The 55,587-nt window shown below is 70.8% G+C and carries 54 protein-coding genes, 1 tRNA gene, 3 pseudogenes and 1 riboswitch (1 of these 59 only partly in view); of the genes and pseudogenes, 30 read left to right on the forward strand and 28 right to left on the reverse strand.

Annotation, left to right across the window (positions count from 1 at the left end; all coding sequences use genetic code 11):
- Positions 1-105, reverse strand: a 105-nt coding sequence (locus tag LCH29_RS15700; protein WP_156107427.1) for a biotin carboxylase N-terminal domain-containing protein, incomplete at its 3' end; no start/stop codon positions are given.
- A gap of 354 nt (positions 106-459) precedes the next feature.
- Here LCH29_RS15700 and LCH29_RS15705 point away from each other — a divergent pair.
- Positions 460-912 carry a hypothetical protein gene (locus tag LCH29_RS15705; RefSeq protein ID WP_446462357.1) on the forward strand — a complete coding sequence of 151 codons (453 nt, stop codon included), beginning with the start codon at positions 460-462 and terminating at the stop codon, positions 910-912.
- A 27-nt stretch (positions 913-939) separates the two neighbouring features.
- Here LCH29_RS15705 and LCH29_RS15710 read toward each other — a convergent pair whose 3' ends face one another.
- From LCH29_RS15710 to LCH29_RS15725, 4 genes are all read right to left on the reverse strand, one after another.
- Entirely contained in the window at positions 940-1,542 is a 603-nt protein-coding gene (locus LCH29_RS15710; RefSeq protein ID WP_446462358.1) for a Maf family protein, read from the reverse strand.
- A gap of 57 nt (positions 1,543-1,599) precedes the next feature.
- Entirely contained in the window at positions 1,600-1,731 is a 132-nt protein-coding gene (mmpB, locus tag LCH29_RS15715) for a morphogenic membrane protein MmpB (protein ID WP_446462359.1), read from the reverse strand.
- Positions 1,732-1,811: 80 nt separating this feature from the next.
- Positions 1,812-2,018, reverse strand: coding sequence for an acyl-CoA carboxylase subunit epsilon (locus LCH29_RS15720; RefSeq protein ID WP_446462360.1), 207 nt, complete (start codon positions 2,016-2,018; stop codon positions 1,812-1,814).
- 220 nt (positions 2,019-2,238) lie between these two features.
- The gene (locus tag LCH29_RS15725) at positions 2,239-3,834 is read right to left on the reverse strand and encodes an acyl-CoA carboxylase subunit beta (RefSeq protein WP_009717294.1); all 1,596 of its coding nucleotides are present in this window, start codon (positions 3,832-3,834) and stop codon (positions 2,239-2,241) included.
- Positions 3,835-4,038: 204 nt separating this feature from the next.
- On the opposite strand from LCH29_RS15725, the gene LCH29_RS15730 reads away from it, so the two are divergent.
- From LCH29_RS15730 to hutH, 6 genes are all read left to right on the forward strand, one after another.
- Positions 4,039-4,926: a biotin--[acetyl-CoA-carboxylase] ligase gene (locus LCH29_RS15730; protein WP_446462361.1), complete on the forward strand. Its 888-nt coding sequence runs from the start codon at positions 4,039-4,041 to the stop codon at positions 4,924-4,926.
- A gap of 301 nt (positions 4,927-5,227) precedes the next feature.
- On the forward strand, positions 5,228-6,514 hold the full coding sequence (locus tag LCH29_RS15735; RefSeq protein ID WP_446462362.1) for an adenylate/guanylate cyclase domain-containing protein: 1,287 nt from the start codon (positions 5,228-5,230) through the stop codon (positions 6,512-6,514).
- A gap of 83 nt (positions 6,515-6,597) precedes the next feature.
- Positions 6,598-8,181, forward strand: a complete 1,584-nt coding sequence (locus tag LCH29_RS15740; RefSeq protein ID WP_446462363.1) for a cytochrome P450 — start codon at positions 6,598-6,600, stop codon at positions 8,179-8,181.
- 46 nt (positions 8,182-8,227) lie between these two features.
- Positions 8,228-9,022: an enoyl-CoA hydratase/isomerase family protein gene (locus tag LCH29_RS15745; RefSeq protein ID WP_446462364.1), complete on the forward strand. Its 795-nt coding sequence runs from the start codon at positions 8,228-8,230 to the stop codon at positions 9,020-9,022.
- Positions 9,023-9,227: 205 nt separating this feature from the next.
- Positions 9,228-10,325 carry a diguanylate cyclase domain-containing protein gene (locus tag LCH29_RS15750; RefSeq protein WP_446462458.1) on the forward strand — a complete coding sequence of 366 codons (1,098 nt, stop codon included), beginning with the start codon at positions 9,228-9,230 and terminating at the stop codon, positions 10,323-10,325.
- A 154-nt stretch (positions 10,326-10,479) separates the two neighbouring features.
- Positions 10,480-12,024, forward strand: a complete 1,545-nt coding sequence (gene hutH, locus LCH29_RS15755; protein ID WP_446462365.1) for a histidine ammonia-lyase — start codon at positions 10,480-10,482, stop codon at positions 12,022-12,024.
- Positions 12,025-12,076: 52 nt separating this feature from the next.
- Here hutH and LCH29_RS15760 read toward each other — a convergent pair whose 3' ends face one another.
- Complete coding sequence (locus LCH29_RS15760) at positions 12,077-12,391, reverse strand: hypothetical protein (RefSeq protein WP_446462366.1); 315 nt, start codon at positions 12,389-12,391, stop codon at positions 12,077-12,079.
- A gap of 306 nt (positions 12,392-12,697) precedes the next feature.
- Here LCH29_RS15760 and LCH29_RS15765 point away from each other — a divergent pair, with 306 nt between their 5' ends.
- Positions 12,698-13,954: a L,D-transpeptidase gene (locus tag LCH29_RS15765; RefSeq protein ID WP_446462367.1), complete on the forward strand. Its 1,257-nt coding sequence runs from the start codon at positions 12,698-12,700 to the stop codon at positions 13,952-13,954.
- A gap of 87 nt (positions 13,955-14,041) precedes the next feature.
- On the opposite strand, the gene LCH29_RS15770 is transcribed toward LCH29_RS15765, so the two are convergent.
- Positions 14,042-14,614 carry an RDD family protein gene (locus LCH29_RS15770; protein WP_446462368.1) on the reverse strand — a complete coding sequence of 191 codons (573 nt, stop codon included), beginning with the start codon at positions 14,612-14,614 and terminating at the stop codon, positions 14,042-14,044.
- Positions 14,615-14,727: 113 nt separating this feature from the next.
- On the opposite strand from LCH29_RS15770, the gene LCH29_RS15775 reads away from it, so the two are divergent.
- Positions 14,728-15,519, forward strand: coding sequence for a VOC family protein (locus LCH29_RS15775; RefSeq protein ID WP_446462369.1), 792 nt, complete (start codon positions 14,728-14,730; stop codon positions 15,517-15,519).
- Here the strand turns inward: LCH29_RS15775 and LCH29_RS15780 are convergent.
- Complete coding sequence (locus tag LCH29_RS15780) at positions 15,491-16,972, reverse strand: DUF2079 domain-containing protein (protein WP_446462370.1); 1,482 nt, start codon at positions 16,970-16,972, stop codon at positions 15,491-15,493. The genes LCH29_RS15775 and LCH29_RS15780 overlap by 29 nt on opposite strands.
- A 61-nt stretch (positions 16,973-17,033) precedes the next feature.
- Here LCH29_RS15780 and LCH29_RS15785 point away from each other — a divergent pair, with 61 nt between their 5' ends.
- Entirely contained in the window at positions 17,034-17,363 is a 330-nt protein-coding gene (locus LCH29_RS15785; RefSeq protein WP_446462371.1) for a hypothetical protein, read from the forward strand.
- 58 nt (positions 17,364-17,421) lie between these two features.
- Entirely contained in the window at positions 17,422-18,006 is a 585-nt protein-coding gene (locus LCH29_RS15790; RefSeq protein ID WP_446462372.1) for an NAD(P)-dependent oxidoreductase, read from the forward strand.
- Between the two features lie 88 nt (positions 18,007-18,094).
- Here LCH29_RS15790 and LCH29_RS15795 read toward each other — a convergent pair whose 3' ends face one another.
- Complete coding sequence (locus LCH29_RS15795) at positions 18,095-18,844, reverse strand: DUF6262 family protein (protein WP_446462373.1); 750 nt, start codon at positions 18,842-18,844, stop codon at positions 18,095-18,097.
- Between the two features lie 159 nt (positions 18,845-19,003).
- On the opposite strand from LCH29_RS15795, the pseudogene LCH29_RS15800 reads away from it, so the two are divergent.
- The 4 genes and pseudogenes from LCH29_RS15800 to LCH29_RS15815 form a co-directional block, all read left to right on the forward strand.
- Positions 19,004-19,213: pseudogene (locus tag LCH29_RS15800) on the forward strand (hypothetical protein); the annotation flags it as partial.
- A gap of 138 nt (positions 19,214-19,351) precedes the next feature.
- Positions 19,352-19,969 carry a SurA N-terminal domain-containing protein gene (locus LCH29_RS15805; protein ID WP_179934883.1) on the forward strand — a complete coding sequence of 206 codons (618 nt, stop codon included), beginning with the start codon at positions 19,352-19,354 and terminating at the stop codon, positions 19,967-19,969.
- A 14-nt stretch (positions 19,970-19,983) separates the two neighbouring features.
- Positions 19,984-20,979, forward strand: coding sequence for a nucleoside triphosphate pyrophosphohydrolase (locus tag LCH29_RS15810; protein ID WP_446462374.1), 996 nt, complete (start codon positions 19,984-19,986; stop codon positions 20,977-20,979).
- Positions 20,980-21,020: 41 nt separating this feature from the next.
- On the forward strand, positions 21,021-21,440 hold the full coding sequence (locus tag LCH29_RS15815) for a DUF6479 family protein (protein WP_446462375.1): 420 nt from the start codon (positions 21,021-21,023) through the stop codon (positions 21,438-21,440).
- 22 nt (positions 21,441-21,462) lie between these two features.
- Here LCH29_RS15815 and LCH29_RS15820 read toward each other — a convergent pair whose 3' ends face one another.
- From LCH29_RS15820 to LCH29_RS15850, 7 genes are all read right to left on the reverse strand, one after another.
- Positions 21,463-22,218, reverse strand: a complete 756-nt coding sequence (locus LCH29_RS15820; RefSeq protein ID WP_446462376.1) for an enoyl-CoA hydratase/isomerase family protein — start codon at positions 22,216-22,218, stop codon at positions 21,463-21,465.
- A gap of 35 nt (positions 22,219-22,253) precedes the next feature.
- The gene (locus tag LCH29_RS15825; protein ID WP_446462377.1) at positions 22,254-23,198 is read right to left on the reverse strand and encodes a cytochrome P450; all 945 of its coding nucleotides are present in this window, start codon (positions 23,196-23,198) and stop codon (positions 22,254-22,256) included.
- A gap of 464 nt (positions 23,199-23,662) precedes the next feature.
- Complete coding sequence (locus tag LCH29_RS15830; RefSeq protein ID WP_446462378.1) at positions 23,663-25,033, reverse strand: cytochrome P450; 1,371 nt, start codon at positions 25,031-25,033, stop codon at positions 23,663-23,665.
- Between the two features lie 9 nt (positions 25,034-25,042).
- Positions 25,043-25,633, reverse strand: a complete 591-nt coding sequence (locus LCH29_RS15835) for a GTP-binding protein (protein ID WP_446462379.1) — start codon at positions 25,631-25,633, stop codon at positions 25,043-25,045.
- Positions 25,608-25,979 carry a DUF742 domain-containing protein gene (locus LCH29_RS15840; protein ID WP_063736062.1) on the reverse strand — a complete coding sequence of 124 codons (372 nt, stop codon included), beginning with the start codon at positions 25,977-25,979 and terminating at the stop codon, positions 25,608-25,610. Before LCH29_RS15840 ends, LCH29_RS15835 begins: the two co-directional genes overlap by 26 nt.
- A complete protein-coding gene (locus LCH29_RS15845; protein ID WP_009717316.1) occupies positions 25,976-26,374 on the reverse strand; it encodes a roadblock/LC7 domain-containing protein in 399 nt (132 codons plus the stop codon). Before LCH29_RS15845 ends, LCH29_RS15840 begins: the two co-directional genes overlap by 4 nt.
- Positions 26,371-27,483 (reverse strand): ATP-binding protein, encoded by a 1,113-nt coding sequence (locus tag LCH29_RS15850; protein ID WP_446462380.1) that lies wholly within the window; start codon positions 27,481-27,483, stop codon positions 26,371-26,373. The genes LCH29_RS15845 and LCH29_RS15850 overlap by 4 nt, the downstream gene beginning before the upstream one ends.
- A gap of 617 nt (positions 27,484-28,100) precedes the next feature.
- Here LCH29_RS15850 and LCH29_RS15855 point away from each other — a divergent pair.
- The 9 genes from LCH29_RS15855 to LCH29_RS15895 all read left to right on the forward strand — a co-directional run bounded on the left by LCH29_RS15855 (position 28,101) and on the right by LCH29_RS15895 (position 38,624).
- The gene (locus LCH29_RS15855) at positions 28,101-29,345 is read left to right on the forward strand and encodes a cytochrome P450 family protein (RefSeq protein WP_446462381.1); all 1,245 of its coding nucleotides are present in this window, start codon (positions 28,101-28,103) and stop codon (positions 29,343-29,345) included.
- Positions 29,346-29,459: 114 nt separating this feature from the next.
- Positions 29,460-30,449, forward strand: coding sequence for a transglycosylase family protein (locus LCH29_RS15860; RefSeq protein WP_446462382.1), 990 nt, complete (start codon positions 29,460-29,462; stop codon positions 30,447-30,449).
- Positions 30,450-30,703: 254 nt separating this feature from the next.
- Positions 30,704-30,871: riboswitch (cyclic di-AMP (ydaO/yuaA leader) on the forward strand.
- Positions 30,872-30,877: 6 nt separating this feature from the next.
- Positions 30,878-31,552: a transglycosylase family protein gene (locus LCH29_RS15865; protein ID WP_446462383.1), complete on the forward strand. Its 675-nt coding sequence runs from the start codon at positions 30,878-30,880 to the stop codon at positions 31,550-31,552.
- 140 nt (positions 31,553-31,692) lie between these two features.
- The gene (gene eno, locus LCH29_RS15870) at positions 31,693-33,009 is read left to right on the forward strand and encodes a phosphopyruvate hydratase (RefSeq protein WP_446462384.1); all 1,317 of its coding nucleotides are present in this window, start codon (positions 31,693-31,695) and stop codon (positions 33,007-33,009) included.
- A gap of 112 nt (positions 33,010-33,121) precedes the next feature.
- Positions 33,122-33,598 carry an FtsB family cell division protein gene (locus LCH29_RS15875; protein WP_446462385.1) on the forward strand — a complete coding sequence of 159 codons (477 nt, stop codon included), beginning with the start codon at positions 33,122-33,124 and terminating at the stop codon, positions 33,596-33,598.
- A 219-nt stretch (positions 33,599-33,817) separates the two neighbouring features.
- Complete coding sequence (locus LCH29_RS15880; protein ID WP_446462386.1) at positions 33,818-34,360, forward strand: DUF501 domain-containing protein; 543 nt, start codon at positions 33,818-33,820, stop codon at positions 34,358-34,360.
- A complete protein-coding gene (locus LCH29_RS15885) occupies positions 34,357-35,319 on the forward strand; it encodes a Ppx/GppA phosphatase family protein (RefSeq protein ID WP_446462387.1) in 963 nt (320 codons plus the stop codon). Before LCH29_RS15880 ends, LCH29_RS15885 begins: the two co-directional genes overlap by 4 nt.
- Before the next feature lie 396 nt (positions 35,320-35,715).
- Positions 35,716-37,101 (forward strand): NAD(P)/FAD-dependent oxidoreductase, encoded by a 1,386-nt coding sequence (locus LCH29_RS15890; protein ID WP_446462388.1) that lies wholly within the window; start codon positions 35,716-35,718, stop codon positions 37,099-37,101.
- Positions 37,102-37,307: 206 nt separating this feature from the next.
- Complete coding sequence (locus tag LCH29_RS15895; protein WP_446462389.1) at positions 37,308-38,624, forward strand: class I SAM-dependent methyltransferase; 1,317 nt, start codon at positions 37,308-37,310, stop codon at positions 38,622-38,624.
- A gap of 66 nt (positions 38,625-38,690) precedes the next feature.
- Here the strand turns inward: LCH29_RS15895 and LCH29_RS15900 are convergent, their stop codons facing one another.
- Both LCH29_RS15900 and LCH29_RS15905 read right to left on the reverse strand, forming a co-directional pair.
- Entirely contained in the window at positions 38,691-41,237 is a 2,547-nt protein-coding gene (locus LCH29_RS15900; protein ID WP_446462390.1) for an ABC transporter permease, read from the reverse strand.
- A gap of 75 nt (positions 41,238-41,312) precedes the next feature.
- On the reverse strand, positions 41,313-42,095 hold the full coding sequence (locus tag LCH29_RS15905; protein ID WP_446462391.1) for an ABC transporter ATP-binding protein: 783 nt from the start codon (positions 42,093-42,095) through the stop codon (positions 41,313-41,315).
- A gap of 398 nt (positions 42,096-42,493) precedes the next feature.
- Here LCH29_RS15905 and LCH29_RS15910 point away from each other — a divergent pair.
- Both LCH29_RS15910 and LCH29_RS15915 read left to right on the forward strand, forming a co-directional pair.
- A tRNA-Leu gene (locus tag LCH29_RS15910) sits at positions 42,494-42,576 on the forward strand.
- A gap of 207 nt (positions 42,577-42,783) precedes the next feature.
- Entirely contained in the window at positions 42,784-43,680 is an 897-nt protein-coding gene (locus tag LCH29_RS15915; protein ID WP_446462392.1) for a Bax inhibitor-1/YccA family protein, read from the forward strand.
- 164 nt (positions 43,681-43,844) lie between these two features.
- On the opposite strand, the gene LCH29_RS15920 is transcribed toward LCH29_RS15915, so the two are convergent.
- Positions 43,845-44,075 (reverse strand): DUF4287 domain-containing protein, encoded by a 231-nt coding sequence (locus tag LCH29_RS15920; protein ID WP_009717330.1) that lies wholly within the window; start codon positions 44,073-44,075, stop codon positions 43,845-43,847.
- A 123-nt stretch (positions 44,076-44,198) separates the two neighbouring features.
- Here LCH29_RS15920 and LCH29_RS15925 point away from each other — a divergent pair, with 123 nt between their 5' ends.
- Entirely contained in the window at positions 44,199-44,528 is a 330-nt protein-coding gene (locus LCH29_RS15925) for a hypothetical protein (protein WP_446462393.1), read from the forward strand.
- Between the two features lie 46 nt (positions 44,529-44,574).
- Here the strand turns inward: LCH29_RS15925 and LCH29_RS15930 are convergent, their stop codons facing one another.
- The 3 genes from LCH29_RS15930 to LCH29_RS15940 all read right to left on the reverse strand — a co-directional run bounded on the left by LCH29_RS15930 (position 44,575) and on the right by LCH29_RS15940 (position 48,592).
- Complete coding sequence (locus LCH29_RS15930) at positions 44,575-45,522, reverse strand: hypothetical protein (RefSeq protein ID WP_446462394.1); 948 nt, start codon at positions 45,520-45,522, stop codon at positions 44,575-44,577.
- A gap of 232 nt (positions 45,523-45,754) precedes the next feature.
- The gene (locus tag LCH29_RS15935) at positions 45,755-46,975 is read right to left on the reverse strand and encodes an acetyl-CoA C-acetyltransferase (protein WP_446462395.1); all 1,221 of its coding nucleotides are present in this window, start codon (positions 46,973-46,975) and stop codon (positions 45,755-45,757) included.
- A 609-nt stretch (positions 46,976-47,584) separates the two neighbouring features.
- Positions 47,585-48,592 (reverse strand): SGNH/GDSL hydrolase family protein, encoded by a 1,008-nt coding sequence (locus tag LCH29_RS15940; RefSeq protein WP_446462396.1) that lies wholly within the window; start codon positions 48,590-48,592, stop codon positions 47,585-47,587.
- 190 nt (positions 48,593-48,782) lie between these two features.
- On the opposite strand from LCH29_RS15940, the gene LCH29_RS15945 reads away from it, so the two are divergent.
- Positions 48,783-50,168, forward strand: coding sequence for a cystathionine beta-synthase (locus LCH29_RS15945; protein WP_446462397.1), 1,386 nt, complete (start codon positions 48,783-48,785; stop codon positions 50,166-50,168).
- Positions 50,169-50,417: 249 nt separating this feature from the next.
- Here the strand turns inward: LCH29_RS15945 and LCH29_RS15950 are convergent, their stop codons facing one another.
- Positions 50,418-50,834, reverse strand: coding sequence for a hypothetical protein (locus tag LCH29_RS15950; RefSeq protein WP_446462398.1), 417 nt, complete (start codon positions 50,832-50,834; stop codon positions 50,418-50,420).
- An 87-nt stretch (positions 50,835-50,921) separates the two neighbouring features.
- Here LCH29_RS15950 and LCH29_RS15955 point away from each other — a divergent pair, with 87 nt between their 5' ends.
- On the forward strand, positions 50,922-52,313 hold the full coding sequence (locus LCH29_RS15955) for an acyl-CoA synthetase (protein WP_446462399.1): 1,392 nt from the start codon (positions 50,922-50,924) through the stop codon (positions 52,311-52,313).
- Positions 52,314-52,398: 85 nt separating this feature from the next.
- Here LCH29_RS15955 and LCH29_RS15960 read toward each other — a convergent pair.
- The 4 genes and pseudogenes from LCH29_RS15960 to LCH29_RS15975 all read right to left on the reverse strand — a co-directional run.
- A pseudogene (locus tag LCH29_RS15960) lies at positions 52,399-52,673 on the reverse strand (transcriptional regulator); the annotation flags it as partial.
- 37 nt (positions 52,674-52,710) lie between these two features.
- Positions 52,711-53,238: a DUF6879 family protein gene (locus LCH29_RS15965; protein WP_446462400.1), complete on the reverse strand. Its 528-nt coding sequence runs from the start codon at positions 53,236-53,238 to the stop codon at positions 52,711-52,713.
- Positions 53,192-53,471 (reverse strand): annotated as a pseudogene (locus LCH29_RS15970) (hypothetical protein). The gene LCH29_RS15965 and the pseudogene LCH29_RS15970 overlap by 47 nt, the downstream one beginning before the upstream one ends.
- A 252-nt stretch (positions 53,472-53,723) precedes the next feature.
- Positions 53,724-54,653 (reverse strand): NADP-dependent oxidoreductase, encoded by a 930-nt coding sequence (locus tag LCH29_RS15975; protein ID WP_446462401.1) that lies wholly within the window; start codon positions 54,651-54,653, stop codon positions 53,724-53,726.
- Between the two features lie 94 nt (positions 54,654-54,747).
- On the opposite strand from LCH29_RS15975, the gene LCH29_RS15980 reads away from it, so the two are divergent.
- Positions 54,748-55,140 carry a winged helix-turn-helix transcriptional regulator gene (locus LCH29_RS15980; protein WP_446462402.1) on the forward strand — a complete coding sequence of 131 codons (393 nt, stop codon included), beginning with the start codon at positions 54,748-54,750 and terminating at the stop codon, positions 55,138-55,140.
- Here LCH29_RS15980 and LCH29_RS15985 read toward each other — a convergent pair.
- On the reverse strand, positions 55,124-55,587 hold the 3' portion of the coding sequence (locus LCH29_RS15985; protein ID WP_446462403.1) for a purine-cytosine permease family protein. The gene runs 967 nt beyond the window's last position; 464 of the gene's 1,431 nt are visible here — the last part of the coding sequence; the start codon falls outside the window, past its right edge; it ends in the stop codon at positions 55,124-55,126. The genes LCH29_RS15980 and LCH29_RS15985 overlap by 17 nt on opposite strands.

The following is a 55,587-nucleotide window of genomic DNA, read 5'->3' on the forward strand; positions in this document are numbered from 1 at the left end:
GTCCGGATCGGCGTAGACGGCTACGCTCGCGATCCCGGCATCCCGGCAGGCACGGGCAACACGGACAGCGATCTCGCCACGATTGGCGATGAGCACCTTGCGCACGATGGCTCCCTCCTTGAAACAAGCCGAGTTTAGGTACAGGCAACACCCCACGCCGAGAAGCACTCGGGCGTGAGCTTGGCCACACGGAGCGTTAGACCTGCCCAGGGCAGACAGCCGAATCCCCCGTCGCTCCACGGTACGCCCGGTTTTCGGGCCCGCGGCGGAGTCCGCGCTGTGTCCAGGATCTCTGCCCCGCCGTCCTGGGGAGCTTCACGTTTCTTTGTGGGATCCCTACGAACGAGTGGCGGAAACTTTGCCGCACCGTCCTGTGCGCGAGAGCCCCTCGCGCACCTCTTGTGGGGCGGCTTACCCGTTAGTAGCGTTCGCGATGTCGAACCGGAAGAGGTGGGCGGGGTGGCACGCAGACCAGTGGCCGCGGTGGCGGCCGTGACGCTGATGCTGGAAGCGGTCGGCATAGCGCTGCTGAACTGGATCCTGGGCCTGGTCGTGGACCGGCAGCAGATGTCCCTGGGCGGCATGGACACCGACGCGATGTCCGTGGGCACTTGGGTCGGCGGCGGCATCTTCGGCGTCTATCTGCTGCTGTGCGGCGCGGTGCTGCTCCGTATGGCGCTGCGCGACCGCGCGCCCGGCCGTTTCGGCCGCATCCTCCTCGTCACCTGCGCGGTGACGCACGGCGTGGTGGGCGCGTTCTCGGTCGGCCTGGTGGGCTGGCCCGCGTTCGCGTGTCTGATGGTGGTGCTGGGACTGGTGGTGCTCAGCCTGCTGGCGTACGAGCCGGGGGGCGCGCCCCGGGGCGGGACCGCCGAGGCCGAGAGCGGCCAGGACGCCCCCAACCCGGCCTGAGGGCCTTTCAACGCATCGATCGGACTCTCAGGCCCAGAGGTCGGTGATGCCCACGCCGATCTCGGCCAGCAGCGTGCGCAGCATCGGCAGCGACAGCCCGATCACATTGCCCGCGTCGCCCTCGATGCCCTCGATGAACGGCGCCGAACGCCCGTCGAGCGTGAACGCGCCCGCCACGTGCAGCGGTTCGCCGCTCGCCACGTACGCGGCGACCTCGGCGTCGGTCGGCTCGCCGAAGTGGACCGTGGTGGAGGCGGTGGCCGAGGTGCGGCGGCCGCACGTGGTGTCGATCACGCAGTGGCCGGTGCGCAGGACGCCCGGGCGCCCACGCATCGACTTCCAGCGGGCGGTGGCCTCCTCGGCGTCCGCGGGCTTGCCGAGCGCCTGCCCGTCCAGCTCCAGCACCGAGTCGCAGCCGACGACGATCGCCCCGTCGGCCTCCGCGAGACCGGCCACGGCCGCCGCCTTGGCCTCGGCCAGCACCCGCGCCAGGTCGGCGGGCGTCTCGGCGGTCAGCGCGTCCTCGTCCACTCCGCTGACGATCACCTCCGGCGCGAATCCGGACTGCCGCAGCAGGCCGAGGCGGGCGGGGGAGGCGGAGGCGAGGATCAGGGTGCGCTGGGCAGTCATGCGCCCAGAGTAGGCGCTGCCACGGCCCCGGTCAGGGGGTCCGGCTCAGGGCCCCGCTCAGGGGTGCAGCGTGAGCAGACAGGTGGCGATCATGATGGCGATCGCCAGGACGGCGCGGACGCGGCGGAGCATCGCCTGAGCGCGCCGTAGCTCCTCTGGCGGCTCATCGGGCGGCTCGGACCACAGCATGCGACCGATAGTGCGCCCGGAGGGTCGCGTGGCGCCTGAGTACGCGTACTCAGGCGCCACCGCGCGGAGAACCATTTCCGTCAGGCGGGCCAGTACGTCGTGCGCCACGCCTTGGGGCCGGGCTGCGGGACGCGGCGGCTCGGGATGGTGCGGGCCGGATCGGACCACTCCTCCGGTACGCCCTCGCCCTGCGCGACGGCCGACGCGGCCGCCGCGCGTGCTTGTACGACCGCCAGTGCGGCTGCCAACTCCTCTGGGGTGGGATTGCCCCGGACGATTCGGATCATGGAAACAGCCCTTCCTGAACCTAGAGGGGGACCTAGGGGGCCTAGGGGGTGTCTCGCCGATCATGCCGGGCTCGCGACGTCTGGTGCGGCACCTCGCGGCCCCGCGCTCGTCGCGCGCAGCGCCTCCCCCAGCTACCGCTGGGAGGTGCCCCCTGCGCTCTCCTCACGCGGGTTGCGAGCTTCCCCCAGCTACCGCTGGGAGACACCCCCTAGAGGGAACCTAGAGCGGGATGTTGCCGTGCTTCTTCGGGGGCAGTTGCTCGCGCTTGTTCCGCAGGGTGCGCAGCCCCCGGACGATGTGGCGGCGGGTCTCGGACGGCATGATGACCGCGTCGACGTAGCCGCGCTCGGCCGCCGTGTACGGGTTGAGCAGGGTGTCCTCGTAGTCCGCGATGAGTTCGGAGCGGGTCGCCTCGGGGTCGTCGGCGGCCGCGATCGTACGGCGGTGCAGGATGTTGACCGCGCCCTGGGCGCCCATGACGGCGATCTGCGCGGTGGGCCAGGCCAGGTTGAGGTCGGCACCCAGGTGCTTGGAGCCCATCACGTCGTAGGCGCCGCCGAAGGCCTTGCGGGTGATGACGGTGATGAGCGGGACGGTGGCCTCCGCGTACGCGAAGATCAGCTTGGCGCCGCGCCGGATGATGCCGTTGTACTCCTGGTCGGTGCCGGGCAGGAAGCCGGGCACGTCCACGAAGGTCAGCACGGGCACGTTGAACGCGTCGCAGGTGCGGACGAAGCGCGCGGCCTTCTCGGAGGCGCCGATGTCCAGGCAGCCGGCGAACTGCATCGGCTGGTTGGCCACGATGCCCACCGGGTGGCCCTCGACCCGTCCGAAGCCGGTGATGATGTTGGGCGCGAAGAGCGCCTGGGTCTCCAGGAACTCGTTGTCGTCCAGGACGTGCTCGATGGCCCGGTGCATGTCGTACGGCTGGTTCGCCGAGTCCGGGATGAGGACGTCCAGCTCCCGGTCCTCGTCCGAGGTCTCCAGGTCGGCCTCGTCGGGGAAGGCGGGCGGCTCGGAGAGGTTGTTGGACGGCAGGTACGACAGCAGCGTCTTGACGTACTCGATGGCGTCCTTCTCGTCGCCGCCCATGTAGTGCGCGACGCCGGAGGTGGTGTTGTGGGTGCGGGCGCCGCCCAGCGCCTCGAACCCGACGTCCTCACCGGTGACCGTCTTGATCACATCCGGTCCGGTGATGAACATGTGCGACGTCTGGTCGACCATGACCGTGAAGTCGGTGATCGCGGGCGAGTAGACCGCGCCGCCCGCGCACGGCCCGACGATCAGGCTGATCTGCGGGATCACCCCGGAGGCGTGAACGTTTCGGCGGAAGATCTCGGCGAACAGGCCGAGCGCCACCACGCCCTCCTGGATCCGGGCGCCGCCGCCGTCGTTGATCCCGACGATGGGGCAGCCGGTCTTCAGTGCGAAGTCCATCACCTTCACGATCTTCTCGCCGTAGACCTCGCCCAGCGACCCGCCGAAGATCGTGAAGTCCTGGGAGTAGACGCACACCGGGCGCCCGTCGACCGTGCCGTAGCCCGTCACGACGCCGTCCCCGTAGGGCCGGTTCTTCTCGATGCCGAAATTGGTGGAGCGGTGCCGGGCGAACTCGTCCAGCTCCGTGAAGGACCCCTCGTCGAGGAGCAGGTCGATGCGCTCGCGCGCGGTCAGCTTGCCCTTGGCGTGCTGCTTCTCGACCGCCCGCGCGGAGCCCGCGTGTGTCGCTTCTTCGATGCGGCGCTGAAGGTCCGCGAGCTTCCCCGCGGTGGTGTGACGATCTGGAATCTCGGGGGCAATCTCCGGCTCGGACATCGGGATGCGGCTCCTGCTCGTCCTGGGGGTGGATTCTGGGACCGTGACGCTGGGTCGTGACGCTGTGGATCGGGGGGATAGCGGGGTGGTGGACGGGGTTGATGGCGTTTTGTGCTGACTGGGCTACCGGTCCGTAGCGTATCGGCGCCACCGCTGGGTGGCACTGCGTCGTTGGCCACACCTCCTGGTCCTAGGCTGGCCCGTATGACGCCATCTGACACCCCCGGGGGCCCAGGAGATCCACGCGGCCGCTGGACGGACCTGGAACGGCCGCCGCTGAACGCGGCCGCCCTGAGCCACGCCCTGGTGCGCCCCGGTGGGCTGTGGGCCGACCTGGAGGTGGTGCAGGCGACCGGCTCGACCAATACCGACCTGGTGGCCCGGGCCGGGGCCGGCGCCCCGGAGGGCGTCGTCCTCGTCGCCGAGGAGCAGAACGCCGGGCGCGGCCGCCTCGACCGCACCTGGACCGCCCCGCCCCGGTCCGGCTTGTTCTTCTCCATTCTGCTGCGGCCCGGCGCGGCCGGCGTCCCCACGTCCCGCTGGGGCTGGCTGCCGCTGCTCGCCGGGGTGGCGAGCGCGGGGGCGCTGAGCCGGGCGGCGGGCGTGGACACCATGCTGAAGTGGCCGAACGACCTGCTGGTGACGGTCGGCGGCGAGGAGCGGAAGTTCGGCGGGATCCTCGCCGAACGGGCCGATGACGCCGTGGTGATCGGTGTCGGCCTGAACGTTTCCCTGCGCGCCGGTGAACTTCCCGTGCCGACGGCCGGTTCGCTGGCCCTCGCGAACGCGATCTCCACCGACCGCGACCCGCTGCTGCGGGCCGTCCTGCGGTCCATCGAGCAGTGGTACGGGGAGTGGCGCCGCTTCGAGGGCGACCCCGCGGCCTGCGGGCTCCAGGAGGCGTACGCGGCGGGCTGTGCGACCTTGGGACGACGGGTCCGCGCGGAACTCCCGGGCGGCGGGGCGACCGTCGGCGAGGCGGTCGCCATCGACGGCGACGGGCGGCTGGTGCTGGCCTCGGACACCGGGGTGCAGGAGCCGGTCTCGGCCGGTGACATCGTGCACCTGCGTCCCGCGTCACCGGAGGAGTAAGGGGCGGAGTGCATAGCGACGGGGAGAGTGAGCCGAAGGGGCGCGCCGCTGTCGTACGGGAGAGCGCGCGGAGACTCCGAGGGCTCGTATCGATGTGCGGCTCCGCCGCGCGAGGAGTCGAGCACGGTCGACCGTCGACAGGGGCTGGAGGCGCCCCGGAGGTGAACGGAGAGAAGGGGAGAGTGAGCTAGGGCACACCTGACGTATCGTGGTGGCGGTCCGTCCAGTTCGGGGCGGCCGCGGGCCGAACCGGAAGAAGGAACGTAAGGGCAGTGCGCACGGATCGGACAGGGGGCGGGCGGTGACCGCCGACGACGCGGGTTCCGGCACGGCCGAGGGGCACGAGGCCCGGGACGCCGCCGCGGAAGCCACCGCCGGAGAAGCCACCGCCGCACAGGATGGTGCCGGGCAGGACGCTGCCGTACGGGAGTCGGCCGCACGGGAGCCGGCCGTACCGGAGACGGCCGTACCGGAATCGGCAGACGCCACCGGGGGCACCGGACCCGTCGAGGACCCGGAAGCAGCCGAGGATGACGACGACGCCCCGGACCCCATCGCGCTCCGGCTGGAACAGCTGATCCTCGGCGCCGAGCGGCGCTACACCCCCTTCCAGGCCGCCCGCAGCGCGGGCGTCTCCGTCGAACTGGCCACCCGCTTCTGGCGGGCCATGGGCTTCGCCGACATCGGCCAGGCCAAGGCGCTCACCGAGGCGGACGTCCTCGCCCTGCGACGGCTGTCCGGTCTGGTCGAGGCGGGCCTGCTGAGCGAGCCCATGGCGATCCAGGTGGCCCGGTCCACCGGGCAGACCACCGCACGGCTCGCGGACTGGCAGATCGACTCCTTCCTGGAGGGGCTCACCGAACCCCAGGAGTCCGGGATGACCCGGACCGAGATCACCTATCCGCTGGTCGAGCTGTTGCTGCCGGAGCTGGAAGAGTTCCTGGTGTACGTCTACCGGCGGCAGCTCGCCGCCGCGACCGGCCGGGTGGTGCAGGCCGCGGACGACGCGGAGATGGTGGACCGGCGGCTCGCGGTCGGCTTCGCGGACCTGGTGAGCTTCACCCGGCTGACCCGGCGGCTGGAGGAAGAGGAGCTGGGCGAGCTGGTCGAGGCGTTCGAGACCACGGCCGCCGACCTGGTGGCCGCGCACGGCGGCCGGTTGATCAAGACCCTGGGCGACGAGGTGCTGTACGCGGCCGACGACGCGGGCATCGCCGCCGAGATCGGGCTGCGGCTGATCGAGACCCTGACCCATGACGAGACGATGCCCGAGCTGCGCGTCGGGATCGCCTTCGGCACGGTCGCGACCCGCATGGGCGACGTCTTCGGGACGACGGTGAACCTGGCGAGCCGGTTGACCTCCATAGCCCCCAAGAACGCGGTCCTGGTGGACGGCGCGTTCGCGGAGGAGCTGAGCCACACCGGGGAGGCCCCGGTGTCGGAGGCGGAGGCCGCGGAGGCGGCCGCCAAGGCCGAGAAGGAGGGCCTGGAGCCGCCCTCGTACCGCTTCGCGCTCCAGCCGATGTGGCAGCGGCCGGTGCGTGGTCTCGGGGTCGTGGAGCCGTGGCTGCTGAGCCGCCGCGGTTGAGCCGCCGGTGCGGCGATTGACGAATCTCACCAAACGCTGAAGTCGGCACGAGGCGGAAAACCGGTCCGCTAGCGTACGTCGGCATGATCGACGACCCGGCTGAAGCGGGCGCGGCCGTGCCTCTGCACACGCCCGAGTTCGCCAAGGACCCGTCCGCCGTCTACCGGCGACTGCGCGAGACGTACGGCCCGCTGGCCCCGGTGGAGCTGGACCCGGGCGTCACCGCGACCCTGTGCGTCGGCTACGACACCGCGCTGGAGATCCTGCGCCGCCCCGAGACGTTCTCCAAGGACCCGCGGCGCTGGCGGGCGAAGAACGAGGGCCGGGTCCCCGACACCAGCCACGCCGGGCAGCTCATCCGCTACCGGCCGCAGCCCACCGCGGCGGACGGCGAGGAGCACCAGCGGTACCGCAACGCCATCGACGACTCCACCAGCCGCATCGACCCGGGCGCGCTGCGCGGCTACGTCGAGCGGATCGCCGACTCCCTGATCGACCAGTTCTGCGACGCGGGCGAGGCCGACCTGATCGGCGAGTACTGCGCGCTGCTGCCGCTGCTCGTCCTCGGCGAACTCTTCGGCTGCCCGCGCGATATCGCGGACCGGCTCTTCACCGGGCTCGCGCACCTGTTCGACGGTACGGACGTGGCGGAAGCCGACCGTACGATCACCGCGGCGCTCCAGGAACTCGTCGCCCTCAAGCGCGCCCGGCCCGCCGCCGACGTCACCTCCTGGCTGATCGCCCACCCCGAACGGCTCGCCGACCACGAACTCGTCGAGCAGCTGATGCTCCTGACCGCCTCCGGCAGCGACCCGGTGATCAACCTGATCGGCAACGCCCTGCGCGTGCTGATGACCGACGACCGGTTCGCGGGCGGCCTCTCCGGCGGCAGCATGCTCGTCGAGGACGCCCTGGACGAGGTGCTGTGGACGGACCCGCCGCTGGCCAACCTCGCGGTCCACTTCCCGCGCCACGACGTCACCCTGGCCGGGGTGCGGTTGCGCGAGGGCGAGCCGATCGTGATCAGCTTCGCCGCCGCCAACCAGGACGCGTTACGGGTCTCCGACCGCAACCGCGGCAACCGCGGCCACCTCGCCTTCAGCGCCGGGCCCCACATGTGCCCCGGCCGCAGCTCGGCCCGCCTCATCGCCTCCGTGGCCATAGAAAAGCTCCTGGACCGCCTCCCGGACGTGGAACTCGCGGCCCCGGAGGACGACCTCCGCTGGCGCCCCGGCATCTACCAACGCGGCCTCACCACCCTCCCCGTCCGCTTCCCGCCCACTCCCCAGGACCCGGACGTCCCGCCTCCGGCGACAGAGCCTGCGCCCTCGGAGCCCGGCCCGCTCCCGGATGCGGGTGCGGGCGGGTGCCCGTTCCCGCACCCGGCCGCGGCCCCGAGCCCGGGCAGGGCGGGCGCGGCCCCGGCCCCGAGCGGCGCGGCTGCCGCCCCGGGCGGGGACCCCGGCGCGCCCTCGCCCCCGGCTTCAGGCGAGGCCCCGAGCCCCGGCGGGGCCCGAGGCGTGGGGGCTGCCCCCACCCCCGCGCCGGTGCCGTCGTGGGCCTCGACTGCCGACGAGGAGGGCGAGGCGGACGGCGACGACAGCGCCGGGCAGCGGCCTCGCCCGTCGATGACGGCCTTCCTGATGCGGTGGCGGCGGCGCCGGTAACGTAGCCCGGGCAACGGTTCACGGTCGTTAACCGGGAGGGTGCGAGATGGGTGAGCAGCGGTACGGGGAGTGGGTCGCGGTCCGGCGGGACGGCTTCGTGGCCGAGCTGGTGCTGGACCGGCCGAAGGCCATGAACGCGGTGTCCTCCGAGATGGCCCGCGGCATCGCGGCGGCGTGCGCGGCGCTCGCCGAGGACGCTTCGGTGCGGGCCGTCGTGCTCACCTCCACCCATGAGCGGGCCTTCTGCGTCGGCGCGGACCTCAAGGAGCGGAACTCCTTCTCCGACGCCGAGATGATGCGCCACCGCCCGGTCTCCCGCGCCGCCTACACGGGCGTGCTGGAACTGCCCGTGCCCGCCATCGCCGCCGTGCACGGCTTCGCCCTCGGCGGCGGCTACGAGCTGGCGCTGTCCTGCGACGTGATCGTCGCCGACCGCACGGTCGTGGTGGGGCTGCCCGAGGTGTCCGTCGGCGTGATCCCGGGCGGCGGCGGTACGCAGCTGCTGCCCCGCCGGGTCGGTGCCGCCCGCGCCGCCGAGTTGATCTTCTCCGGCCGCCGGGTGCCCGCCGAGGAGGCCCACGCGCTGGGGATGGTGGACGAGCTGGTCGCGCCGGGTGAGGACCGTACGGCCGCGCTGGAGCTGGCCGGGCGGATCGCCGCGAACTCGCCTGTCGGGCTGCGCGCCGCCAAGCGGGCCCTGCGGCTCGGGCACGGCCTGGACCTCCCGGCCGGGCTGGAGGTCGAGGATGCGGGGTGGCGGACGATCGCCTTCTCCGGCGACCGCGCGGAGGGCGTGGCGGCGTTCAACGAGAAGCGCAAGCCGGAGTGGCCCGGGGAGTGAGGGTCCAACCTCTGGTCGATACCAGATGTGAACGGGCCAAAGCGGATTGTCCTCGACATTCTTACTCTTGAGTGCAGAGCGGACGCGCGTGCCTCCGGTGGGTGCGCGTGGTGAGGAATGCGAGGCCGACGTGAGCGACAACGGGGATGACGGGGGACGAGGGGTCGACCGGCGGTTGCGGGCGGTGGTGGGGCTCGCGCAGGCGATGGCGGCGGCGCCCACGCCGCGCGAGTCGGTGGGCGCTGCCGCCGAGAGCGCGCGCCGCGCGCTGGACGGCACCTTCGCGGCGGTTTCGGTGTGGGAGCGGGAGCGGGGCCGGTTGCGGGTCCTGGCGAACGTGGGCGAGCTGATGCCGGGGGAGGAGCCGGTGCCGGACGACGAGTCGTATCCGGTGCACGACTTCCCGGAGATCGCGGAGTTCCTGCACGAGCGGTGGGCCGCGGGCGGCGAGCCGCACGCGTGGGTGGAGACCGCGGAGGGCACCGGGCCGGGCCCGGCCTCGTACTGCCACCAGCGCGTCGCAGCGCTGCGGCGGCGCGGTCGCGGCTCGTGCGTGGTCGCACCGCTGGTGCTGCACGGACGGGCGTGGGGCGAGCTGTATGTGGCGCGGGCGGCCGGGAGCCCGGTGTTCGACCGGGGTGACGCGGACTTCGCGACCGTCCTGGCCTCGGTGGCGGCGGCCGGGCTCGCCCAGACCGAACGCCTGGAGGAGGCCCGCCGTCTGGCCTTCACCGACCCCCTGACCGGGCTTGGCAACCGGCGGGCGGTGGACATACGGCTGGACGAGGCGCTGGAGGCGTACCGCGAGCACGGCACCGTGGTGACGCTGGTGGTGTGCGACCTGAACGGCCTCAAGCGGGTCAACGACACCCTCGGCCACGCGGTGGGAGACCGCCTGCTGGAACGTTTCGGCACGGTGCTCTCCCTCTGCGGCGCGATGCTGCCGGGGGCGTTGGTGGCGCGGCTGGGCGGCGACGAGTTCTGCCTGCTGGGGGTCGGGCCACCGGCGGACGAGGTGGTGCGGGTGGCCGATGAGCTGTGCCGCCGGGCCGCGGAGCTGGAGATGGGCGAGGGGGTCGCCTGCGGGATCGCGTCGACCGGCGACCCGATCGGGCCCGTGGCGTCGGCCCGCCGGCTGTTCCGCCTCGCGGACGCGGCCCAGTACCGGGCGAAGGCGGCGCGCTCCCTCAAGCCGGTGGTCGCGGGCCGGGACGGCGGCCCGGACGACCCGGTGATCCGCCTGGCCGACACCCCCGCGGACCGCCCCCGAGAACGCCGCCGCTTCCGCGGCCGCCGCCCGTAGCCCTGGTGCCTGGTGGCAAGGAGCGTTGCTGCCCCGTTTCGCGGCGCTAGGCTCGCGTCATGCCTACGTCTCACAGATGGGGGGCCGGCCGGGGCGGGGTGGGGAAAGGCAGCCGGGGTGACACTCGGGGATTCACTCTCTAGGGTGCCTGAATATGGATATGCACACTGTGGTGGTGGGGACGTCGGGGACGACCGCCGAGGACGTCGTCGCCGTGGCGCGCGGCGGGGCGCGGGTGGAGTTGGCGGGGGAGGCGCTGGCGGCCGTGGCCGCCGCGCGGCGGGTCATCGACGACCTGGCGGCCAAGCCCGAGCCCGTGTACGGCGTCTCCACCGGGTTCGGCGCCCTCGCCGTACGCCACATCAGCCCCGACCTCCGCGCCCAGCTCCAGCGCAACATCGTCCGCTCGCACGCGGCCGGGATGGGGCCGCGGGTGGAGCGCGAGGTGGTGCGGGCGCTGATGTTCCTGCGGCTCAAGACGCTGGCGTCCGGCCACACCGGGGTGCGGCCCGTGGTCGTGGAGACGATGGCGGCCCTGCTGAACGCGGGGATCACGCCCGTGGTGCACGAATACGGCTCCCTCGGCTGCTCCGGCGACCTCGCGCCGCTGTCCCACTGCGCGCTCGCGCTGATGGGGGAGGGCGAGGCCGAGGGGCCCGACGGGGAGGTGCGGCCCGCGGCCGAGCTGCTGGCCGCGCACGGCATCGAGCCGGTGGAGCTGCGGGAGAAGGAGGGCCTGGCGCTGCTCAACGGCACCGACGGGATGCTCGGCATGCTGGTCATGGCGTGCGCCGACCTGGCCCGGCTGTACACCGTCGCCGATGTGACGGCCGCCCTGTCGCTGGAGGCGCTGCTCGGTACGGACCGGGTGCTCGCGCCCGAGCTGCACGCGATCCGCCCGCACCCCGGCCAGGCGGCCAGCGCGGACAACATGCTGCGGGTGCTCGACGGTTCCGGGCTGACCGGGCACCACCAGGACGACGCGCCGCGCGTCCAGGACGCGTACTCGATCCGCTGCGCCCCACAGGTGGCGGGCGCGGGCCGGGACACGCTCGCGCACGCCCGCCTGGTCGCGGACCGGGAGCTGGCGTCCGCCGTGGACAACCCGGTGGTGCTGCGGGACGGCCGGGTGGAGTCGAACGGCAATTTCCACGGCGCGCCCGTCGCGTACGTCCTGGACTTCCTCGCCGTGGCGGCGGCCGACCTCGCCTCGATCGCGGAGCGCCGTACCGACCGGCTGCTGGACAAGAACCGCTCGCACGGACTGCCGCCCTTCCTGGCGGGTGACCCGGGCGTGGACTCGGGGCTGATGATCGCGCAGTACACCCAGGCGGCGCTGGTGAGCGAGCTGAAGCGGCTCGCGGTGCCCGCCTCGGTCGACTCGATCCCGTCCTCCGCGATGCAGGAGGACCACGTCTCCATGGGCTGGTCGGCGGCGCGCAAGCTGCGCACGGTGGTGGACAACCTGACCCGGGTGCTGGCGATCGAACTGGTCGCGGCGGCCCGCGCGGTGGAGCTGCGGGAGGGCCTGGTGCCCGCGCCCGCGACCCGGGCGGTGCTGGCGGCGGTGCGCGGGGCGGGGGTCGAGGGCCCGGGCGGGGACCGCTATCTGGCGCCGGACCTGGCGGCCGCGGAGGCGTTCGTACGGTCCGGGAAGCTGGCCGAGGCGGTCGAATCGGTGACGGGGCCGCTGGCCTGACGGGGCATGGGCCGGAAGGCCCGGGCAGAAAGGCCCGGGTGGAACGGCCCGTTCACGGCGCTTCCGCGCGCGTACGGCGCGCGGAGGCGGTCACCATCGTGATCCCGAGCCCCAGGAAGGCCGTGCCTCCGGCGAGGTACGGGGTGACGTCCACGCTGCCGGTGTCGGCGAGGTTTTCGTCCGGGACGGCCTCGGTCCGGGGCCGGGACGGGGACGGCGCCTCGCCGCGTGCCGCACCGGAGGACGCGCCGGAGGACGATGAGGGTCCGTCGGACTCGACCGTCGCGTTGGCGGAGGGGACGAACCACAGGGCGCACAGCAGCGAACCGGCTGCGGCAGCGGTCAGCAGCGGTCGGCGTGCGGACACAACGGCATCCTCCTTGCGGCTGCGGCGAATTGACCCCGTGTGCCCGATCGTAGTGACTTGGAGGGGCCGGGCGGTAGCGATCCGGGGCGGAGGCCCCCTCCGCACCATATGACTAATACCGGACTGTCATGGTTTGTCCGGATTCGCGGCGCTGCGTCATAAGCTGGACCAGCGTCTTTGCTAAGTGGCCTCGCGCACAGTTTTACTGGGCGTGGAACCGACCAAAAGGTACAGGCGTTCTTGGTGGATAGGTCTGCTGGTTTGGTCTTGGGTTTTGGGGTCCAGTCGCAAATGGAGAAGCGTGTGATGACGTACGGCAAGCGCCGTAGGGGGCTGGCGGCAGCGGCCGCCGTGCTCAGCGGGGTACTGACTCTCGCCGCCTGTGGCGGGGACGGCGACAGCAGCGACAGCAAGGGCGGTGGCAAGGGGCAGTCGCAGGTTGACGAGGCGGCGGCCAAGGACGCCTCCGACGCCCGCATCAAGATCACGCCGAAGTCCGGTGCGACCAATGCGGGCATCAACCGCGACACCAAGGTCAGCGTCAGCGGAGGCAAGCTCACCTCGGTGACCATGACCTCCAAGGCCGACGGCTCCACCGTGGCCGGATCCATATCGTCCGACGGGAAGTCCTGGAAGCCGGACGGGCAGCTGGAGCGGTCCACCGAGTACAAGATCAGCGCGTCGGCCAAGGACTCCGACGGCCGCAAGGCCACGGAGCACTCGTCCTTCACCACCGTCTCCCCGGCCAACAGCTTCATCGGCAACTTCACGCCGGAGGACGGCTCGACGGTCGGCGTGGGCATGCCGGTGTCGATCAACTTCGACAAGGCGGTGACCAACAAGAAGGACGTCCAGTCCCACATCAAGGTCACCTCCAGCAGCGGTCAGGAGGTCGTCGGCCACTGGTTCAACGGCAACCGGCTGGACCTGCGCCCGAAGGACTACTGGAAGGCCAACTCCACCGTCACCCTGAAGCTGGACCTGGACGGCGTCGAGGCGTCGCCGGGTGTGAAGGGCGTCCAGGAGAAGACCGTCACGTTCAAGGTCGGTCACTCGCAGGTCAGCACGGTCGACGCCAAGGCCAAGACCATGAAGGTCGTGCGCGACGGCAAGCTGATCAGGACCATTCCGATCTCGGCCGGAAGCCCCGACAACACGACGTACAACGGTCAGATGGTGATCTCCGAGAAGTTCAAGGAGACCCGGATGAACGGTGCGACGGTCGGCTTCACGGACGACGACGGCAAGGGCGAGTACGACATCAAGGACGTGCCGCACGCCATGCGGCTGTCCACCTCGGGCACCTTCATCCACGGCAACTACTGGGGCGCGAAGTCCATCTTCGGCAGCCAGAACACCAGCCACGGATGCGTGGGCCTGTCGGACACCAAGGGCGCCAACGACCCCAACACGCAGGGCGCCTGGTTCTACAACAACTCCCAGATCGGTGACGTCGTGGTGGTGAAGAACTCCAACGACAAGACCGTGGCTCCGGACAACGGCCTCAACGGCTGGAACATGGACTGGAGCAAGTGGGTGGCGGGCAGCGCGACCGGCGCCTGACACCACGTCCGATCTTCACCGCCGGGCGGCGGCCGACCCGATGAGGGTCGGCCGCCGCCCGGTTTTTCGGGGCCTCGTGGCGGGCCGTCAGTGCAGGTGCCGCAGCCGCCGCAGGTCCTTGACGCGCACGTACCGGATCTTGCAGTGGTCCTCGTACGGATCGCCGTCCGCGCAGGCCAGGTAGCGCACCGGCTGCATCGGCAGCCAGGTCATCCCGAGCAGCCAGCGGTGGAGCAGCCGCCAGAACTCCGGCCGCCCCGCGTCGGTCTCGCGCACGACGCGCATCCGCAGCATCCACTTGCCGAGGGAGGCCCGGAAGATCCAGGCGCCCAGCACCTGGTTGACGATCGACAGTCCGAAGACGCAGGCCACGGCCAGGAGCAGGGGATCGACCCCGGCCGTGAACTTCGGGAGGACGTCCGTGCCGAGGGGAAAGCCGCCGCCCAGGGCCAGGACGCAGTCCACCGCCGCCGCGACCATGCGCCGCTCGTCACCGGCGGGCTCCGGGACGCGTACCGGCCGGGGCTGTGGGGCTGGCTGTCCGTAGGGCGGTGCGTACGGCTGACCATGCGGCTGGCCGTACGGCTGCGCGTACGGGTTGCCGGGCTGGGGCGGAGGGGAATGCGGAATGGGCTGGTGCTGCCCCCGTGGATCACTCATGGTCACGATCTTGCCAAGGCCCGGGACGGAGCCCGGCGGCGCCCTCCCCGCCGAGTGGCGCCCCCGCAGTACCCGGGGAGAATGGAGCGCAGAGGTCTGACCGGGAGGCACCGATGGCCGAAATCACCACTCCCTATGAGCCCGGCACACCCTGCTGGGTCGATCTGATGGCCCCCGACCAGCAGGCCGCCCTCGACTTCTACACCGGGCTGTTCGGCTGGTCCGGGGAGATCGGCCCGGCCGAGGTCGGCGGCTACACGGTCTGCACGCTGAAGGACCGGCCGGTGGCCGGGGTGATGGCCGCGCAGGCGATGGACGACCAGCCCGCGCCGCCGACCGTCTGGACCACCTACTTCGCCTCCACCGACGCCCAGGCCACCTCGGAGGCGATCAGCCGCAACGGCGGCACCGTGCTGCTGCCCGTCATGGACGTGATGGACCTCGGGAAGATGCTGGTGGCGGCCGACCCCACCGGGGCCGTCTTCGGCGTCTGGCAGGCGCGGGAGTTCGCCGGGGCGGGCATCGTCAACGAACCGGGCACGCTGGTGTGGAACGAGCTGAACACCAGCGACCGCGAGGCGGCGAGCACGTTCTACGCGGAGGCGCTGGGCATCGAGACGACCGCCATGGAGGGCGACGCCAAGGGCTACTACGGGCTCACCGTGAACGGCCGCACGGTCGGCGGGCTCCAGCCGCTGCGGGAAGGGGTCCCGGCCGGGACGCCCTCGCACTGGCTGGTCTACTTCTCCGTCGAGAACACCGACCGGACGGTGGCGAAGCTGTCGGCGGAGGGCGGGACGGTGCTCAAGCCGCCGTTCGACATGGTGGCCGGGCGGATGGCCCTGGTGCAGGATCCGCAGGGCGCGCCGTTCGCGGTCATCGCCCCGCAGCCGATGAGCTCTTGAGCCGGAGCAGGAAGGAGCCCCCGGCGGTCGCCAGCGCCTCGTACCGCGCCTGCGGGTGCAGCTGCTTGGCGTACGCGAGCTCCTGCCGCACCGTGCGCCCCGGCGGCTCCGTCAGGGCCAGGTATTGCGGGGTGACACCCCGGGTGTCGCCGACCCAGAAGACCCGGCAGCGGCTGGTGAGGCGGGCTATCGGCCCGACGTTGGCCTCGACGGTCGCGCCGTCGGGTATCCGGTCCAGCAGCCGCTCCACCGCGTCGACCTGGGGCGGCTTGCGGTAGGTGGCCCCCTCGGCGAGCCCGGCCAGCGGCAGCGAGGTGGTCAGGGCCAGGGCGGCGGCGCAGACCGCGGCGGGTATCTGACGGGCGTACCGGACGAGCCAGCCGCGGCGGCTCTCCCCGATCCGGTCGAGCGCGTCGACCAGGGCCAGGAAGACGACCGGCATCAGCACCGCGCTGTAGTGCCAGTCCGTGCCCCAGTAGTGCTCGTCGTGGGAGACGAAGCGCCAGCCGAGGGTGGGCAGGGCGGCCAGCAGCAGCGGGGAGCGCAGCGCGAGCAGCCCGGTGGTCGGCAGCAGAACCCACAGCAGGGTGCGCAGCGCGGTGTCGAAGGGGATGGTGGCGTCCGAGCCGCCCCCGCTGCCGACCTTGTTCCAGTAGTCGTACGAACCGGCCCCGTTGAAGCCGGGGATGACGACGCCGAGCGCGAGCGCCGACCCCAGGACGCCGAAGCCCATGAGGGCGACGGCGAGCGGCGTGATGCCCGGCACCCGCTCGCGCAGGGCGCGTATCGCGATGACGACGCCGATCGCGGCGACCGTGGCGCCCATGTCCTCCTTGACGAAGACCAGCGGGGCGGCCCACAGCATCGCCGCGTACCAGCGCCGGAGGATGACCGCTTCGAGGGAGAAGGCGATGAGCGGGATGGCGAAGCAGATCTCGTGGAAGTCGAAGTCCACGGCGCGCTGGAGGCCCCAGGCCAGTCCGTACGCGATACCGATCGCGAGCCCCCGGGCCCGGCCCAGCAGCCGGGCGGCGGTCCGGGCGACGGGGACGGCGGAGAGCGCGAACAGGGCGGCCTGCGCGACGAGCAGCGTGACCGGGCTCGGGAAGATCCGGTAGAGCGGGGCGAGGAGGGCCGTGATGGGGCTGAAGTGGTCGCCGAGGATGTTGGCGCCGGGCCCCTTGAGGTCGGCTATCGGGGCCCGGAGGTGCGCGTACGCCCGTATCGCCTGTTCGAAGATGCCCAGGTCCCACGACATGGTGGCCATGCGGCGGTAGCGGCAGATCGACAGGGTCGCGAAGGCGGCGAACAGGGCGAGGGCCAGCCAGTACGGATCGAGCCGTGGGTGGCGCAGCAGCGAGACTACCCGGGCGAGGGGCCGGGTACTACGGCCTGCGGCGGCGGGGGCCCCTTCGGCGGTGGTGCCGGGCGGGGCTGTCGCGGCCGTGTCCATCCAGGGTCCTTACGTGTGGGCGGCGGTCTGTGCGAAAAGATACGCGAAGGGGGCGGGACGGTTGCGGAGACGGTTCGCGATATCGGGTCGGGCGGGAAAGGGCGCGGCCGTGGCGCTGGCCGCGCTGCTGTCCCTCACCGGATGCCTGCCCGAGGACAAGGGCGGGGACGGGCACGGTGGCGGCACACCGTCCGGGCCGGCGATGTCCGCCGTGGCCTCGCTCACGGTCAAGGGCCGGGCGCCCAAGACGGGGTACGAGCGCGCCGCGTTCGGCAGCCCCTGGACCGACACGGACGACAACCACTGCGACACCCGCGTTATCTCTATGCTTCGCCGGGTGCGTGGGGCGTTTTCGCAGCTCATGCGGGGAGCGGTGAGCTGTGCTTGCTGAGAGGGACGTGAGTCACAGGGCTGTTGGGGGCATGAGCTCTTTCGGTGCGGTGGCTGTCGTGGCAGCTGCCGTGCTCCTCGTCTCGGGATGCGAGGGTCTCGGCGAAGACAACCCCTCGACGGACGCGCGCGCCTCCGACAACCCCTGGGCCAAGCCCGTCAGCCCGCCCGCCTTCATGACGAACGCCGCCCGCTCCACCCTGGCCGTGATGGGCGAGCAGGGCATCCGCCGGATCGTCCTCGCCTCCACGCAGGGCGCCGGGGACGACTGGGCTCACCTCAACCCGTTGATGCGGGCGTTCATCAGGGGGTCCAACCTCAAGACCGGTTTCGCCGACCACGACGGAGTCGACCGGACCGTCCGTGCCTCGGGCACCGACTGGACACTGGCCCGCGCCGTCGCCCTCAGCGACAGGACGGCAGGCTGCCCGGTGCGGGCAGCCGAACGCGGTACCGACAAGCCGGGCATGAGGATCAACCGCGCCGACTTCGCGGGCTTCCTTCTGGAGGCCGTCGAGAAGGAAGCCTGGATTCGCCAGGCACCTCTGGTGTGGAACGCGCGCGCGGCTGACCCGGACCTGCATCTCCTTACGGAGACGGAACGGCTCGCATCGCGCCGCGGAGACCGGCCCGAGCGGCGGTGAGATCGTCTTCCGCCCCACGCAGCTGTCCCTCCAAGGCGGTGATCCGATCCCTGGCCTCCGACAGTTGTTGGTCCAGGGTGGTGTTCCGCTACTCCAACTGCTGTACCCGCTCGATCAGTTCGCTTCGGTTCACCTCGTCCAGCTCGGTGCCGAGAGACAGCCGGACCCGGTTACGGAGGCGGTCGCGTTCCTTCTTGAGGTCCTTGATCTCTTCGCGGGCCAGAGCGAGATCCGTGCGCAGCCCGGCAGGGGACACCTGTTGGGCCTCCGGAGCCGGGGAGTTCCGACGTCCGTGCTCTCGCTGCGTGGTGATGCCGTCCTGAACGGCTCGGTGCACCTGGGACTGGTTGTAGACGAACCACGTGGACACCTCGGCTTCCCGTGCCACCTGAGCGACGGTGACACGGCGTCCCATACGCAGCAGGCCCTCCACTGCCTCAAGTGCACGCCTGGTCTTGGCCTCGCTGTCCTTGGCGCGGCCGGCGCGGAGGCGCTCGACCCGTGCGTGCCGGTCATTGGCGCCGGAAGTGGCAGGACGTTTCATTCGGAGCTCCGTGTCGTCAGCGACTGCAGGGGGACGAAGGCCGCTGCCGAACGTGCCTTGCGCAGCTCGCGTGAGGCGGATTCGACGGCGGCCCGCTCCTCGGCGGGCAGCGCGTCCAGCTTCCGCCGCATCTCGTCGGCCGACTTCGAGTAGGCGCGGATCTGGTCGTCGAGATTGCGCACGACCCAGTCGGCGGCCTCCATGGCCAGGGCGGCCTCCTTGTCGGCCCGCAGGTCCGCGATCTGCTGTTCCAGGGCGGGGAGGTAGGAGGGATCGGGCCGGTAGAAGTCGCATCCGGCGCACTGGAAACGGATGCGACAGTGCCCGCCACCGGCCTTGACGTTGCTCGGCTCGGTGCAGCCGCCATAGGGAACCCCGACGCTTTCCACCTCGTAGGCGAGGGGGATCGCCGAATCCGCGGGCGGCTCCGTGCCGGTCGACGGCGAGTGCCGCGCCGGCACCAACCGCAGCAAGGGCGATGGCGACGCGGCGACCTGGCTGCCGCCCAACAAGGGGTACCGCTGCAAGTACGTGGCGCGCCAGGCGGCGGTGAAGAAGAAGTACGAGCGGTGGGTGACGCCTCCCGAGCGGGACGCGATGAAGCGGGTTCTGGGCACGTGCCCGGGGGCGGAACTGCCCTCGCCGTCGGAACGGGGCAGCTGAGCCGGCCGGTGACCACCGGGTGCTGACCAAGAGCTGGGTGAATCGTTGTCCAAGCAGTGGCCTAGGCCGCGCCGACTCCATACCATCGATCAACGCCAGATCGTTTGTCGCGCCGCACGATCTCTGCCGGGAGGCTCAATGATCCGCCGCCGTACTGCGCTCTCCGTCTCCGCCGCGTCCGCCCTGCTGGTCTGCGCTCCCCTGCTCACCGCCTGCGGTGGCACCCCGCGGGCCGGTTCCGCCGCCGTCCTGGACGACGGCCGGATCACCGAGTCGCAGCTCCAGGCCCAGGTGAAGGACGTGCGGGACGCGCAGCGCGGCTCCCCGAGGGCGGACCAGCTGGTGGCCGCCAGCGGGCAGCTGACCCAGAACACCCTCATCCGCATGATCCAGTTCAAGGTCATCGAGCGGGCCGGCCAGGACAACGGGATCGGCGTCAGCCGCCGCGCGGTGCAGCGCGCCCGCGCCGCCGCCGAGCAGCAGTCCGGCGGGGCCGCCGCACTGCGCGCCGCCTACCTGGAGCAGGGCATCGCCCCGGACCAGATCGACGGTGCCGTCCGCATGGAGCTGACCCGCACCGCGCTGCTGCGCAAGCTCGGCGTCGCCAAGGTCAACGCGGTCTTCACCCGCACCTCCAAGGACCTCGCGATCAAGGTCAACCCGCGCTACGGCAGCTGGGACGACACCAAGGGCACCGCGGTCCTCGCCAAGGAGGCCTGGCTGCGCACCTCCACCGCCTCGCAGCAACCGGCGTAGGTTACGTTTCAAGGGTGACCACGCCTGACTCCGCCGCCCCCGCGGCCGACCTCGCCACCGGCCGCGTCGTCCTCCTCACCACCAGCCACCGGGTGGCGCCCGGACTGCTCTCCTGGCCCGCCTGGCAGGCGCTGCGCGGCGCCGACCGGGTGCTGTGCGGGGACCCCGATCATCCGCAGCTGCCGTATCTGCGCGAGGCGGGCATCGAGGTCGAGCACGCGGTCCCGGCGGCGCGCGAGCTGGTCGACTACTGCGTCGCGGAGGGCGGCCGCAGCGCCGTCGTGATCACCTCGGCCGACGGCGAATCCGCGCTGACCGACGGGCTGGCCCGGCTGGCGGGCTCGGGCCGCGAGGCGATGCCGGACCTGGAGCTGCTGCCCGGTTCGTACGACCTGCCGGGCGCCCGGCTGCTGGACCTGGTCCAGGTGATGGACCGGATCCGCGCGGAGTGCCCGTGGAGCGGGGCGCGGACCCACGAGGAGCTGGTCAAGTACGGCATCGAGGAGGCGTACGAACTCGTCGAGGCCATCGAGGAGGGCGACCGGGAGGCGCTGCGCGAGGAGCTGGGCGATGTGCTGCTCCAGGTCGTCTTCCACGCCCGGATCGCGCAGGAGCACGAGGACGAGCCGTTCTCGGTCGACGATGTGGCCGGGGCCATCGTGGACAAGCTGATCCGCCGCCATCCGCATGTCTTCGGCGAGGAGGCCGCGGAGACCGCCGAGGACGTCAAGGCGCACTGGCTGCGCACCAAGGCGGCCGAGAAGCAGCGCGATTCGGTCACCGAAGGAGTGCCGCTCGGTCAGCCCTCGCTCGCCCTCGCCGCCCAGCTCGCCTCCCGCGCCCGTACCGCCGGGCTCGCGGTCGCCCCGCCGGAGGGCGAGGGCTTCGGCTACGAGCTGCTGGCGCTGGCGATCCGCGCCAAGGAGGCGGGCGTGGAGCCGGAGACGGCGCTGCGCGCCGCTGCCCGCGCCTACCGGGACGCGATCCTGGCGGTGGAGGGCACGGCCTGAGCGGGACGGGTTAACCGGCCGGTGCGGGGTACCCGGCCGCCATGGATACGTACGCCATGGATCTTGCGGTGCCCCACGACTTCGTGGTCGGTACGGGGCCGCTCGTCGTCGGCATCGTGGTGGTCGTGATCCTCATCGTGGCCACCTGGTACGGCATACGGGTACGGGCCCGCGAACCGGTGGCCTCCCAGGAGCCGAAGCCCCGCTCCGGTGCCTGGCAGCAGGTGAACGAGAGCGACCGCGAGGCCCGGCAGGCGGGTCACGGTCCCGGACATCAGGACGATCAGGACCGGGTCGGCTACCAGACGCAGAACCGGGAGCCCGAGGAGCTGTCCCCGGACGGCGTCCGGCGCCGCCCGCACCAGCTGGGCGGCTCGGGCACCAGGGACTCCGGCTCGGGCGGCAGCGAGGGCCGGAAGACCTGGAGCGAGGGCAGCAGCGGATCGTTCGGCAGCGGCTGACGGCCGGGCCGCCGCGCCCCGCCTAGCGCCGCTGGCCCGCCGCGACCACGGCCGACAGCACCTCGGCGTCCAGCAGGGTGGTGTCGCCGAGCCGGGAGGCGGCCGCGTAGGAGTTCAGCAGGGCCTTGGTGGTGCGCAGGGCCGCCGCCGAGCGCCGCAGCACGGGCTTGGACCACTCCCTGATCGCGTCGTCCAGCTCGGTTTCGGGGACCACCCGGTGCAGGACGGACAGCTGTTCCGCGCGGGCGGCGTCGAAGCTGTTCCCGGTCAGGATCAGCTCGCGGATCCTGGCGGCGCCCGCCTCGTGCAGCAGCCGCGGCAGGGAGCCGCCCCAGGCGGCCGGGAGGCCGAGGGCGAGTTCGGGCAGCCGGAAGCGGCTGTCGAACGCGCCGATGCGCAGATCGCAGAAGAGGGCGAGCGCCAGACCCGCCCCGATGACCTGTCCGTGCAGCCGGGCGATGGTGACGGCGGCGGTCGTGGCGAGCCCGTCGCATACTCTGCGTGCCTTCCCGCCGATGGTCAGCAGGCCCGATCCGGTGGGGTCGTGGGCGAGTTGACCGGCGAATTCATGACGGTCCCCGCCCCGGCAGAAATCGGCTCCGGCGCCGGAGAGCACCAACACCCGGATGTCCGGCCGGTTGTGCACTTCTTCCAGCACCACGAGGAGATCGTCGAGGATCTCCTCGCTGATCGCGTTACCGGTCTCCGGAGTGTTGAGTTCCACCCGGAGTTCGGGTCCGTCGCCGGTGATGCGCAGGGTCTTGAGATCGTTGAACATGGGGTCCTCGTCTTTCGGCGTCTTTCGGCCGGAATTCAGCGCTCGGTCACGTGCAGCGCGGTGAGCCGCCGGAAGGCGACGCGCGGCTCCCACACCGGGGGAGCGGTGACGCGGAGGGTCGGAAAACGCCTGACGAGGGACTTCAGCAGAACGATGGCCTCCAGCCGGGCCAGGGCCGCTCCGATGCAGTAGTGGATTCCGCCGCCGAAACCGAGATGACTTCCCGTGCGGAGGATGTCGAAGGTGTCCGGATCCGTGTGGTGTGCCGGATCGTGGTTGGCGGCGCCGAGCATCACGTGAACCACCTCGTCCCTCGCTATTCGAAAGCCGGAGAGAATGGTGTCCTCGGTGGCGACCCGGGTCGTCAGATGGATCGGCGGGTCGTAGCGGAGCACCTCCTCGACGGCCTGCGGCACCTGCTCGGGGTGGGACCGCAGCCAGGCCATGCTCCCGGGGTGCTGATCGAGCAGCCACACCATGTTGGAGAGCAGGGTCGAGGTGGTCTCCAACGAGGCGATGACGATGAACATCACCAGGTGGTAGAGGGTTTCGTCGGCGACGGCGCGGTCCGGCTCGATCTCGTCCCAGATGCGGATCCAGTCGGAGAGGACATCGTCCCCGAGGCCCTGCCGGCGCTCCCGGATGACCTCGGTGAAGTACGTACGCAGGCCCTCGGCGGCCTCGTTCGCCTGGACGAGCTGGCTCTTGGAGGGCAGGAGTTCCTGCGCGAGTCCCTGACCGTGGGTCAGGGACTTGAGGAGGTCGTGATCCGACTCCGGAAGGCGCAGCCAATGGCTGATTGTTGCCGCTGGCATTTCCTCGCCGACCGTGGTAGCGAAATCCGCTTCCTTGGTGGTGCGCAGCTGCTCGCCGAGGCGGTCGAGCAGCGTGTCGGCGATGCGTGAGACCGGTTCCTCGAGGGTGTCGAGGGTGAATCGGTCGAATATGTTGCCCAGGGACCGCCGCTGCAAGGTGTGCACCGGCGGATTCAATCCCTGAAGGGTTTGGCTGAGCTGTCGGGCGGCCGGCGCGTTCCAGCGGTTTACGTCGCCCTGTCGGGCCCGCCATTCAGCGTCGAAGGTCGCCCATTTCTTACTGCGCAACACTTGGTCGCAGATATCGTGGGAGAGAAGTAGATAGCCGCCCCAGGGCGCGGGCACCACATCTCCCATCGCCCTGAGTTCCGCGTAGATCGGGTAGGGGTTCGACTGTCCTCGCGATGAGCGAAGGCGGGACATGAGTGAAACTACGGAACGTCGGTCGACAATGCTGCCGGCAGCGACAGATTCCACAATGACTCCTTCAGTCCAGCACCCCGGGCATGCTTATCTCTTTTCGCGCGAATTACCGAGAGTGATGTGTGGATCACGCGAATTCGCGATAGGTTCTACCCCTTTGTTTGAACATTCATTCAGGGTGAAATAGGTTCGAATTGTGGACAACGTCACACCTTCCACCACGCCAAGAAGGAGCTCCACCAGCTACCCTTCTCCGGCTTTTCCTGGGGGCGGCTCCGAGGGGTGGCCGAAGGAGTGGCCGAGGGGGCCTGCCGCTGCCCGGTCGGCGGTGCGGCGGTCTGCCGGGGCTGCACCGGGGCGAAGCGGGCGGGCAGCCCGGCGAGCGCCCGGTGGAACGGGCCGGGACGCCAGGTCAGGCTGTCGACGGGCACCGCGAGCTCGATGTCGGGGAGCTGGTTGAGCAGCTTCTCGATGGCCGCAACGGCGATGAGCTGAGCGGGGTCCTTGGCCGGGCAGGCGTGCGGTCCGGCGCTCCACGCGAGGTGGGCCCGCTTGCTCAGGAGCTGGCGGGACGAGGAGAGCTTGGGGTCCGTATTTGCCGCAGCGAAGCTGATGAGAATCAAATCGCCCGCGGCCAGCCGCGTATTACCGAATTCCGTGTCCTGCACGGGATAGTGCGGGGCGTAGTTCGCCATCGGGGCCAGATTCCAGAGGGCGTCGTCGATGGCGTCCTCCACCAGCAGCCCGCCACCCGAATACCGCTCGTCGGACAGCATGAGGTAGAGCCCGTTGGCGATGAGGTTCCGCTGCGGTTCCGTACCGGCCGAGATGAGCATGACGAGCTGATGAATCATCTCCTCGTCGCTCAGCTTCGCGCCGTGCTGCATCAGCCGGGAGGTGACATCGTTCCCCGGCTGCCGCCGCTTGAGCGCGACCAGTTCGAGCAGGCCCTGGGTCAGCTCCTCGTTGGCCTTTTCCGCGTCGACCCCGCCGTCGAAAATCCCCGAGGTGCCGAAGATCAGTCGGTCACCGATTTCCGGCGGGCAGCCGAGAAGCTCGTTGAAGACCAGCAGCGGCAGCATCTTGGCGTAGTCGTTGAGGAGGTCGACCGAGCCGCGGGCGCTGAATTGGGCGATGAGATAGGAGGCGACCTGCTCGACGTGCCGGCTCAGCCAGTGGGGGTCCACCCCCGCCAGGCTGTCCGTCACCGCCTGGCGCAGCCGCAGGTGCTCCGCCCCGTCGGTGAACAGACAGTTCGGGCGATATCCCAGCATGGGCACAACCGGACTGTTCTGCGGTACTTTGCCTTCGTTGAAATCACGCCATCGTCGGGCATCCTTGGCAAAGGCATCCGGGTTCTGTAGCACCTGGAGGGCCGCCGAGTAGTCCGTGACGAGGTTGGCCTCCACCCCGGGCGACAGCTCGACCGGGGCGATCGGCCCGTACGACCGGAGGTGTGCGTAGAAGGCATCCGGATCGGCCGCGAACTCGGGCCCGTGCAGCGGCACCCGCTCGCCGCTGCCGCGATGGGCAGGGCAGCCCGGTGGCGGAACCGGGAAGTCCGATTGTGTCTCCATTACGTGCTCCTAGCGGGTACGTTCCTGCAGGTAGCGAACAAGCGCCATCAGCGCATTGGCCGATGACTTCTCGTCACGCGCGTCACAGGTGACGACAGGTGTCTCGGGCAGCAGGTCCAGTGCCTCGCGCAGTTCCCCATCGGGACGGACAGGTGTGCCATCGAAGTGGTTGACGGAAATCGCATAGGGGAGTCCGTACTGTTCCACCAGGTCGATCACCGGGAAGGATTCCTTGAGGCGTTCCGGATCGACCAGGATCAGCGCTCCGAGCGCACCCCGCGTCATGTCCTCCCACACCTGGACGAAGCGCTCCTGTCCGGGTGTTCCGAAGAGATAGAGGACAAGGCGTTCGCTCAGCGTGAGGCGGCCGAAGTCCATGGCCACCGTGGTCGTGGTCTTGCCGCGGGTGCCCATCAGATCGTCGACGTGCGCACCGGCCTGCGTCATCCGTTCCTCGGTGCGCAGCGGGGGGATTTCGGACATGGTGCCGATGAACGTCGTCTTTCCGACCGCGAAGTGCCCCACGACCAGGATCTTGGCCGCGATCTGCACCGCGTCGTCCAGATAGACGTCCTCATCCGAAGCGGGCCTGGAGACCATCCAGTACCTCCTGAAGGAGTGAAACGTCGACGAGCTGGGCGGGGGGCGCGGGGGCGCGCGTGACCAGGTAGCCGTCCGACGACAGGTCGGACAGCAGGACCTTGACGATGCCGATCGGCAGCCCCATGTGGCCCGCGATCTCGGCAACCGAGAGATAGCCCCCTGAACACAGGTCCAGCAGGCTCCGCTTCTCCGGGTCGAGCGTCGGAGCACGTCTCTGTTCGGATGCGGTGACCAGGGTGATCAGGTTGAACTGGTCGGTGTCCGGGAGCCCGCGGCCGTTGGTGATGACGTACGGTCGCACTAATCCGGCGGTCTCGGGCTCCTGCTCCTCCGGGGCGGTCATGCCTGAACGCCCGTTTCGCGGGGCGGAGTGGTCAGCGCCTTGCCGAGCTGACCGACGAGCTGCTGCATACGGAAGGTGATGTCGGCCATGTCGACATCGGGCGCGGAGGAGACCGCCAGGTACGCGCCCTCGCCGGCCGAGATCAGGAAGACCCAGCCGCCGTCGAACTCCACCAGGGTCTGACGCCAGTTCATATGAGGGCCGCCGCAGAAGCCGGCCATGGTGCGGCTCAGCGACTGGATACCGCTCATCGCGGCGGCGACGGTGTCGGCCTCGTCCTTCCTGACCTCTTGAGATCGGGCCATCAGCAGACCGTCGGCGGACACCAGGATCGCGTGACGTGCCCCGGGTACTTCCAGGGCGCTGTCAAGCATCCATGACAGGTCGTTGTTCACTGAGGATCATGCCCTTCCCTGTTCGGGTTTGCGGAGCGTCCGGACTGTGTGCCGCGCTGGAACGCGCCCATGATCGAAGCGGTTTCCTCGCTCGTCCGGGCCGGGGCGTTCGCCTCGTCTGATCGCGGCACGATGGAGATGGACCCCTTGCGTCGGCGTTTGGGCAGGCCGCCCGCGGTGGAATCGCTCTCTTCGGGGGCGGCGTCCGCCTGGGACGTACGGGGCGCGGGCTGTTCTTCCGGCTCGGGCATGTTGGTCAGGAGGTCCTCGGGAAGAAGCACTACCGCGCGCACACCACCGTAGGGAGAGGCCGAGTCGACGGAGACCGTGAATCCGTAGCGGGAGGCGAGCACGCCGATCACCGCGAAACCGAACTGTGGCGGGTTCCCCAGACCCGTGACACCCGCCGCGCGCTGGGCGGAGAGCAGTTCGTCGGCCCGGTTCTTCTCCTCCTCGTTCATACCGACGCCGGCGTCGTCGATGATGATGCAGACGCCCTTGGGGACGGTGCGGATGGTGATGTCGATGGGGGAGTCGGGGGCGGAGTAGCTGGTCGCGTTGTCCAGCAGCTCGGCGAGGGCCAGCGCGACCGGTTCGACGGCCCGGCTGACCAGAGCGAAGTTGCTCTGGGAGCGGATCTCGACGCGCGTGTAGTGGCGGATGCGGCCCTTCGCGCTGCGCACCACGTCGTAGACGGAGGCGACGGCCCGCTGACGGCCCAGCCAGCCGTCACACAGAACGGCGATCGACTGCGCACGGCGGCCGAACTGCGAGTTCATGTGGTCGATCTCCAGCAGGTCCTGGAGAATGTGGTGCTCGCCGTAGCGGTCCTGGAGCTTCGTGATCGCCAGCTGCTGTTCGTTGGCAAGACCCTGAAGCGTCCGCATGGCGGATTTCAGCGCGCTCTTGGTGGCTTCCTCGGAGCGTATCTGAGCGTCCTGAACCGCTGCCGCGTAGTTGTTTTCGAGTTCGGCGGTGCGGTTCTCGAGTTCCGCCTTCTCGGTACTGAGCTTCGCTCTCGCTTTTCGCCCGCGGATAATGGCGGTTGCGGCGAGAGGCGTGCCAGCGATCAGGGCCCAGAGCGCAGGATCCTGTATGTAATGCGTCATAAGACTCTCTTTAAACGACTAGACCGCCAGGGACTGAAGGGTTGGTGCTGGTAAGAATCCGGGTGATATGGAGAAGCGGCGGTAAGTCAGCGCCCGTACGGCGCCCGAGGGGACCGGGCGTACCGCCCTCGACCTGCCGCGGGCAGCGCACAGGCAGGGGTGCGCCGGCACGGCTCCATATGCCCAACTGGCGGCATAGTGCTCCTCAGAGTGGTAACCCTCTCGGCTGATTTACCGGATCGCCGTGTGTCTTACGGGCCCTTGGCTCGCCTGGCAAGCGCGGTGATCGTATCACCAGAGGCAGGAGGCCCCGTGCATGTGCCGGAGTCTCATTCAACCACCTGACACTGTTTCAGCCATCCCCGCATTTTGCCTCATTGGGCGACGTCAGCGCATGTTCCGCAGGTCGGAGTGGTGGGCGCCGCGGGCCGTTCCGGGCGATGGTCGCAGCCGTCAGATATCGGGCATTCACCGCGCACTGTGAGCGCATCGTGGAGGGTGTGTGGAGAAGGTCGTCGAATTACTTCGACATTAATTGGCGTTACTTTCGCGTTATGGATTTACTTCCGATAAGTGGCGTATCGGAATCCACGGGTCGCGGCCGGTATCGTCGGGGCGTGTCCGATCAGCCCTGCCCCGCCTCCGCTCCCACCCTCTTCACCTGGGAGTTCGCCACTGATCCCTACCCCGCATACGCCTGGCTACGCGAGCACGCCCCGGTGCATCGCACCACGCTCCCCAGCGGGGTCGAAGCCTGGCTGGTGACCCGCTACGCCGATGCCCGTCAGGCCCTCGCCGACGCCCGGCTCTCGAAGAACCCCCAGCGGCATAGTGAGTCCGCTCACGCCCGGGGCAAAGTGGGCATCCCGGGCGAGCAGCGCGCGGATCTGATGACACATCTGCTCAATATCGATCCCCCGGACCACACCCGGCTGCGGCGGCTGGTGTCCAAGGCGTTCACCCCGCGCCGCGTTGCCGCGTTCGCCCCGCGGGTGCGCGAGCTGACCGACGACCTCATCGACGCCTTCGCGGACCGGGGAGAGGCGGACCTCATCCACGAGTTCGCCTTTCCTCTCCCCATCTACGCGATCTGCGATCTGCTCGGCGTTCCGCGCGAGGACCAGGACGACTTCCGGGACTGGGCCGGAACGATGATCCGGCACGGCGGGGGCCCGCGCGGGGGAGTGGCCCGCGCGGTGAAGAAAATCCGCGCCTATCTGGCCGAGTTGATTCACCGTAAGCGCGCCGCGCTCGGCAACGACTTGATGTCGGATCTGATCCGGGCCAGCGACCACGGTGACCATCTCACCGAGAACGAGGCCGCGGCGATGGCCTTCATCCTTTTGTTCGCGGGTTTCGAGACCACCGTCAATCTGATCGGCAACGGCCTCTACGCGCTGCTGCGCCATCCCGGGCAGCGGGCCCGGCTGCACGGGGCATTGGAAGAAGGGGACGAGGAACTGCTCGCCACCGGGGTCGAGGAACTGCTGCGCTACGACGGCCCGGTGGAGATGGCCACCTGGCGGTTCGCCACCGAGCCGGTGACCATCGGCGGGCAGCACATCGCCGAGGGAGAGCCGGTGCTGGTGGTGCTCGCCGCCGCCGACCGCGACCCCGAGCGCTTCGCCGACCCCGACGTGCTCGACCTCGCCCGCACCGACAACCAGCACCTCGGTTACGGCCACGGCATCCATTACTGTCTGGGTGCCCCGCTGGCCCGCCTCGAGGCGCAGACCGCGCTCGCCACCCTGCTGCGCCGTATCCCGGATCTCCGGCTCGCGGTGGAGCCGGACGACCTGCGCTGGCGTGGCGGGCTCATCATGCGCGGACTGCGCGCCCTTCCGGTGACCTGGGGAAAGTGACATCCGGTCAGCCATGTGACCGTGACGTGACCTGAGATACACCGGCTTGTGATGATCGTGTGGCGTCGCTATGTTCAACCGACAAACCGAGCCCCCACACGAGAGGCGATTCGCATGCTTTCCGGGAACGGACGTCACCGCCGCCCCCGCCAGGCTCCGGCCATCGTCGTCGCGGCGGGGGTGACCGGCGCGAGCATCGCCCTCCCGCTCTTCGGAGCGACCGGCGCCCAGGCAGCCCCCGCCTCCACATGGGACCAGGTCGCCGAGTGCGAGAGCGCCGGGATGTGGAGCGCCAACGAGGGCAACGGCTTCTACGGCGGCCTGCAACTGACCCTCGACATGTGGAAGAAGTACGGCGGCACCAGCTACGCCCCGCGGCCCGACCTCGCCAGCCGCTCCCAGCAGATAGCCGTCGCCGAGTCGATCCTCGGCGACCGCGGCCCGGACGCCTGGCCCAGCTGCGCGCTGAACGCCGGGCTGACCGACGGCGGCGACGCCCCGGACGTGAACCCCGGCAGCACGGCGCGCCCCTCCCAGCAGGACGACGCGGAGCGCGAGGACCGTGACCGGTCCGACGCCCGGGACCGTGGCGCTCCGTCCGGCAAGACGCCGGACGCCTCCGACGCCTCCGACGCGCCCACCGGGCCGGAGCGGCCCGAGCACTCGGCCACGCCGGGCGACTCGAACGACTCGAACGACTCGAACGACTCGGACGACGCGAACGACTCCGACGGCTCGAACGGCGGCGCGTCCTCCCCGTCCCCTTCTTCCGGTGCGCCGTCCCCCGGCGCGTCCGACCCCTCGCCGACCCCCTCCTCCACCGAGCGCGGCTCCGAGGGCACCTCCGGCGCCCGCCGGGGCGAACGGGACACGGGGCAGCGGCCGAGCGACCACGCCTCGCGCGGCGGTGCCGACAGGGCGGAAAACCCCACGGATGGCGGCTACACGGTGCGTCCGGGTGACAACCTTTCAGCAATCGCCGAAAAGCAGGAATTGGGCGCCGACTGGCGTCGGCTCTACGAGTCCAACGAAAACCTCATCGGAACCGACCCGGATCTCATTCTCCCTGGTCAGCGACTTGATCTCACCATCAGGAGCCGGTAGTTCGGGGTGATTTGCCCGATCTGGAACCGGTGAGACATACCTCTCGTCACATTTTCCGGGGCGTCCGAGGTGTCCGGTCTCTCCGCACCCGGCCCCACCTGCGCCGATGTGGGCCGAGTGAGATCGATAACAGCCCTGTTCACTGGGATAAGGGTGTTTGAACGTTTCCCGCACGTGTGTTTAACGTCTTTCCGCTCGCCACCGCGAGCACCGTCGACCGTCACGCCGAGTCCTGCCGGCGGTCGTCCGGTACCGACGCGCCAGCGCCGAAGGCAGGAGCGGGGGACCCAAGGTAAGTGCCGGGAGGCCAGCAAGATCGGCCGAGCGGCTAGGGGTGAAGCAGGGTGCGGACCCCCGCACCCAGCCGGGCAACTCACGCCCGAACCCGACAGCTCACCTCGTAGGCGTCGGTGAGGAAACGAACGAACATGTCCAACGCTCAGGGCAAGCACCGTCGTCCTTCCAAGGCCACTCGTTTCGCAGCGCTCGCCGGCCTCGCCGGAGCCGCCGTGGCCACCCCGCTCATCGGTGCGACGTCCGCCTCTGCCGCCACCACGTCCCAGTGGGACCAGGTCGCGCAGTGCGAGTCCGGCGGCAACTGGTCGATCAACACCGGCAACGGTTACTACGGCGGCCTTCAGTTCTCCTCCTCCACCTGGGCCGCGTACGGCGGTACCGCCTTCGCACCCACCGCCGACAAGGCCGGCAAGGCCCAGCAGATCCAGGTGGCCGAGAAGGTCCTGGCCAGCCAGGGCAAGGGCGCCTGGCCGGTCTGCGGCAAGGGCCTGACCAGCGGCGGCGCCCCGTCCGCCCCGGCGCCGTCCACCCCGTCGCAGAGCCAGTCCGACTCCTCGCAGTCGGCCCCGTCCGCCAAGCCGAAGGCCGCGCCCCGCAGCGCGCCCGAGCACGCCGCGCGCGCCGAGACCCGCGGCCCGATCAAGAAGGGCGACGGCGAGTACAAGGTCAAGTCCGGTGACACCCTTGGCAAGATCGCCAAGACGGAGGACGTCAAGGGCGGCTGGAAGAAGCTCTTCGAGCTGAACAAGAACGTCATCCAGAAGGCCGACCTGATCTTCCCCGGCCAGCAGCTCCACCTGAGCTGAGCAGCCACACCGTAGTCAACGAGGGGGTGTCTTTCGGGTCAGGCCGGATCAGAGGCATGATCCGGAAGACGCCCCCTGGCCCCGGCCGGGTGCGCCGCCCCCACGGTGCACCCCGCCGGGGCTTCGGTGCGGTTAGGCTCATGCTGCTACCGAAGACCCATACGAAGGAGAACCTCGTGCCGTCCATCGACGTCGTCGTAGCTCGCGAGATCCTCGACTCGCGAGGCAATCCCACGGTCGAGGTCGAGGTCGGCCTCGACGACGGCAGCACCGGCCGTGCCGCCGTCCCGTCCGGCGCCTCCACCGGCGCCTTCGAGGCCCTCGAACTCCGTGACGGCGACAAGAACCGCTATGGCGGCAAGGGCGTGGAGAAGGCCGTCCTCGCCGTCATCGAGCAGATCGGCCCCGAGCTGGTCGGCTATGACGCCACCGAGCAGCGCCTGATCGACCAGGCGATGTTCGATCTGGATGCCACTCCGGACAAGTCCTCGCTCGGCGCCAACGCCATCCTCGGCGTCTCCCTCGCCGTGGCGCACGCCGCCTCCGAGGCGTCCGACCTGCCCCTCTTCCGTTACCTCGGCGGCCCGAACGCGCACCTGCTGCCGGTCCCGATGATGAACATCCTCAACGGCGGCTCGCACGCCGACTCCAATGTGGACATCCAGGAGTTCATGATCGCGCCGGTCGGCGCGGAGTCCTTCTCCGAGGCCCTGCGCTGGGGTGCCGAGGTCTACCACACCCTGAAGGGCGTGCTGAAGGAGCGCGGCCTGTCCACCGGTCTCGGTGACGAGGGCGGCTTCGCGCCGAACCTCGACTCCAACCGGGACGCCCTCGACCTGATCGTCGAGGCCATCAAGAAGGCCGGCTACCAGCCCGGCCAGGACATCGCGCTCGCGCTCGACGTCGCCGCCTCCGAGTTCCACAAGGACGGCGTCTACCAGTTCGAGGGCAAGGCCCGCACCGCGTCCGAGATGACCGCGTACTACGCCGAGCTGGTCGAGGCGTACCCGCTGGTCTCCATCGAGGACCCGCTGAACGAGGAGGACTGGGACGGCTGGAAGACGATCACCGAGCAGCTCGGTGACAAGGTCCAGCTGGTCGGCGACGACCTGTTCGTGACCAACCCCGAGCGGCTGGCCCGCGGCATCGAGAACGACACCGCGAACGCCCTGCTGGTCAAGGTCAACCAGATCGGCTCGCTGACCGAGACCCTCGACGCCGTCGAGCTGGCCCAGCGCAGCGGCTTCAAGTGCATGATGTCGCACCGCTCCGGTGAGACCGAGGACGTCACGATCGCCGACCTGGCCGTCGCCACCAACTGCGGCCAGATCAAGACCGGCGCCCCGGCCCGCTCCGAGCGGGTGGCCAAGTACAACCAGCTGCTGCGCATCGAGGAGATCCTCGACGACGCCGCGGTGTACGCGGGCCGCTCCGCCTTCCCGCGGTTCAAGGGCTGACCGCTTCTCGAACCTCGAGGAGCGGACACGTCTGACGCTTGTCCCCGGCCGCGGTCCCGTACCGTGGCCGGGGACGGCGTTACTCAAGCGAAGTCATCACCGGGGAGGCGACGTGCCGGCGGATCGGTTCTCCACCGCGACCAGGCTGAAGGCGCTCGGCGAACACGCCGCCGCCCGGGTCTACCGTGCCCGGATCAAGCGCCGCCGCAGCCGGCTCACCGGCCGGGCCGCCCTCCTCGCGCTGGTCGTCTGCTCCCTGGTGGTCGCCCTGGCGTATCCCATGCGGCAGTACATCTCCCAGCGCTCGGAGATCGCCGACCAGCGGCGCCAGGCCCAGCGCGAGCGCGCCGAGGTGGCCAAGCTCCGCGAGCAGAAGGCCCGGCTGCGCGACCCGGCGTACATCGAGCGGCAGGCCCGCGAGCATCTGCACTATCTGATGCCGGGCGAGACCGGCTTCAGCATGGTGGACCCCGGTGCCCGGGCCGAGCGCTCCACCGACCGGGGCGCGGGCGACCGCCCCTGGTACACCAACCTCTGGGACGCCGTGGACACGGCGGACGCGCCGAAGGCGGGCAGCGCGCACCGCTGACCCGCCTTGCCGACGTCGTAGGCCGCTCCGGCCTGACCCCGATCGAGAAAGAGAACTTTCCCCTCGTGACTCCGCTCCCCGTCCGAAGGTGGGGGCTTCCAACCTGAAGGTTGCGGTCCAGCCCGAACCGACCCCTTCCGGGGCAGAAAGAACATACCAGAGGTCAGGGTAGCGATTGCCTCACCGGCCGAAGTCGGTGCCCGCCTCGCAAGGAGACTCATGGACACGCCCCCTCCGCAGACGGAGCCCACCGCGCCCACCGACGCGGACATCGCCGCCGTCAAGGAGCAGCTGAACCGCCTCCCGCGGGGCCTGCGCGCCGTCGCGCACCGGTGCCCCTGCGGCAACCCCGATGTCGTCGAGACCGCGCCGCGCCTCGAGGACGGCACGCCGTTCCCCACCACGTACTACCTGACCTGCCCGCGCGCCGCGTCCGCGATCGGCACGCTGGAGGCCGAGGGCGTGATGAAGGAGATGACGGCCCGGCTGGGCGAGGACCCCGAGCTGGCCGCCGCCTACCGGGCCGCCCACGAGGACTACATCGCGCGCCGCGACGCCATCGAGGTGCTGGAGGGCTTCCCGAGCGCGGGCGGCATGCCGGACCGGGTGAAGTGCCTGCACGTCCTGGTCGGCCACTCCCTCGCGGCCGGTCCCGGGGTCAATCCGCTCGGCGACGAGGCGATCGCGCTGCTGCCCGAGTGGTGGCGCAAGGGCCCGTGCGTCGCGCCCTGTGCCCAGCCGACGGAGGAGGAGACCGCATGACCCGCGTCGCGGCCGTGGACTGCGGCACCAATTCGATCCGGCTGCTGGTCGCCGACGCCGACCCGGCCACGGGTGAGCTGACCGAGCTGGACCGCCGGATGACGATCGTCCGGCTGGGCCAGGGCGTGGACCGCACCGGGCGGCTGGCCCCCGAGGCGCTGGAGCGCACCTTCGCCGCGTGCCGGGAGTACGCGGAGGTCATACGCGGGCTGGGCGCCGAGCGCGTCCGCTTCGTCGCCACCTCGGCCTCGCGGGACGCCGAGAACCGCGAGGAGTTCGTGCGCGGCGTCGTGGACATCCTCGGCGTCGAGCCCGAGGTGATCACCGGCGATCAGGAGGCGGCGTTCTCCTTCACCGGGGCGACCAAGGAGCTGACCGGACATGAGCATCTGAGCGGTCCGTTCCTGGTGGTGGACATCGGCGGCGGCTCGACCGAGTTCGTCAGCGGCGACGACGGGGTGCGGGCGGCCCGCAGCGTCGACATCGGCTGTGTGCGGCTGACGGAGCGCCATCTCGTCGTGGACGGCCAGGTCCCGGAGGTGCCGACGGAGGATCAGATCTCGGCCGTCAGGGCGGACATCGAGCGGGCGCTGGACCTCGCCGAGGAGACGGTGCCGCTCACCGGCGGCTGCCGCCCCGGCGAGGGCGGTCACACCCTGGTCGGACTGGCCGGTACGGTCACCACCGTCGCCGCCATCGCGCTGGGGCTTCACGAGTACGACCCGGCCGCGATCCACCACGCCCGGGTCCACGCCGGTCAGGTCGGCGAGATCACGGCCAAGCTGCTGACCTCGACCCACGAGGAGCGGGCGGCGATCGGGGCGATGCATCCGGGCCGGGTCGACGTGATCACCGCGGGCGCCCTGGTGCTGCTGTCGATCATGAATCGGACCGGTGCCGAGGAGGTCGTCGTGAGCGAACACGACATCCTCGACGGCATCGCCTGGAGCATCGCCTGAGCGGGTTCGCTATCGTCTGAGCGGCTGTGGAGGGCCCTTCGGGGGCCTTCCGCGGACCGCCGCCAAAAGAGTTCGTGAAACTCTTCACATGAAAAAGGTGCCTGGTGGCCGCCTTCTGGGCCGCCTCGGGGCCGCTATTGGTGACGGTGTTCATCAACTCGGGCCCGATCATGGCCGATCGGCCCGATCCCCGGGCCGCCCGGGAACCTCGTGGTCTACCCGCGCGTTCAACGACTATCGCTGCTCAGCGGGGCTGGGAACGCCTCGCTCCGGCTGCCGGTTCCCTGGCCAAGCTATGGCGTCCGTCACGGGGGCGGCGGAGTGTAGCAGATACCCCCACATTGCTTGTGAAGGGGCTCACGAGGCCCCCCTCGGGGGGTGCTGGATACTCGAATCATGAGCACCACGGAGCGTCCCAGGATCCTCGTTGTAGGCGGTGGGTACGTAGGCCTGTACGCGGCGCGCCGCATCCTCAAGAAGATGCGGTACGGCGAGGCGACTGTCACGGTCGTCGACCCCCGCTCGTACATGACGTACCAGCCCTTCCTCCCCGAAGCTGCGGCCGGCAGCATCTCTCCGCGCCACGTCGTGGTTCCGCTGCGGCGTGTGCTCCCCAAGGCGGAGGTCCTCACCGGCCGGGTGTCGAACATCGACCAGGACCGCAAGGTCGCCGTCGTCCAGCCGCTCGTCGGCGAGTCGTACGAGCTGCCCTTCGACTACCTCGTCATCGCGATGGGCGCGGTCTCCCGCACCTTCCCGATTCCCGGCCTGGCCGAGAACGGCATCGGGATGAAGGGCATAGAAGAGGCCATCGGCCTGCGCAACCACGTTCTCGAGCAGCTCGACAAGGCCGACTCCACCACGGACGAGGACATCCGCCGCAAGGCGCTCACCTTCGTCTTCGTCGGCGGTGGCTTCGCGGGTGCGGAGACCATCGGCGAGGTCGAGGACATGGCCCGCGACGCCGCCAAGTACTACCCGAACGTGAAGCGCGAGGACATGCGCTTCGTGCTCGTCGACGCGGCCGACAAGATCCTCCCCGAGGTGGGCCCGAAGCTCGGTCAGTGGGGTCTGGAGCACCTCCAGAACCGCGGTGTCGAGATCTACCTCAACACCTCGATGAACTCCTGCGTCGACGGCCACGTGGTGCTCAAGAACGGCCTCGAGGTCGACTCCAACACCATCGTGTGGACCGCGGGCGTCAAGCCCAACCCGGCGCTCGCCCGGTTCGGTCTCCCGCTCGGCCCCCGCGGCCACGTGGACACCGGCGCGACCCTCCAGGTGAAGGGCACCGACTACATCTGGGCCGCGGGCGACAACGCCCAGGTGCCGGACCTCGCCAGCGGCGAGGGCGCCTGGTGCCCGCCGAACGCCCAGCACGCGCTGCGCCAGGCCAAGGTCCTCGGCGACAACGTGATCTCGGGCATGCGGGGCTTCCCGCAGGGCGAGTACAAGCACGCCAACAAGGGCGCCGTCGCGGGTCTCGGCCTCCACAAGGGCGTCGCGATGATCGTCCTCGGCAAGATGAAGATCAAGCTCAAGGGCCGGCTGGCCTGGTACATGCACCGTGGCTACCACGGCATGGCGATGCCGACCTTCAACCGCAAGATCCGGGTATTCGCCGACTGGACGCTGGGCATGTTCCTCAAGCGCGAGGTCGTCTCCCTCGGCGCCATGGAGAACCCCCGCGAGGAGTTCTACGAGGCCGCCGCCCCGGTTTCCGCGGCCGCCGCCCCGAAGGCCTCCGCCGAGGTCGCCGCGGAGAAGGCCAAGGCGTCCTGACCCCGGCCCCCGGCACCGGGCAGCTGAACATCCGGCACATCTGAATACCGAGAGAACGCCGAGGGCGTCCGCCATCCGTGGGGCGGACGCCCTTCGCGTGTGCCTTTTTACCGTTTCCAGACGTGTCGGCGGGACTGTACGGGCGGTTCCATGGTGTTTACGTGGTGAGTATCTTCCCTGACTTGCCATCATGGAGGTGTGCCGAGATGACCCACGCCGCCGCGCGACTCGCCGCCCTGGCCGAGGAGGCGCTGGGAGCCCCGCTCCCCCTCCGCATCCGGGCCTGGGACCGCAGCGAGACCGGTCCGCCCGGCGCCCCCGTTCTCGTCCTGCGGCGCCGCAGGGCGCTGCGCCGGATGCTGTGGAAGCCGGGCGAACTCGGCCTGGCCCGGGCCTGGGTGGCGGGCGATCTGGAGATCGAGGGCGACCTCTACGAGGCGCTGGAGCAGCTGGCCGGGCTGCTGTGGGAGCGGGACGAACCCGCGGCCCCGCGCCGGAGCCGCCTCGCCGCCGCCCTCAAGGCCGCGCGCGACCCGAAGGTGCGCGCGGCCGTCCGCGATCTGGTCGCCCTCGCCGGACCCGGACTGCCGCCGGCCCCGCCGCGCGAGGAGGCCGGGGCGACCCGCGGGCCGCTGCACACGCTGCGCCGCGACAAGAAGGCCATCAGCCACCACTACGACGTCGGCAACGACTTCTACGAGCTGGTGCTCGGCCCCACGATGGTCTACTCGTGCGCGTACTGGGAAAGACCGGACACCACGCTGGAAGAGGCGCAGCGGGCCAAACTCGACCTGGTCTGCCGCAAGCTCGCGCTGGAGCCCGGGCAGCGGCTGCTGGACGTGGGGTGCGGCTGGGGCTCGATGGTGCTGCACGCGGCGCGCGAGTACGGGGTGCGGGCGGTCGGCATCACGCTCTCCGAGGAGCAGGCGTCGTACGCCCGTAAGCGCATCGCGGACGCCGGGCTGACCGAGAAGATCGAGATCCGGGTGCAGGACTACCGCGAGATCGACGACGGCCCGTACGACGCGATCTCCTCGATCGGCATGGCCGAGCACGTGGGTTCCGTGCGGTACGCCGAGTACGCCGCCATCCTGCACCGGCTGCTGGCCCCCGGCGGGCGGCTGCTGAACCACCAGATCGCCCGGCGCCCCGAGCCGGACGAGGAGGCGTACCACGTGGACGAGTTCATCGACCGCTACGTCTTCCCCGACGGCGAACTGGCCCCCGTCGGCCGGACCGTGACCCAGCTGGAGGAGGCCGGGTTCGAGGTGCGCGACGTGGAGGCGATCCGCGAGCACTACGCGCTCACCCTGCGCCGCTGGGTCGCCAGCCTGGAGCGGTCCTGGCCGGAGGCCGTGCGGCTGACCTCCCCGGGCCGGGCCCGGGTCTGGCGGCTCTACATGGCCGCCTCCGCCCTGTCGTTCGAACGCAACCGGATCGGCGTCAACCAGATCCTCGCCGTCCGTACGCCGGAGAGCGGCGCGTCCGGGCTGCCGCTGCGGACCCGGGACTGGCGCGGCTGACCGAACACGGAACGGGCCTGATGCGCTTCCCGCGCATCAGGCCCGTTCGCGTCACTCCACGCCGCTCTACTCGGCCTTGATGGACTCCAGCATGTTCAGCTTGGCCGCCCGGCGCGCGGGCCACAGGGCCGCCAGCACGCCCACGACCGCGGCCATCGCCAGGAACAGGCCCATCCGGCCCCACGGCAGGACCAGTTCGTAGGTCGTGAGACCGGTGGAGATCAGCTCACCGGCCGCCCAGCCGAAGAAGACGCCGAGGCCGATGCCGAGCACCCCGCCGAAGAGCGAGATGACCAGCGACTCCAGCCGCACCATCCGCTTGATGCCGCGCCGGTCCAGGCCGATGGCCCGCAGCATGCCGATCTCCTGCGACCGCTCGAAGACCGACATGGCCAGGGTGTTGATGACCCCGAGCACCGCGACGATCACGGCCATGGCCAGCAGGCCGTAGAGCATGTTCAGCATCAGGGTGAACAGCTTGGCGATGCTGTCGGAGATGTCCTTCTTGTTCTGGACCTGGAGGGCCGGGTTCTCGCCGAGCGCCTTGGTCAGTGCGTCCTTGTTGGCCTCGGTCGCCCCGCCCTTGGTCTTCAGCATCACCTGGAAGTCGGTGACGGTGGCCATGTGCGGGGTGATGGTGGCGGCGTCGACCATGACCCCGCGGATCATCTGGTTGCCCTCGTACACCCCGCCGACGGTCAGCTTGGCGCTGCGGCCGTCCTGGTACGTCACGGGGATGGCCGAACCGACCTTCCAGTGGTTCTGGTCGGCGGTCTTGTCGTCGACGACGACCTTCTGCGCGCCGAAGCCGGAGAACGACCCGTCGAGGAAGTCCACGCCGACCAGCTGCTTGATGGCCTTGGGGTTGACGCCCGTCAGGGAGTCGGTCTGGCCGCCGACCTTGGCCGGGGCCTGGCGCAGCGGGCTGACCGCGGTGACCTCGGGCTGCTTCTCCAGCTTCTTGGCCACGTCCGGGGACAGCGGCCGCGGCGCGCCGCCGGCGCCGCCCATGCTGACGACGTAGTCGGACTTCAGGCCGTCCGAGGCCATCTGGTCGATGCCCTTCTGGACACTGCCCGCGATGACCGTCATGCCGGTGATCAGGGTGAGGCCGACCATCAGCGCGGAGGCGGTGGCGGCGGTACGGCGCGGGTTGCGCACCGCGTTCTGCCGGGCGAGCTTGCCGGACATCCCGAAGAGCCGCAGCACCGGGGCGGCGGCCGCGATCAGCGGCCGGGACAGCAGCGGGGTGAGCACGAAGACGCCGATCACCAGGACCGCGGCGCCGAACGCCATCGGGCCCTTGCCGTCCATGCCCTGGCCGGAGCCGTACAGCACCAGCGCCACACCGGCCGCGCCGAGCAGCGCGCCGATCGTGTTCCGCACCACCAGGCCACGGGTCGTCGGCGCGGCGTGCACGCTGCTCATGGCGGCGACCGGCGGGATCTTCGCGGCGCGGCGGCCCGGCAGCCAGGCGGCGAGCACGGTCACCACGACGCCGACGAGCAGCGACGCCGCTATGGTGGTGGGCTCGATGATCAGCGGCCCGTCCGGGACGACGGCCCCGGTGGAGCTGAGCAGCGAGCGCAGCCCGGCGCCGATGCCGACACCGGCGGCCATGCCGACGACGGCCGCGACGGCGCCGACGGCGGTGGCCTCGATCAGCACCGAGCGGGTCACCTGACGGCGGCTCGCGCCGACCGCCCGCATCAGGGCCAGCTCCTTGGTGCGCTGGGCGACCAGCATGGTGAAGGTGTTGGCGATGATGAAGATGCCGACGAAGAGCGCGATCCCGGCGAAGACCAGCATGGCGGTCTGCATGCTGCTCATGCCCTGCTTGATCTGCTCGGCCTGGTCGTCGGCGAGCTTCTGGCCGGTGGCGGCCTGCGCGGTCTCGGGCAGCACCTTGTCGACCGCGGCCTTCAGGGCGGCCTGCGAGGTCCCGGAGGCGGCCTTCACGTCGATCTCGTCGAACTGGCCGGGCTTGGCGAACAGCTTCTGCGCGGTGGCGTTGTCGTACAGCGCGAGGCTGCCGCCCGCCGCCACGTTGCCGTCGTCGGTGGTGAAGACGCCGGAGATCTTCTCGGTGCGCACCGGGCCGTTCACGGAGACCCGGATGCTGTCACCGGCCTTGTAGTGGCCCTTCTCGGCGGACTTGGCGTCGAGCGCGATCTCGCCCGCGGCCTTGGGCGCGCGGCCCTCGGTCATCGTGTACCGCGGGTCCTTGCCGTCGGGGCCCGGGTAGTAGTTCCCGCCGAGGGTGGAGAAGCCGCCGCCGAGCAGCTCGCCGTTCCGGTCGGCGAGGGCGGTGTAGCCCTTGACGACACCGGTGGCGGAGGCGGCGCCGTCCACCTTGGCCGCCTTGTCGAGCACTTGCTGACCGAGCCGCGGCGTGGGTCCTGGGACGCCGGAGCCGGTGTCGGACTTGTGCGGGGTGATGGCGACGTCGACGCCGTCGAAGCCCTTCTCGGAGCTCTTCTGGTAGGCGGCGGAGATGGTGTTGGTGAAGACCAGGGTGCCGGAGACGAAGGCCACGCCGAGCATGACGGCGAGGACGGTCATCAGCAGCCGGGCCTTGTGCGCAAGCACGTTGCGCAGGGCGGTACGGAGCATGGAAGTCAGTCCTGGGGAGGAAGAGAAGAGGTGCGGAGGCGTGAGCGGCGTGCGGTGACGGACGCGCGCCTCGCGTCAGCTCGTACGGCCCTTGGCGTCGAACCGCTTCATGCGGTCCAGCACCGAGTCGGCGGTCGGGTCCAGCAGCTCGTCCACGATCTGGCCGTCGGCGAGGAAGACCACCCGGTCGGCGTAGGCCGCGGCGACCGGGTCGTGGGTCACCATGACCACGGTCTGGCCGAGTTCGCGCACCGAGTTGCGGAGGAAGCCCAGCACCTCGGCGCCGGAGCGGGAGTCCAGGTTTCCGGTGGGCTCGTCCGCGAAGATGATCTCGGGCTTGCCGGCCAGCGCGCGGGCCACGGCGACGCGCTGCTGCTGACCGCCGGAGAGCTGGCTGGGACGGTGCTTGAGCCGCCCGGCCAGACCGACCGTCTCCACGACCTGGTCCAGCCACTTCGGGTCGGCCTTGCGGCCCGCGATGTCCATCGGCAGGGTGATGTTCTCCAGCGCGTTCAGCGTCGGCAGCAGGTTGAACGCCTGGAAGATGAACCCGATCTTGTCGCGGCGCAGTTGGGTGAGCTTCTTGTCCTTCAGGGCCGTCAGCTCGACGTCACCGATGCGGGCCGAGCCGCTGGAGACGGAGTCCAGGCCCGCCATGCAGTGCATCAGCGTCGACTTGCCCGAACCCGAGGGGCCCATGATCGCGGTGAACTCGGCTTGCCGGAACTCGACGGAGACGGCGTCCAGGGCGACGACCTGTGTCTCGCCCTGTCCGTAGACCTTGGAGAGGTCCGTTGCTCGGGCCGCCGCCGTCGTGGAACGGGCGGCGGTCTCGACGCCGGGAGTGGTGGTGGTCACGGTGCGGAGCTCCTGTCGTGCGGTGCGGTCGGCCGGGGACGTCCCTCCATCGTCCTTGCCATAAAGGGGGACGGGATCCCTCGCTCCTCCGGTTCTGCGCGCGACTCGGGTCGTACGCGCGCCCGACCGGAGTCCTCCTTGGGTAGGAGAGGACCCCCGAACGGGGGCATCGAGATTGCGTCAATCCGCCGTCAAAGGGGTCACAGGGCATATAAGCAGGTCCGGCGGGCGCCGGCATCGGCGGGTACCCTGACCCACTGCTGATGGGCCCTCAGTTGCCAATAAAATAAGACAACCTCGGTCCGGTGATTCGCTGTTCGGGTCCATCGGCCCGGATAGGCTCGTGCTGCTCTCCTGTGGGGAGGGAGGTACTTCGGTACGTCCCAGGGTGAGCCGCTGCCCGGATGGTGGAATGCAGACACGGCGAGCTTAAACCTCGCTGCCCCTCGCGGGCGTACCGGTTCAAGTCCGGTTCCGGGCACCTCCAGATCTCTTGGGCGCACTCTGCGTGCGCGCCCCGTCGCCCACCGTGCGACCAGGGCCCGCGCCCGGTCCCGCACCGGCTCCCGGGGGGACCTCGCGTTGTCCGGGCACGCGTGAAAAGATCCTCCTTGGGCACTAGGGTGCTTTCTTTGCTTACCCATTACTCTTAAGTCAAGGTCGCGCAGGGCGGCCATGGAGGAGTGAGATGAGGAGCAGCAACCCGGTCTTCTCGCGACGGGGGTTCAGCCGCAGCGGCGGCTACGCCGGCTTCGGCGCGGCCCAGCAGGCCGGGGGCCCCGCCGCAGTCCAGGGCAACCCGTACGCGGGCACCAATCCGTACGCGCAGACGCAAGCGGCACCGACCAACCCCTATGCGGCCGGTGGCCAGCAGAACCTGACGCCCGAACAGCTCCAGCAGATGTACGGAGCGCCCCCGGCCGGTCAGCAGACCGGCCGGATGACGATGGACGACGTCGTCATGCGCACCGGTATGACGCTGGGCACCGTGGTCGTCGCGGCCGCCGTCGCCTGGATCGCGCACCTTCCCATCGGTGCGGGCATCGGCGCCGCGCTGGTCGCGATGGTGCTGGGTCTGGTGCAGGCGTTCAAGCGCACGCCCTCGCCCGCGCTCATCCTGGGGTACGCCGCCTTCGAGGGACTCTTCCTCGGCGTCATCAGCCAGGTCTACAACGAGCGCTGGTCCGGCGCTCCCATGCAGGCGGTCCTCGGCACGATGGCCGTCTTCATCGGTGTGCTCGCCGCGTACAAGACCCGGCTCATCCGGGTGAACGCGCGCTTCCAGCGCTTCGTGCTGGCGGCGGCCATCGGCTTCATCCTGCTGATGGCGGTCAACCTGCTGTTCGCCGCCTTCGGCGGCGGTGACGGCCTGGGCTTCCGCAGCGGTGGCCTCGGCATCGCCTTCGGGATCATCGGCGTCGTGCTCGGTGCCGCGTTCCTGGCGATGGACTTCAAGCAGGTCGAGGACGGCGTCCGGTACGGCGCTCCGCGCGAGGAGTCCTGGCTGGCCGCGTTCGGTCTGACACTGTCGCTGGTGTGGATCTACCTGGAGCTTCTCCGGCTGATCTCCATCTTCAGGGACTAGCGCGGGGGACCGGCGTCCGGGGGCCTCAGGCGCCCCCGCCGCCCCCGTAACAGCCGAAGGGCCCGTGGAGGCAATTTGCCTCCACGGGCCCTTCGCCGTCTGCGGAATAAGCCGCTCTCGTGTCGTGCCCCTCTGTGGTACACGCTCTGCCTCCGGGCGGCGGGCTACAGCAGCTTGCGCGCCGCACGCCTCAGGTCGTGTTCGTGGATGATCGCTTTGGCGTGCCCATAGGCGAGCTGGTGCTCGCCCCGCAGCCAGCTGACCTTCTCCTCGAAGCGGAAGAAGGCGGGACCTTCGTCTACCGTGCGCAGCCAGTCGGCAATCTCACGGCCGGTGCATTGGGGGATGCGGGAGAGTAGGTTCCGGTGAGTCTCGTCGGAGAAGATCTGGGACATCGGCGCCTCCGGACGCGTCCATTCCGGACCCGGATTCAATCACCCGGGTGGGGTCCTTCAGCTCACCGTGCCTGAGTGTTCGGCCGTTGGCAACAGTCCGTGGGTGGCGCATACGCTCACGACGTGGATGATGCGACCCCTTTGCTGACTGCCGTCGACCGTCTCGCCGACCGGCTGCGCGCCCTCCCGCAGTCCCGGCTGCGCCAGGGCGCTGCGGCCGAAGGACTGGCTCTGGCGAGGGAATTGTCGGTGCGGGCCCAGCGTCTGGAGGAGCCCGGGACCCCGCCGCGGATCATGCCGGACGCGGGGATTTTCATGATCGCCGACCAGGTCGCGGTGGCCGGTCATGATTTGGTGCACGCGCTGGAGCGCGCGCCGGGTGGCGCCGCTGAGGCGGGGGCCGCGGAGGCGGCGGAGCTCGTCCGGGCGGCGGCCGGGCGCTGCGGCCTCTGAGGGCCGGTTCACGCGTTCCGGTTCACAGCTTCACAGCTTCACAGCTTCACAGCGACGCGATGACGCGGTCGGCGAGGACGTACACGTTCTCGTCCCCGCAGCCGAAGGTGAGGGCGTACGCACCCGAGACGCCCGAGCCGCCGAGCAGCACCGGGGCGGTGCCCTCGCGCAGCGCGTCCGCCAGCCGCTCGGCCGTCTCCCGGTGGCCGGGGGTCATGCAGATCGTGGTGCCGTCGGCGAAGACGTACACGTCGAGCGTGCCCAGCGGGCCGGGGCGTACGTCCGCCAGCGGGGTACGGGCCTCCGCCAGCTCGGTCAGCCGGGCCACGGTCCGGTCGTGGTCGGCGACCGGCGACGAGGGCGTGAAGTCGGGGTGCGAGGGGTGGCGGCGGCGCGCGGCGGCCAGCTCGGGCGACTCGACGGTCTCGGCCTCCTGGTCCGTCTCGACGCCGAGCTCCGCGCCGATCTCGGCACCCACCTCGGCGCCCACCTCCAGCTCCATCGGCTCCTCCGGCTCCTGCTCCCCGGCGGCGTCGCGGGCGTCCGGGCCCAGCGCGTCCAGGCCGAGCAGCGGCTCCAGACCGGCCAGATCCGCCTGGCGGGGCACGAAGAGCTGAGCGTCGTGCGGGGAGTCCTCGCCGAGCCCGGCCATCCCGCCGAGCAGCGAGGGGGCGTCGGACGACCCGGCCGAGTCCCGGGCCTCCTGGGCGGCCCAGAACGCCCGGGCCTCCGCCAGCTCGCGCTCCCGCTCCTCGGCGAGCGCGTCGGCGACGGCCGCGCGTATCTCGGCGGCGGGGGTGGCACGGGCGGCGGGCACCGTGACGGCGTCCTCCCCGGACCGGTCCGCCCGACCGGTCGCGGCGACCGTGGCGGCCAGCTCGGCGCGCAGCTCCGTGATCTGCCGCCGCACGGCGCGCGCGGTGTGCAGCGCGGCGGCGCCGGTGGCCGTGGCGGCCAGCGCGGCCAGCAGGAGGGCAAGGGTCATGGGGCTCACTGACGTAACTCCCGGTTGCTGTCGATCCCCCGAATTCCTACCTCAGCTTGACTCGGTTCGCCTCTCGGCGTCAGTGCAGGACGTCACGGAGCGGACCGAAGTCCATGCCCGGAAGGGGGCCGTCCACCGCCTCTGAGCTGGGGAGACGAGGCTCCCCCAGGACGTTGGTCACATCCTGGGGGAGATTGGGTCACAACTCGCGATCGGGCCGTGTATCCGCGGGGAACGCGGCTCAGCTCAGCCGCTCGATGACCATCGCCATGCCCTGGCCGCCGCCCACGCACATGGTCTCGAGACCGAACTGCTTGTCGTGGAACTGGAGCGAGTTGATCAACGTGCCGGTGATGCGGGCGCCGGTCATGCCGAACGGGTGGCCCACCGCGATCGCGCCACCGTTGACGTTGAGCCGGTCCAGGTCGATGCCCAGGTCCCGGTAGGACGGGATGACCTGGGCGGCGAACGCCTCGTTGATCTCCACCAGGTCGATGTCGCCGATCGCCATCCCGGCCCGGGCCAGCGCCTGCTTGGACGCCTCGACCGGTCCGTACCCCATGATCTCGGGGGAGAGGCCGGAGACGCCCGTGGACACGATCCGCGCCAGCGGGGTGATGCCCAGCTCGCGCGCCTTGGTGTCGGACATGATCACGAGCGCGGCGGCGCCGTCGTTGAGCGGGCAGCAGTTGCCCGCGGTGACGAGCCCGTCGGGCCGGAACACCGGCTTGAGGCCCCGTACGCCCTCCAGCGTCGTCCCCGCGCGCGGCCCGTCGTCCGTGGCCACCACGGTGCCGTCCGGGGTCGTCACGGGGGTGATCTCGCGCTCCCAGAAGCCCTTCTTGATGGCCTCCTCCGCGAGGTTCTGGGACCGCACGCCGAACGCGTCCATGTCCTCGCGGGTGATCCCCTTGAGCCGGGCCAGGTTCTCGGCGGTCTGCCCCATCGCGATGTACGCGTCGGGGATCAGCCCGTCCTCACGCGGGTCGTGCCAGTCGGTTCCCTCCTGCTCGGCCCGCGCGGCGGTACGGGCCTCGGCGTCGGCGAACACCGGGTTGTGGGTGTCCGGCAGCCCGTCCGAGGAGCCCTTGACGCTGCGCGACACCATCTCGACGCCTGCCGAGATGAACACGTCCCCCTCGCCCGCCTTGATGGCGTGCAGCGCCATCCGCGAGGTCTGGAGCGAGGACGAACAGTAACGGGTGATCGTGCACCCGGGCAGATGGTCCATCCCCATCTGCACGGCCACGATCCGCCCCAGGTTGTGCCCCTGCTCCCCGCCCGGCAGACCACACCCGAGCATCAGGTCGTCGATTTCCCGCGGATCCAGCTGGGGAACCTTGGCGAGCGCGGCCTGGATGATCTCGGCGGTCAGGTCGTCGGGCCGCAGGTCCTTGAGCGACCCCTTGAAGGCACGGCCGATGGGCGAACGGGCGGCAGAGACGATCACGGCTTCGGGCATCACGGCTCCATGGGGCGGATCGGGGGTGCGACGTCGGACTGTGAGGGAAGTTACCCGCACGTAGAGCAGGGGTCACGGGGCGAGTGCTGTGACGCGGAACTCTTTTTCCTAAGCGTACGCTCAGCGGTGCGGAGGCCGTTGTTGTCCCCGCCCCGCCCCTTCCCGAAACCGGGGCTCTGCCCCGGCCCCCGCTGGGGCTCTGCCCCCGGACCCCCGCTGGGGCTCTGCCCCAGGATCCCCGCCGGGGCCGCGCCCCGAACCCTCGCCGGGGCTCTGCCCCCGGACCCCCGCTGGGGCTCCGCCCCTGGACCCCCGCCGGGGCACCGCCCCGGACCCCGCTTTGGGGCTCCGCCCCCAAACCCCCGAACGGGCTCCGTCCCGGACCCCGTTCGGGGGGCTCCGCCCCCGAACCCCCACCGGGGCCGCGCCCCGGCCCTGGCCTGGGCCGGGACGTCCCAGCCCCGGGTCGGCACATCCAGCCCCTCCGGCGATTGAGGAGCGGGGTCCGGGGGCGGAGCCCCGGCGGGGGTGCAGGGGGCGGAGCCCCCGCAACGGGGCCCGGGGCGGAGCCCCGGTTCGGGAAGGGGCGGGGTGGGGAACAAAACCCCCTCAGTGCGTCACCGGGGGGACAGGGGCCGCCCCCTCCGCCGCGTCCTCCCCGGCGGGCCGGTTGCGCCGCAACAGGCGGGCCCACGGCCCACGGGCGGCCGTCACCTCGGTACCACCCTCCGCCGCGGCCGCGGCCGCCGCCGTGGCCACCGGCAGGATGCCCTCGTCGCGCGTCTCCGGCGCCTCCTCCGGCCACAACCCGAGCGCGCCGCACAACGTCGGCAGCACGGCCATCGCGGCCGTGGCGTACCCCTCCGCCGAGGGGTGGTAGTTGTCCGGCCCGAACAGCTCCCGCGGATTGGCCGCGAACTCCGGCCCCAGCAGGTCGCCCAGCGACACCGTACGGCCGCCCTGCTCCACGACCCCGATCGTCTGCGCCGCCGCCAGCTGGCGGCTCAACCGGCGCGCGACGAAGCGCAGGGGCTGGTACACGGGCTCGATGGTGCCCAGGTCGGGGCAGGTGCCCACCACGACCTCGCACCCGGCCTCGCGCAGCCTCCGCACGGCCTCCGACAGCAGCCGCACCGACTGCGCGGGCGGCATCCGCCCGGTGACGTCGTTCGCGCCGATCATGATGACGCAGACGTCCGGCAGCTGCTCCGGGTCCTCCAGCACCAGCGTGACCTGCCGTTCCAGGTCGCTGGACTGCGCCCCCGGGAGCGCCACGTTCCGCAGGTCCACCGGGCGCTCCGCCACCGCCGCGAGCCCGGAGGCCAGCAGCGCGCCCGGCGTTTGACTAGGGCGGTGGACGCCCTGTCCGGCGGCCGTGGAGTCGCCGAGAAAGGCCAGCCGCAGGGGTGGCTGGCCGGTCCTCCGGGCGAAGGCGAAGCCGTAGCGGCCGTCCGCGCGCGGCGGAGCCTCCTCCGACCCGCCCACGATCCGTTTCGCCAGGGAGACCTCGGTGAGCAACAGCACGGCGGTCACCCCGCCCAGCAGCCCGATCCCGCCGCCCCCGTACGCCGCCGCGGCCGCGATCCGCCGCGCAACCCTCGCCCTCGACATCGACATGGGTCCAGCCCACCTCCGTCCGAACGCCTTCTGTACCTTTGTACGCCTTGCTAACCACTTGGTGCCCCCTGCGTGCGTGACCACAACCGCACGGGTCGGTGGGCGGGTCCGCGCAATAAGCTGGCTCTAAGGGCCCGCGACGCGGCCGTCCCGACGCGGAGATCCCGCGGATTCCGGACCAGGAGCAGGCGTGCAGTACTACGAATCGATGATTGAGCTGGTCGGCAACACCCCGCTGGTGAAGCTCAACACCGTGACCGAAGGCATCCGGGCGACCGTCCTGGCCAAGGTCGAATACTTCAACCCCGGCGGCTCGGTGAAGGACCGCATCGCGGTCCGGATGATCGAGGCGGCGGAGGCGTCCGGCGCGCTGAAGCCCGGCGGCACGATCGTCGAGCCGACCTCCGGCAACACCGGCGTGGGCCTCGCGATGGTGGCCCAGCGCAAGGGCTACAAGTGCGTCTTCGTCTGCCCGGACAAGGTCTCCACCGACAAGATCAACGTGCTGCGGGCGTACGGCGCCGAGGTCGTCGTCTGCCCGACCGCCGTCGACCCCGAGCACCCCGACTCGTACTACAACGTCTCCGACCGCCTGGTGCGCGAGACCCCCGGCGCCTGGAAGCCCGACCAGTACAGCAACCCGGACAACCCGCGCTCGCACTACGAGAGCACCGGCCCCGAGCTGTGGGAGCAGACCGACGGGAAGATCACCCACTTCGTGGCGGGCGTCGGCACCGGCGGCACCATCAGCGGCACCGGCCGCTACCTGAAGGACGTGAGCGACGGCCGGGTCAAGGTCATCGGCGCCGACCCCGAGGGCTCCGTCTACTCCGGCGGCAGCGGGCGCCCGTACCTCATCGAGGGCGTCGGCGAGGACTTCTGGCCCAGCGCGTACGACCGGACCGTCGCCGACGAGATCGTCGCCGTCTCCGACAAGGACGCCTTCCAGATGACCCGGCGGCTCGCCAAGGAGGAAGGGCTGCTGGTCGGCGGCTCCTGCGGCATGGCGGTCGTCGGCGCGCTCAAGGTCGCCGAGAACCTCGGCCCGGACGACGTGATCGTCGTGCTGCTCCCGGACAGCGGCCGCGGCTACCTCTCCAAGATCTTCAACGACGAGTGGATGGCGGACTACGGCTTCCTGGAGGAGGACGGCCCGTCCGTGCGCGTCGGCGACGTCCTCCAGGGCAAGGAGGGCGGGCTGCCGTCGCTCGTCCACATGCACCCCGACGAGACGGTCGGGGAGGCCATCGAGGTCCTGCGGGAGTACGGCGTCTCGCAGATGCCCATCGTGAAGCCCGGCGCCGGACACCCCGACGTGATGGCCGCCGAGGTCATCGGCTCGGTCGTGGAACGCGAGCTGCTGGACGCCCTGTTCGCCCAGCGCGCCTCCCTCGGCGACTCCCTGGAGAAGCACATGAGCCCGCCCCTGCCGCACGTCGGCTCGGGCGAGGCGGTCGAGGACCTGATGGCCGTCCTGGGCCGGGCGGACGCGGCGGTCGTGCTGGTGGAGGGCAAGCCCAAGGGCGTCGTGAGCCGTCAGGACCTGCTCGCATACCTCGCCAACGGCACGAAGTGACGCCGCAGTTCGGGCTTCGGTGAAGTGGTACGTGAGCGTCACGCGTACGCAGCACAGCGTTAACACTGCCCCGGCAGATTAGGGGATGTCGGAAAGGACGACACCGACACCCAAGGATGCGGCGACCAGGACATCCGGAGCGGCTCCCGGACCTCCACAGTCGCCCGGGACGCGGGCTACCGCGTCCCTCGCGGGAACCGCCGTCGTCCCGCCCTCGGCACTACGCCGGGGTGCGGCGGTTCCCGCGCTTCACTTCCTGTGTTCCCGGCGGAACCGGGAGAAGAAGCCCAGCGAGTGGACCGCGTTGACGCCGACGATCCCGGCCCAGGTGATCAGCAGCCCGGACTCCCCGGCGTTGACCGCGCCGATCGCCGACAGCGGTATCGCGAGCACCAGGGACACCCCGACGAAGGCGAACCGCTCGCCGAGCCCCACGCCCGCCGCCTCCCCGTCCCCGCCCGTGTACGGGCGCGCGCCGCGCGCCGCGGCCATCTGGCGCTCGGCCTGCTGTCGCCGCAGATCCCGGTCCGCCGTATTGTCGAAGCGCTGCTGGACCTTCTCCAGGAAGGCGTCGATCAGTTCGGACTCGTACTCCGCGCCCAGCTCCTTGCGGGCCTGGAGGGTCGCGTCGAGTTCCCGTTTCAGCTCCGGGTCATGGGCGTCCATGGATACGAAGGTACGGTCACGGGGACGCTGAAGTCGGTAGGGCCAGCCCCCCACGAAAGGCGCAGGGGGCCGAAAGGAGTCAGTTCCGTGACCGCACCTCTCCTCTCCTCCCTCGCCGCGCCGGGCGGTGACCGCCCCGACGCGCTCACCGTCGGCGGCCGCGCCCTCTCGCGCGAGGACCTGCTGGGCGCCGCGGGCGCGGTGGCCGCCCGGGTGGCCGGGGCGCCGGTCGTCGCGGTCCGGGCGACCCCGACCGCGGAGACGGTGACGGCGGTCGTCGGCGCGCTGCTCGCCGGGGTGCCCGTGGTCCCCGTACCGCCGGACTCCGGACCCGCCGAACGGGACCACATCCTGCGCGACTCGGGCGCCGCCCTGCTGCTCAGCGGCGGCACCGGCGACACCGGCGTCGAGGCGCCGATCGAGACGGTGCCGGTGGACCTGACCGAGCGGGCGGCGTGGACGAAGCCGGAGCCCGACCCGGAGTCCACCGCCCTCATCCTCTACACCTCCGGCACCACCGGCGCGCCCAAGGGCGCCCTGATCTCGCGCCGCGCGGTCGCCGCCGACCTGGACGGGCTGGCCGAGGCCTGGGCCTGGACGGCGGACGACACCCTGGTCCACGGGCTCCCGCTGTTCCACGTGCACGGCCTGGTCCTCGGCGTCCTGGGCGCCCTGCGCACCGGCAGCCGCCTCGTCCACACCGGCAAGCCGACTCCGGCGGCCTACGCGGCGGCGGGTGGCAGCCTCTACTTCGGCGTCCCCACGGTCTGGAACCGCGTCGTCCAGGACCCCGAGTCAGCCCGCGCCCTGTCCGCCGCCCGCCTCCTGGTCTCCGGCTCCGCGCCGCTGCCCGCCCCGGTCTTCCGCGACCTGGAGCAGCTCACCGGCCAGCGCCCGGTCGAGCGCTACGGCATGACCGAAAGCCTCATCACCGTCTCCACCCGCGCGAACGGCGAACGCCGCCCCGGCTCCGTCGGCACCCCGATCACCGGCGTCCGGACCCGGATCGTCGCCGAGGAGGGCGCCGAGATCGGCGAACTCCAGCTCACCGGCCCCACCCTCTTCGACGGCTACCTGGGCCGCCCCGAGGCCACCGCCGGTTCCTACACCGACGACGGCTGGTTCCGCACCGGCGACATCGCCGCCGTCGACCCGGACGGCTTCCACCGCATCGTCGGCCGCGCCTCCACCGACATGATCAAGTCCGGCGGCTACCGCATCGGCGCCGGCGAGGTCGAGAACGCCCTCCTCGACCACCCCGCCGTCCACGAGGCCGCCGTCGTCGGCGCCCCCCACGACGACCTCGGCCAGCAGATCGTCGCGTACGTCGTCGCCGACGGCGTCGGCGAACAGGACCTGATCGACTTCGTCGCCACCCAGCTCTCCGTCCACAAACGCCCCCGCAAGGTCCGCTTCCTGGATGCCCTCCCCCGGAACGCCATGGGCAAGCCCCAGAAGAAGCTCCTGCCCCCGGCCTGATCCCGGTCTTCGGCCCACGGGCGCCATGGCCACCCGTGAACTCCCTGTCTACCGTTGGCCATTCCGGACAGACGGTGCGCACCACCACCGACCGACCGTGCGCGGTGGTGTACTCCGGAGTCTGCACCATCCCGGGCAGAACACGGCTGGCGTAGACCCGAAAGAGGCTCGTGCGCTCGTACAGCGGGGCAACCGACTCTTGCTCGGCCCGAAGTCCGGAGTGCTCGGTTGGCTCTCGTGCCATCCGCAGCGGGCAGACAGCTCGGCCCCCGTGAGTCCGGCATCCTTGCGGATCTCGACCAGCCGGTTCGCGAGGGCCTTGCGAGCTTCGATGACGCTGGAGGACGGAGACGAGGGCATAGGCGGTGAGCTCGACTTGCTGACGGGCGGACAGGGATTAGACGACGTACTCGGAGTGTGGAATGCCCCGGTCCCACACCGCCTCGAACGCAGTCGTCACCATCTTCACGGTGGCCGGGTCCTCGTTGAATTCGTGTCCTGCCCACTCGCCGTCACCGGTGAACCAGTGGAACAGGACACGGCGTTCATCGATCAGCCACAAGTCGTTGCCCGGGAGGGCGAGGTCAGAGGCAAGACGCCGAGGCAGCCAGCGAACCCGCTCGCCGAGTGCGACATTGTGCCGCTCGGTGATCGCATGCTCCCAACGGATGTAGTCGGTCACCGGTTCGGAGACGAGTCGCGCCCGGCGCATGACGACACCCCGGGCGACGGTCTCGCGGACCAGGCCGGCCCACTCCCGGTATTCCCGCGGGAGCTGGTACTCCTCGGGCCGATCGACACGCTTGCCCGCCCGCCAGTCGGCGAACACCGGGTCATCCATGTAGGCGTCGCGCATCTCCAGGTGACACGCGGAGTGCTCAGCGCTCCTCAGCAGGGCGGCAAAGTCCGGCACGCTCTGCGTCATCGCACACCTTCCTCAGATAGGGGATCATCCTGACGGGGGCACGGACCACGCCCTCATGACCCGGAATGCCGATCGGGTGTCCCTCTACCCACTCGGTTCCGGCGATCTCGGTGTGCATCTCCGAGTCGGGCAGCCACCCCTGAATGACGATCTCTGCTCTCGTCTTCGAGCCAGACCGTGGGAGAGCCTCCGTTGGGCGTGTCAGGGTCGATGCCAACGAACCTCAGAGACATGGCTTCCCTCCAGAAACCGAGGTCGGACGGGTCATGTCCGAGATTGCCCCGGGGCCAGCCCGCAGGGCTACGTTCTTGCACAAACTTGCACCCTCCGGGGCCCTGCCCTGACGGCCGATCAGGTGCACACTCCAAAAGCGAGGCGGCCTCGACCACCTCACCCGGGAGTGGTGACACGTCCCGGCGCCCTTGATGCGGAGGGCACCAGCCGGTCATCGATGGGCCTCACTCACGCGACGCCCCGCGGCGGGATCAGATGGTGAGGACGAGCTTGCCCTGGAGGTGGCCGCCGTCCAGCAGCCGGTGCGCGTCGGCGACGCGCTCGAACGGGAACGTCTCCTGCACGTGGACCCGGAGCCTGCCCTGTTCGACGAGTTCGACGAGACCTCGCAGGGCGACCGGATCGGGGTCGACCGCGATGCCGCTGAAGCGCATGCCGGCCGCCTCGTACCTGGCGGCGAGCTCCGAGTCCTCCTCGGCGACCGCCGTCACCAGGTGACCGCCCGGGCGGAGCACTTCGAGCGACCGCTCGACGGTATCGCCGCCGATCGTGTCGAGCACGACGTCGATGTCGCGGACCGCCTCGGTGAAGTCGACCGTCGTGTAGTCGATCACCTCGTCGGCGCCCAGCCCTTCGACGAACTTCCGCTTGCTCCCGCCGGCGGTCGCGATCACGTGCGCGCCGAGCGCTTTCGCGATCTGGATCGCGACGTGGCCGATCCCGCCGCCACCGCCGTGGACGAGGACGCGGTCGCCCTCGGTCACGCCGCCGAGGTCGACGAGGCCCTGCCACGCCGTCAGCCCGACGATCGGCAGCGCCGACGCCTCGACGTGCGAGAGCGACGCCGGCTTGCGGGCCAGGTGCAACGCCGGCGCCGAGACGACCTCGGCGTACGCGCTCGCCGCCCGCGGGAACAGCGGCATCCCGAACACCTCGTCGCCGGGCCTGAACCGCCACGTCTGCGACGCCTCCTCGACCACGCCGCTGATGTCCCAACCGAGGATGAACGGCGGTCGGCCGATCAGCGGGAACTCGCCGGCGCGCAGGCGCGCCTCCAGCGGGTTCAGCCCGATCGCCTTGACGCGGACGAGAACCTCGGTCGGGAGGGGCTGGGGCTCGGGCGCGTCCACGATGGTGAGCACCTCGGGACCGCCGAGCGCCTGCTGGGTGATGACCCTCATGACTCTCCTGGCTTATGTGGAGGGGAGAAGAGAACCCAGGCTATGAAGGTGATAGGAACCGCCAGGTACCTCTGACGCCGGTACCTTTGGCGCCATGAGCGGTTTTGGTCCCGGTGCTCCCTTTCTCGCCGACTGTCCGGCGCGTCTGGCGGTCGAGCTGATCGCCGACAAGTGGACGGTGGTCGTGCTCTACGGCCTCAGCAAGGGCCCGGTGCGCCATGGCGCGCTGATCGAGCTGATCGGCGGCATCTCCCGCAAGATGCTCACCCAGACGCTCCGACGGCTCGAGGCGCACGGACTCATCCGCCGCCACGCCTACGCCGAGGTGCCGCCCCGCGTCGAGTACGAGCTCACCCCGCTCGGGGCGACGCTGATCGAGCCGATCCACATGCTGACCGAGTGGGCGAGGGCGAACGGCGACGCGGTGCTCGATGCGCTCGACGCCGCCCCCGAGCCGGTCGCCCCCCGGCTCACTCGGGCTCGGTGACGTCCGGACGGCCGGGCGCCGGTTCCGGGGTGAGGATCATGCGGTCCGGGACGTGGGCGGTATCGTGGCGGGCCAGGGCCCAGTAGAGGGCGGCGGGGATGGCGAGGCCGATGAGCCAGGAGATGTCGGCGCCGCCGAGGGGGGCCACGAGGGGGCCGGTGTAGAAGTGGGTGGAGAGGAAGGGGAGTTGGGCGAGGACGCCGAGGGCGTAGGTGGTGAGGGCCTTCCAGCGCCAGGCGCCGTAGCGGCCGTGGGGGTCGCTGAGGGCGGGGATGTCGTAGCGTTCGTGCGCGATGGCGTAGTAGTCGACGAGGTTGATCGCGCTCCACGGGGTGAAGAAGGTCAGCAGGAACAGCAGGAAGTCCTTGAAGGAGGACAGGAAGCTGTCCTTGCCCAGGAGGGCGACCGCCGTGCCCGCGACCATGATCCCGGCGATGTAGGCGGTCC

Source organism: Streptomyces sp. BRA346 (assembly GCF_052851135.1).

Excerpts from the sequence above, each read along its gene's own strand:
- mmpB (WP_446462359.1), bottom strand. The coding sequence starts at position 1,731 with ATGCTGTGGTCCGAGCCGCCCGATGAGCCGCCAGAGGAGCTACGGCGC.
- LCH29_RS15850 (WP_446462380.1), bottom strand. The coding sequence starts at position 27,483 with ATGACGCATTACATACAGGATCCTGCGCTCTGGGCCCTGATCGCTGGC.
- LCH29_RS15740 (WP_446462363.1), top strand. The coding sequence starts at position 6,598 with ATGATCGACGACCCGGCTGAAGCGGGCGCGGCCGTGCCTCTGCACACG.
- LCH29_RS15865 (WP_446462383.1), top strand. The coding sequence starts at position 30,878 with ATGTCCAACGCTCAGGGCAAGCACCGTCGTCCTTCCAAGGCCACTCGT.
- LCH29_RS15835 (WP_446462379.1), bottom strand. The coding sequence starts at position 25,633 with ATGGTCTCCAGGCCCGCTTCGGATGAGGACGTCTATCTGGACGACGCG.
- LCH29_RS15780 (WP_446462370.1), bottom strand. The coding sequence starts at position 16,972 with ATGGACACGGCCGCGACAGCCCCGCCCGGCACCACCGCCGAAGGGGCC.
- LCH29_RS15775 (WP_446462369.1), top strand. The coding sequence starts at position 14,728 with ATGGCCGAAATCACCACTCCCTATGAGCCCGGCACACCCTGCTGGGTC.
- LCH29_RS15880 (WP_446462386.1), top strand. The coding sequence starts at position 33,818 with ATGGACACGCCCCCTCCGCAGACGGAGCCCACCGCGCCCACCGACGCG.
- LCH29_RS15745 (WP_446462364.1), top strand. The coding sequence starts at position 8,228 with ATGGGTGAGCAGCGGTACGGGGAGTGGGTCGCGGTCCGGCGGGACGGC.
- LCH29_RS15920 (WP_009717330.1), bottom strand. The coding sequence starts at position 44,075 with ATGTCCCAGATCTTCTCCGACGAGACTCACCGGAACCTACTCTCCCGC.
- LCH29_RS15720 (WP_446462360.1), bottom strand. The coding sequence starts at position 2,018 with ATGATCCGAATCGTCCGGGGCAATCCCACCCCAGAGGAGTTGGCAGCC.
- LCH29_RS15980 (WP_446462402.1), top strand. The coding sequence starts at position 54,748 with ATGAGCGGTTTTGGTCCCGGTGCTCCCTTTCTCGCCGACTGTCCGGCG.
- LCH29_RS15795 (WP_446462373.1), bottom strand. The coding sequence starts at position 18,844 with ATGCGACTTCTACCGGCCCGATCCCTCCTACCTCCCCGCCCTGGAACA.
- LCH29_RS15895 (WP_446462389.1), top strand. The coding sequence starts at position 37,308 with ATGACCCACGCCGCCGCGCGACTCGCCGCCCTGGCCGAGGAGGCGCTG.
- hutH (WP_446462365.1), top strand. The coding sequence starts at position 10,480 with ATGGATATGCACACTGTGGTGGTGGGGACGTCGGGGACGACCGCCGAG.
- LCH29_RS15820 (WP_446462376.1), bottom strand. The coding sequence starts at position 22,218 with ATGTTCAACGATCTCAAGACCCTGCGCATCACCGGCGACGGACCCGAA.
- LCH29_RS15900 (WP_446462390.1), bottom strand. The coding sequence starts at position 41,237 with ATGCTCCGTACCGCCCTGCGCAACGTGCTTGCGCACAAGGCCCGGCTG.
- LCH29_RS15940 (WP_446462396.1), bottom strand. The coding sequence starts at position 48,592 with ATGTCGATGTCGAGGGCGAGGGTTGCGCGGCGGATCGCGGCCGCGGCG.
- eno (WP_446462384.1), top strand. The coding sequence starts at position 31,693 with ATGCTGCTACCGAAGACCCATACGAAGGAGAACCTCGTGCCGTCCATC.
- LCH29_RS15710 (WP_446462358.1), bottom strand. The coding sequence starts at position 1,542 with ATGACTGCCCAGCGCACCCTGATCCTCGCCTCCGCCTCCCCCGCCCGC.
- LCH29_RS15805 (WP_179934883.1), top strand. The coding sequence starts at position 19,352 with ATGATCCGCCGCCGTACTGCGCTCTCCGTCTCCGCCGCGTCCGCCCTG.
- LCH29_RS15830 (WP_446462378.1), bottom strand. The coding sequence starts at position 25,033 with ATGGAGACACAATCGGACTTCCCGGTTCCGCCACCGGGCTGCCCTGCC.
- LCH29_RS15730 (WP_446462361.1), top strand. The coding sequence starts at position 4,039 with ATGACGCCATCTGACACCCCCGGGGGCCCAGGAGATCCACGCGGCCGC.
- LCH29_RS15890 (WP_446462388.1), top strand. The coding sequence starts at position 35,716 with ATGAGCACCACGGAGCGTCCCAGGATCCTCGTTGTAGGCGGTGGGTAC.
- LCH29_RS15935 (WP_446462395.1), bottom strand. The coding sequence starts at position 46,975 with ATGCCCGAAGCCGTGATCGTCTCTGCCGCCCGTTCGCCCATCGGCCGT.
- LCH29_RS15725 (WP_009717294.1), bottom strand. The coding sequence starts at position 3,834 with ATGTCCGAGCCGGAGATTGCCCCCGAGATTCCAGATCGTCACACCACC.
- LCH29_RS15885 (WP_446462387.1), top strand. The coding sequence starts at position 34,357 with ATGACCCGCGTCGCGGCCGTGGACTGCGGCACCAATTCGATCCGGCTG.
- LCH29_RS15965 (WP_446462400.1), bottom strand. The coding sequence starts at position 53,238 with ATGACGCAGAGCGTGCCGGACTTTGCCGCCCTGCTGAGGAGCGCTGAG.
- LCH29_RS15840 (WP_063736062.1), bottom strand. The coding sequence starts at position 25,979 with ATGACCGCCCCGGAGGAGCAGGAGCCCGAGACCGCCGGATTAGTGCGA.
- LCH29_RS15765 (WP_446462367.1), top strand. The coding sequence starts at position 12,698 with ATGACGTACGGCAAGCGCCGTAGGGGGCTGGCGGCAGCGGCCGCCGTG.
- LCH29_RS15915 (WP_446462392.1), top strand. The coding sequence starts at position 42,784 with ATGAGGAGCAGCAACCCGGTCTTCTCGCGACGGGGGTTCAGCCGCAGC.
- LCH29_RS15750 (WP_446462458.1), top strand. The coding sequence starts at position 9,228 with ATGGCGGCGGCGCCCACGCCGCGCGAGTCGGTGGGCGCTGCCGCCGAG.
- LCH29_RS15975 (WP_446462401.1), bottom strand. The coding sequence starts at position 54,653 with ATGAGGGTCATCACCCAGCAGGCGCTCGGCGGTCCCGAGGTGCTCACC.
- LCH29_RS15770 (WP_446462368.1), bottom strand. The coding sequence starts at position 14,614 with ATGAGTGATCCACGGGGGCAGCACCAGCCCATTCCGCATTCCCCTCCG.
- LCH29_RS15815 (WP_446462375.1), top strand. The coding sequence starts at position 21,021 with ATGGATACGTACGCCATGGATCTTGCGGTGCCCCACGACTTCGTGGTC.
- LCH29_RS15860 (WP_446462382.1), top strand. The coding sequence starts at position 29,460 with ATGCTTTCCGGGAACGGACGTCACCGCCGCCCCCGCCAGGCTCCGGCC.
- LCH29_RS15950 (WP_446462398.1), bottom strand. The coding sequence starts at position 50,834 with ATGGACGCCCATGACCCGGAGCTGAAACGGGAACTCGACGCGACCCTC.